This is a genomic window from Nocardia sp. NPDC003183 (assembly GCF_053590715.1).
In genome coordinates, this window is the sequence record NZ_JBSFTG010000007.1 from 227,106 (window position 1) to 278,339 (window position 51,234).

The 51,234-nt window shown below is 67.7% G+C and carries 50 protein-coding genes and 1 tRNA gene; 25 read left to right on the plus strand and 26 right to left on the minus strand.

All coding sequences use genetic code 11. The annotated features are described in order from the left end of the window. Positions 1-46: 46 nt before the first annotated feature. A complete protein-coding gene (locus ACWDXS_RS22255) occupies positions 47-2,092 on the minus strand; it encodes an AMP-binding protein (RefSeq protein WP_378990484.1) in 2,046 nt (681 codons plus the stop codon). A 319-nt stretch (positions 2,093-2,411) separates the two neighbouring features. Between ACWDXS_RS22255 and ACWDXS_RS22260 the strand changes: the two genes are divergently transcribed. Genes ACWDXS_RS22260 through ACWDXS_RS22275 form a run of 4 tightly spaced genes read left to right on the plus strand, consistent with a single transcriptional unit; the run spans position 2,412 to position 7,665 of the window. Beyond that, positions 2,412-6,290: an ATP-binding protein gene (locus ACWDXS_RS22260; protein ID WP_449968255.1), complete on the plus strand. Its 3,879-nt coding sequence runs from the start codon at positions 2,412-2,414 to the stop codon at positions 6,288-6,290. Beyond that, complete coding sequence (locus ACWDXS_RS22265; protein WP_011207200.1) at positions 6,287-6,700, plus strand: roadblock/LC7 domain-containing protein; 414 nt, start codon at positions 6,287-6,289, stop codon at positions 6,698-6,700. Before ACWDXS_RS22260 ends, ACWDXS_RS22265 begins: the two co-directional genes overlap by 4 nt. A 7-nt stretch (positions 6,701-6,707) precedes the next feature. Beyond that, entirely contained in the window at positions 6,708-7,082 is a 375-nt protein-coding gene (locus ACWDXS_RS22270; protein WP_056818578.1) for a DUF742 domain-containing protein, read from the plus strand. Continuing rightward, complete coding sequence (locus ACWDXS_RS22275; protein ID WP_174551063.1) at positions 7,063-7,665, plus strand: GTP-binding protein; 603 nt, start codon at positions 7,063-7,065, stop codon at positions 7,663-7,665. The genes ACWDXS_RS22270 and ACWDXS_RS22275 overlap by 20 nt, the downstream gene beginning before the upstream one ends. A 76-nt stretch (positions 7,666-7,741) precedes the next feature. Here the strand turns inward: ACWDXS_RS22275 and ACWDXS_RS22280 are convergent, their stop codons facing one another. Both ACWDXS_RS22280 and ACWDXS_RS22285 read right to left on the minus strand, forming a co-directional pair. Further along, positions 7,742-8,275, minus strand: a complete 534-nt coding sequence (locus ACWDXS_RS22280) for a hypothetical protein (RefSeq protein ID WP_449968259.1) — start codon at positions 8,273-8,275, stop codon at positions 7,742-7,744. Then, a complete protein-coding gene (locus ACWDXS_RS22285; protein WP_364578900.1) occupies positions 8,272-8,550 on the minus strand; it encodes a helix-turn-helix transcriptional regulator in 279 nt (92 codons plus the stop codon). The genes ACWDXS_RS22280 and ACWDXS_RS22285 overlap by 4 nt, the downstream gene beginning before the upstream one ends. A gap of 106 nt (positions 8,551-8,656) precedes the next feature. Between ACWDXS_RS22285 and ACWDXS_RS22290 the strand changes: the two genes are divergently transcribed. Both ACWDXS_RS22290 and ACWDXS_RS22295 read left to right on the plus strand, forming a co-directional pair. Beyond that, the gene (locus ACWDXS_RS22290; RefSeq protein WP_378990480.1) at positions 8,657-10,168 is read left to right on the plus strand and encodes a carboxyl transferase domain-containing protein; all 1,512 of its coding nucleotides are present in this window, start codon (positions 8,657-8,659) and stop codon (positions 10,166-10,168) included. 101 nt (positions 10,169-10,269) lie between these two features. Further along, positions 10,270-11,124, plus strand: a complete 855-nt coding sequence (locus ACWDXS_RS22295; RefSeq protein WP_378990478.1) for an aldo/keto reductase — start codon at positions 10,270-10,272, stop codon at positions 11,122-11,124. Here ACWDXS_RS22295 and ACWDXS_RS22300 read toward each other — a convergent pair. Further along, positions 11,105-12,286 (minus strand): NAD(P)-binding domain-containing protein, encoded by a 1,182-nt coding sequence (locus ACWDXS_RS22300; protein WP_378990477.1) that lies wholly within the window; start codon positions 12,284-12,286, stop codon positions 11,105-11,107. The genes ACWDXS_RS22295 and ACWDXS_RS22300 overlap by 20 nt on opposite strands. Before the next feature lie 32 nt (positions 12,287-12,318). Here ACWDXS_RS22300 and ACWDXS_RS22305 point away from each other — a divergent pair, with 32 nt between their 5' ends. The 5 genes from ACWDXS_RS22305 to ACWDXS_RS22325 all read left to right on the plus strand — a co-directional run bounded on the left by ACWDXS_RS22305 (position 12,319) and on the right by ACWDXS_RS22325 (position 17,032). Beyond that, entirely contained in the window at positions 12,319-13,047 is a 729-nt protein-coding gene (locus tag ACWDXS_RS22305; protein WP_387446412.1) for an enoyl-CoA hydratase, read from the plus strand. Next, positions 13,047-14,180 (plus strand): MBL fold metallo-hydrolase, encoded by a 1,134-nt coding sequence (locus tag ACWDXS_RS22310; protein ID WP_379316791.1) that lies wholly within the window; start codon positions 13,047-13,049, stop codon positions 14,178-14,180. The genes ACWDXS_RS22305 and ACWDXS_RS22310 overlap by 1 nt, the downstream gene beginning before the upstream one ends. Before the next feature lie 27 nt (positions 14,181-14,207). After that, positions 14,208-14,453 (plus strand): antitoxin, encoded by a 246-nt coding sequence (locus tag ACWDXS_RS22315; RefSeq protein ID WP_301904870.1) that lies wholly within the window; start codon positions 14,208-14,210, stop codon positions 14,451-14,453. Between the two features lie 48 nt (positions 14,454-14,501). Further along, entirely contained in the window at positions 14,502-16,784 is a 2,283-nt protein-coding gene (locus ACWDXS_RS22320) for an ATP-dependent DNA ligase (RefSeq protein WP_449968267.1), read from the plus strand. Between the two features lie 77 nt (positions 16,785-16,861). Continuing rightward, positions 16,862-17,032 (plus strand): antitoxin, encoded by a 171-nt coding sequence (locus ACWDXS_RS22325; RefSeq protein ID WP_379318498.1) that lies wholly within the window; start codon positions 16,862-16,864, stop codon positions 17,030-17,032. A 138-nt stretch (positions 17,033-17,170) separates the two neighbouring features. Here ACWDXS_RS22325 and ACWDXS_RS22330 read toward each other — a convergent pair whose 3' ends face one another. The 5 genes from ACWDXS_RS22330 to ACWDXS_RS22350 form a co-directional block, all read right to left on the minus strand. Then, positions 17,171-17,812 carry a cysteine hydrolase family protein gene (locus tag ACWDXS_RS22330; RefSeq protein ID WP_379220223.1) on the minus strand — a complete coding sequence of 214 codons (642 nt, stop codon included), beginning with the start codon at positions 17,810-17,812 and terminating at the stop codon, positions 17,171-17,173. 51 nt (positions 17,813-17,863) lie between these two features. After that, positions 17,864-18,505: an ammonium transporter gene (locus ACWDXS_RS22335; RefSeq protein ID WP_378990471.1), complete on the minus strand. Its 642-nt coding sequence runs from the start codon at positions 18,503-18,505 to the stop codon at positions 17,864-17,866. A gap of 174 nt (positions 18,506-18,679) precedes the next feature. Next, the gene (locus tag ACWDXS_RS22340; protein WP_449968271.1) at positions 18,680-19,420 is read right to left on the minus strand and encodes an energy-coupling factor transporter transmembrane component T family protein; all 741 of its coding nucleotides are present in this window, start codon (positions 19,418-19,420) and stop codon (positions 18,680-18,682) included. After that, the gene (locus ACWDXS_RS22345) at positions 19,417-21,546 is read right to left on the minus strand and encodes an ABC transporter ATP-binding protein (RefSeq protein ID WP_449968274.1); all 2,130 of its coding nucleotides are present in this window, start codon (positions 21,544-21,546) and stop codon (positions 19,417-19,419) included. The genes ACWDXS_RS22340 and ACWDXS_RS22345 overlap by 4 nt, the downstream gene beginning before the upstream one ends. An 81-nt stretch (positions 21,547-21,627) precedes the next feature. After that, the gene (locus ACWDXS_RS22350; protein WP_449968277.1) at positions 21,628-22,548 is read right to left on the minus strand and encodes a DMT family transporter; all 921 of its coding nucleotides are present in this window, start codon (positions 22,546-22,548) and stop codon (positions 21,628-21,630) included. Positions 22,549-22,632: 84 nt separating this feature from the next. Between ACWDXS_RS22350 and ACWDXS_RS22355 the strand changes: the two genes are divergently transcribed. After that, positions 22,633-23,580 (plus strand): LysR family transcriptional regulator, encoded by a 948-nt coding sequence (locus ACWDXS_RS22355; RefSeq protein ID WP_378990464.1) that lies wholly within the window; start codon positions 22,633-22,635, stop codon positions 23,578-23,580. On the opposite strand, the gene ACWDXS_RS22360 is transcribed toward ACWDXS_RS22355, so the two are convergent. Further along, positions 23,526-24,305, minus strand: a complete 780-nt coding sequence (locus ACWDXS_RS22360) for a phosphodiesterase (protein ID WP_449968281.1) — start codon at positions 24,303-24,305, stop codon at positions 23,526-23,528. The genes ACWDXS_RS22355 and ACWDXS_RS22360 overlap by 55 nt on opposite strands. A gap of 151 nt (positions 24,306-24,456) precedes the next feature. Next, positions 24,457-24,900, minus strand: a complete 444-nt coding sequence (locus tag ACWDXS_RS22365) for a MarR family winged helix-turn-helix transcriptional regulator (protein WP_387446422.1) — start codon at positions 24,898-24,900, stop codon at positions 24,457-24,459. A gap of 73 nt (positions 24,901-24,973) precedes the next feature. On the opposite strand from ACWDXS_RS22365, the gene ACWDXS_RS22370 reads away from it, so the two are divergent. Beyond that, positions 24,974-25,582 (plus strand): TIGR03086 family metal-binding protein, encoded by a 609-nt coding sequence (locus ACWDXS_RS22370; RefSeq protein WP_449968285.1) that lies wholly within the window; start codon positions 24,974-24,976, stop codon positions 25,580-25,582. A gap of 5 nt (positions 25,583-25,587) precedes the next feature. Here the strand turns inward: ACWDXS_RS22370 and ACWDXS_RS22375 are convergent, their stop codons facing one another. After that, positions 25,588-26,355: an RluA family pseudouridine synthase gene (locus ACWDXS_RS22375; protein WP_378990460.1), complete on the minus strand. Its 768-nt coding sequence runs from the start codon at positions 26,353-26,355 to the stop codon at positions 25,588-25,590. Between the two features lie 97 nt (positions 26,356-26,452). Continuing rightward, a complete protein-coding gene (locus ACWDXS_RS22380) occupies positions 26,453-27,439 on the minus strand; it encodes an adenylate/guanylate cyclase domain-containing protein (RefSeq protein ID WP_379313137.1) in 987 nt (328 codons plus the stop codon). A 138-nt stretch (positions 27,440-27,577) separates the two neighbouring features. Between ACWDXS_RS22380 and ACWDXS_RS22385 the strand changes: the two genes are divergently transcribed. Then, positions 27,578-28,561 carry an NAD(P)-dependent oxidoreductase gene (locus tag ACWDXS_RS22385; RefSeq protein ID WP_449968341.1) on the plus strand — a complete coding sequence of 328 codons (984 nt, stop codon included), beginning with the start codon at positions 27,578-27,580 and terminating at the stop codon, positions 28,559-28,561. Here the strand turns inward: ACWDXS_RS22385 and ACWDXS_RS22390 are convergent. After that, positions 28,543-29,007 (minus strand): hypothetical protein, encoded by a 465-nt coding sequence (locus ACWDXS_RS22390; protein WP_449968289.1) that lies wholly within the window; start codon positions 29,005-29,007, stop codon positions 28,543-28,545. The genes ACWDXS_RS22385 and ACWDXS_RS22390 overlap by 19 nt on opposite strands. Positions 29,008-29,135: 128 nt before the next feature. On the opposite strand from ACWDXS_RS22390, the gene ACWDXS_RS22395 reads away from it, so the two are divergent. The 4 genes from ACWDXS_RS22395 (at position 29,136) to ACWDXS_RS22410 (ending at position 31,075) form a co-directional block, all read left to right on the plus strand. Further along, positions 29,136-29,960, plus strand: a complete 825-nt coding sequence (locus ACWDXS_RS22395) for a helix-turn-helix transcriptional regulator (RefSeq protein ID WP_449968292.1) — start codon at positions 29,136-29,138, stop codon at positions 29,958-29,960. A 56-nt stretch (positions 29,961-30,016) separates the two neighbouring features. Then, positions 30,017-30,454, plus strand: coding sequence for a DUF6194 family protein (locus ACWDXS_RS22400; protein WP_378990456.1), 438 nt, complete (start codon positions 30,017-30,019; stop codon positions 30,452-30,454). Between the two features lie 117 nt (positions 30,455-30,571). Beyond that, entirely contained in the window at positions 30,572-30,841 is a 270-nt protein-coding gene (locus tag ACWDXS_RS22405) for a hypothetical protein (protein ID WP_449968295.1), read from the plus strand. Between the two features lie 66 nt (positions 30,842-30,907). Beyond that, on the plus strand, positions 30,908-31,075 hold the full coding sequence (locus ACWDXS_RS22410; RefSeq protein ID WP_082843603.1) for a DUF4236 domain-containing protein: 168 nt from the start codon (positions 30,908-30,910) through the stop codon (positions 31,073-31,075). A gap of 142 nt (positions 31,076-31,217) precedes the next feature. Here the strand turns inward: ACWDXS_RS22410 and ACWDXS_RS22415 are convergent, their stop codons facing one another. Continuing rightward, positions 31,218-31,781, minus strand: coding sequence for a chloramphenicol phosphotransferase CPT family protein (locus ACWDXS_RS22415; RefSeq protein ID WP_449968298.1), 564 nt, complete (start codon positions 31,779-31,781; stop codon positions 31,218-31,220). A 184-nt stretch (positions 31,782-31,965) separates the two neighbouring features. Here ACWDXS_RS22415 and ACWDXS_RS22420 point away from each other — a divergent pair, with 184 nt between their 5' ends. Next, positions 31,966-32,541, plus strand: a complete 576-nt coding sequence (locus tag ACWDXS_RS22420) for a dihydrofolate reductase family protein (RefSeq protein ID WP_449968301.1) — start codon at positions 31,966-31,968, stop codon at positions 32,539-32,541. Here the strand turns inward: ACWDXS_RS22420 and ACWDXS_RS22425 are convergent. From ACWDXS_RS22425 to ACWDXS_RS22435, 3 genes are read right to left on the minus strand one after another with little or no spacing between them, the layout of a single operon-like run. Continuing rightward, complete coding sequence (locus tag ACWDXS_RS22425) at positions 32,523-33,236, minus strand: helix-turn-helix domain-containing protein (protein ID WP_449968304.1); 714 nt, start codon at positions 33,234-33,236, stop codon at positions 32,523-32,525. The genes ACWDXS_RS22420 and ACWDXS_RS22425 overlap by 19 nt on opposite strands. A 58-nt stretch (positions 33,237-33,294) precedes the next feature. Further along, positions 33,295-33,723, minus strand: a complete 429-nt coding sequence (locus ACWDXS_RS22430) for a hypothetical protein (RefSeq protein ID WP_378990452.1) — start codon at positions 33,721-33,723, stop codon at positions 33,295-33,297. A gap of 38 nt (positions 33,724-33,761) precedes the next feature. Further along, positions 33,762-34,229 carry a DUF4232 domain-containing protein gene (locus ACWDXS_RS22435; protein WP_387446435.1) on the minus strand — a complete coding sequence of 156 codons (468 nt, stop codon included), beginning with the start codon at positions 34,227-34,229 and terminating at the stop codon, positions 33,762-33,764. A gap of 378 nt (positions 34,230-34,607) precedes the next feature. On the opposite strand from ACWDXS_RS22435, the gene ACWDXS_RS22440 reads away from it, so the two are divergent. Then, positions 34,608-35,750 (plus strand): serine hydrolase domain-containing protein, encoded by a 1,143-nt coding sequence (locus tag ACWDXS_RS22440; RefSeq protein ID WP_387446436.1) that lies wholly within the window; start codon positions 34,608-34,610, stop codon positions 35,748-35,750. A 20-nt stretch (positions 35,751-35,770) separates the two neighbouring features. Here ACWDXS_RS22440 and ACWDXS_RS22445 read toward each other — a convergent pair whose 3' ends face one another. From ACWDXS_RS22445 to ACWDXS_RS22455, 3 genes are all read right to left on the minus strand, one after another. Beyond that, positions 35,771-36,694 carry an esterase/lipase family protein gene (locus tag ACWDXS_RS22445; protein WP_449968308.1) on the minus strand — a complete coding sequence of 308 codons (924 nt, stop codon included), beginning with the start codon at positions 36,692-36,694 and terminating at the stop codon, positions 35,771-35,773. A gap of 66 nt (positions 36,695-36,760) precedes the next feature. Next, on the minus strand, positions 36,761-40,384 hold the full coding sequence (locus ACWDXS_RS22450; RefSeq protein ID WP_449968311.1) for an nSTAND1 domain-containing NTPase: 3,624 nt from the start codon (positions 40,382-40,384) through the stop codon (positions 36,761-36,763). Further along, positions 40,381-41,751 carry a toll/interleukin-1 receptor domain-containing protein gene (locus ACWDXS_RS22455; protein ID WP_378990446.1) on the minus strand — a complete coding sequence of 457 codons (1,371 nt, stop codon included), beginning with the start codon at positions 41,749-41,751 and terminating at the stop codon, positions 40,381-40,383. Before ACWDXS_RS22455 ends, ACWDXS_RS22450 begins: the two co-directional genes overlap by 4 nt. 650 nt (positions 41,752-42,401) lie before the next feature. On the opposite strand from ACWDXS_RS22455, the gene ACWDXS_RS22460 reads away from it, so the two are divergent. Continuing rightward, positions 42,402-43,292 (plus strand): exodeoxyribonuclease III, encoded by an 891-nt coding sequence (locus tag ACWDXS_RS22460; RefSeq protein WP_449968314.1) that lies wholly within the window; start codon positions 42,402-42,404, stop codon positions 43,290-43,292. 4 nt (positions 43,293-43,296) lie between these two features. Here the strand turns inward: ACWDXS_RS22460 and ACWDXS_RS22465 are convergent. The 3 genes from ACWDXS_RS22465 to ACWDXS_RS22475 all read right to left on the minus strand — a co-directional run bounded on the left by ACWDXS_RS22465 (position 43,297) and on the right by ACWDXS_RS22475 (position 45,459). Beyond that, positions 43,297-43,372 (minus strand) — tRNA-Arg (locus tag ACWDXS_RS22465). Positions 43,373-43,445: 73 nt separating this feature from the next. Beyond that, positions 43,446-44,222, minus strand: a complete 777-nt coding sequence (locus ACWDXS_RS22470; protein ID WP_449968317.1) for a DUF1542 domain-containing protein — start codon at positions 44,220-44,222, stop codon at positions 43,446-43,448. Between the two features lie 94 nt (positions 44,223-44,316). Next, positions 44,317-45,459, minus strand: a complete 1,143-nt coding sequence (locus ACWDXS_RS22475) for an acyl-CoA dehydrogenase family protein (protein ID WP_378990440.1) — start codon at positions 45,457-45,459, stop codon at positions 44,317-44,319. A 71-nt stretch (positions 45,460-45,530) separates the two neighbouring features. On the opposite strand from ACWDXS_RS22475, the gene ACWDXS_RS22480 reads away from it, so the two are divergent. The 3 genes from ACWDXS_RS22480 (at position 45,531) to ACWDXS_RS22490 (ending at position 48,369) form a co-directional block, all read left to right on the plus strand. After that, on the plus strand, positions 45,531-46,130 hold the full coding sequence (locus tag ACWDXS_RS22480) for a TetR/AcrR family transcriptional regulator (protein ID WP_449968321.1): 600 nt from the start codon (positions 45,531-45,533) through the stop codon (positions 46,128-46,130). A 112-nt stretch (positions 46,131-46,242) separates the two neighbouring features. Then, on the plus strand, positions 46,243-46,620 hold the full coding sequence (locus ACWDXS_RS22485; RefSeq protein WP_387446449.1) for an ArsR/SmtB family transcription factor: 378 nt from the start codon (positions 46,243-46,245) through the stop codon (positions 46,618-46,620). 114 nt (positions 46,621-46,734) lie between these two features. Continuing rightward, a complete protein-coding gene (locus tag ACWDXS_RS22490; RefSeq protein ID WP_449968325.1) occupies positions 46,735-48,369 on the plus strand; it encodes a long-chain fatty acid--CoA ligase in 1,635 nt (544 codons plus the stop codon). A 53-nt stretch (positions 48,370-48,422) separates the two neighbouring features. Here the strand turns inward: ACWDXS_RS22490 and ACWDXS_RS22495 are convergent, their stop codons facing one another. Together ACWDXS_RS22495 and ACWDXS_RS22500 are read right to left on the minus strand one after the other, a co-directional pair. Continuing rightward, on the minus strand, positions 48,423-48,815 hold the full coding sequence (locus tag ACWDXS_RS22495) for an SCO5389 family protein (protein WP_378632123.1): 393 nt from the start codon (positions 48,813-48,815) through the stop codon (positions 48,423-48,425). Between the two features lie 69 nt (positions 48,816-48,884). After that, positions 48,885-49,931, minus strand: a complete 1,047-nt coding sequence (locus tag ACWDXS_RS22500) for an NAD(P)H-dependent flavin oxidoreductase (protein WP_449968328.1) — start codon at positions 49,929-49,931, stop codon at positions 48,885-48,887. A 266-nt stretch (positions 49,932-50,197) separates the two neighbouring features. Here ACWDXS_RS22500 and ACWDXS_RS22505 point away from each other — a divergent pair, with 266 nt between their 5' ends. Then, complete coding sequence (locus tag ACWDXS_RS22505) at positions 50,198-51,064, plus strand: M23 family metallopeptidase (RefSeq protein ID WP_378632128.1); 867 nt, start codon at positions 50,198-50,200, stop codon at positions 51,062-51,064. Positions 51,065-51,234 lie beyond the last annotated feature (170 nt).

Here is a 51,234-nt window from a genome sequence, read left to right on the forward strand (position 1 = left end):
CGAGGCGGCCGAGACGCCCCTGCGGGGCTGCGAAGACCTCGGATGTCTACGGGGTCGGCGAGACTGGATCGTTGTCCTGTTCGGGGGTGGCGGTCGGCGTGATGCTGCCCAGTGGTGGGTTGGCGAGGATGCGGTCCGCCAGGGCGGTGAGGACGTGGGGGTCCTCGATGGTGGCGGGGGTTTCGACGTGTTCACCGGCGGTGAGCTGGCGGATCGTCTTGCGCAGGATCTTGCCGGAACGGGTCTTGGGCAGGCCGGTGACGATGATCGAGTCGTGCAGGGTGGCGATCGCCCCGATCTGGGCACGCACCCGGTCGTCGAGTTCGGCGCGCAACTGCTGCTGGTCGATCTCGACGCCCTGCTTGAGCACCACATAGGCCAGCGGGAGGCTGCCCTTGAGCTCGTCGGGCATGCCGATCACCGCGCATTCGGCGACGGCCTCGTGCCCGGCGATGGCGGCCTCGATGCTGCCCGCCGACAGGCGATGCCCGGCGATGTTGATCACGTCGTCGCTGCGCCCGAGGACGTAGAGATAGCCGTCCTCGTCGAAGTAGCCGGAGTCGCCGGTGAGGTAATGGCCGGGGAAGGCCGACAGGTACGAGCGGATGAAGCGATCCCGGTCGCGCCACAACCCGGTCAGGCAGCCGGGGGGCAGCGGCAGCCCGATGACGATGTTGCCCTCGGTCCCGGCCGGAACCGCGTTGCCGTTCGCGTCGAGCACGCGCAGCCGGTAGCCGGGCACCGGCACACTCGCCGAACCGGGCTTGACCGGCAGTTCCTGCACGCCGAGCGGGTCGGCGCAGATCGGCCAGCCGGTCTCGGTCTGCCACCAGTGATCGACCACCGGGGTGTCGGGATGATCGGCGAGCAGGGTGTTCGTCGCCCAGTCGAAGGTGGCCGGATCCAGGCGCTCGCCCGCGCAGAACAGCGCGCGCAGCCGGGACAGGTCGTGGCGGTGGGCCGCGGTGGCGTCGGGGTCGGCGCGGCGGATCGCGCGCAACGCGGTCGGCGCGGTGAACAGCACCCGCACGTCGTGCTCGTCGACGATCCGCCAGAACGCGCCCGCGTCGGGGGTGCCGACCGGTTTGCCCTCGTAGAGCACCGTCGTCGCGCCGACCAGCAGGGGTGCGTAGACGATGTAGGAGTGGCCGACGACCCAGCCCACATCGGAGGCGGCCCAGAACACCTGACCAGGGCCGACGTCGTAGATATTGCGCATCGACCAGGCCAGCGCCACCGCGTGTCCGCCGTTGTCGCGCACCACGCCCTTCGGCTTACCGGTGGTGCCGGAGGTGTAGAGGATGTAGAGCGGATCGGTGGCGGCCACCGAGACCGGATCGGCGGGCGCCGCGCCGTCGACGCAGTCGTCCCAATCGACCCAGCGGGCGGCGACGGTCTGCTCCGAGGACGGCAGCACGTCGGTGGCGGGCAGGGCGGCCGGGAACTCGATCGTCGTGAACTGGGGCCGCTGCTTCACGATCACCGTGCGTACCGACGCGGTCTCGGCGAGGTCGAGCGCGGCCATCACGATCGGCGGGTAGTCGATGCGGCGGTTGGGTTCCAGCCCGCCAGAGGCGGTGATGATCAGGACCGGCTCGGCGTCGTCGATGCGGGCGGCCAGCTCGGGTGCGGCGAACCCGCCGAACACCACCGAGTGCACCGCGCCGATGCGGGCACAGGCCAGCATCGCGATCACCGCTTCGGGAATCATCGGCAGATAGATCACCACCCGATCACCGGCCACCACACCGAGATCGCGCATGGCTCCCGCGAACTCGGCCACCGCGTCGAGCAATTCGGCGTAGGTGTAAATCGTGGTGGTGTCCGTCATAGCGGAGGCATATATGAGGGCGGGTTGATCGGCGTGTCCACCCTGGTCGACAGTGCCCGCTCTGACGTGGCGGTCGAGGGCGTTCACGCAGGTATTCAGGCGGGCATCGGGGAACCACCGGGCCGACCGCTTATCGGCGGCATCGACGATCTGCTGCGGTTCGACATCCCACTCGATGCCCTGAGCTGCGGCGGACCAGAAGTCGGCTGGGTCGACCAGGCTGGTCTGATAGACCGGCCGGTACTCGTGTTCGGTGTCCAACCCCGTGACTCCCTAGCCTCGCTTCGATGCCCGCTCGATAGATCCAGATGATTGTGGCAGACTTCACGCGACACCCGAGGGGGTGCCGCGACCTTTGGTTTTGCCTACAACGGGCTGGTCATCGAGCGGACCTCTACCGGGAGTCAGCCAAGAAGTTATTGATCCGTTAGAATCCGATGTCACTTATTCGGGCAGTCGTAGACGCAATTTCTCGGCCAGCCGTAGTTCTCGGCCAGCAGCCACTGGCGAGCCACCATCGCGCCTGTGGAGGTTCGCCTCAGGCGTACGGTACGAGGCCAGTTTGGAAAGTGAGTGGGAGATGCGTGACGCCGCTAGGTCCGGCAGCAAACGCTGGGCGCTCGGCAACTGGGACCTGCGTTGGAAGGTTACGGCCGTGCTTGCCGTGCCACTCGCGGTCGCGGTCGGGCTCGGCGTGTCGAGAATTACCTCCGAGTTCTCGGAGGCCAACCGGCTCTCCAGTATCAACGAGCAGGTAGACACGATTCCGACGGTCACCGCGCTGAGTGCAGGCACGGCGAAGGTGGCCGGCAGTCAGTTGGTGCCGGCCGGTCCGGGGGTCACCCTGGTCACCGACAAGGACCTCGCCGATCTCGACGCCGCCGTCGCCGCGGCCGAGACCTCGCTCGGCCGGCTGACCGATCTGCCTGCCGCGCACGGCGCGCTGGAGCGGATGGTCAAGCAGGCCAAGAACGTGCGCGCGCAGGGTAAGGCGCTGTCGACGTCCGCCGAGCCGGTGCTTTCCGGGGTCGAGCAGATGACCCAGGACAGCGTCAGCATCGTGGAGTCCACCATCGCTCAGGTGAGCGATCCGGTGATGGACACGGCCAAGCTGCGTCTGGTCGACTCGCTCAACACGCGTTCGGTGCTCGTCGACGAGCTCGCCGGTCTGGCCGGGATGCTGCGTGGGCAGGACACGGGGGCGCAGACCTTCCTCACCGGTGTCGCGACCGAGAGCCATCTGCTCGATGTGCTGTCCAACCGCTTCCCCGACGGCGATCGGGTGATCGCCGACCTCAAGGCTCAGGCCGATATCCGGGCGAACCTGATCAGCAGTCCCGAGGTGTCCGCGGGCAAGCTGCCCGTCGGCGACTTGCGTACCTCGCTCTACTCGAGTCTGCAGGCCTACGAAGGCGTCGTGAACGAGGCGACCAAGGCCATCGAGGTCTCGATGGACGAGCTCACCGATGCGGCCGCCACCGGTGCCTGGACCTATACCGCTGTCGTCATCGCGACGATCCTGGCCGCGCTGCTGCTCGCCGTGTTCGTCGCCCGCTCGATGATCGTGCCGCTGCACCGCCTCCGGCTGGCCGCGCTGCGCGTCGCCGAGTCCGATCTGCCGCACGAGGTCGCCCAGCTCCGCAACGGTGCCGCGCCCGAGGACGTGCCGCTCGAGCCGATGCCGGTGCGCTCCGACGAGGAGATCGGCCAGCTCGCCCGCGCCGTCGACGATATCCACGGTCAGGCGCTGCGCCTGGCCAGCGACCAGGCGCAGATGCGTTCGCAGGTCAACGACATGTTCGAGACGCTGGCCCGCCGGTCCAAGTCGCTCGTCGACCATCAGCTCACCCTCATCGAGGCGATGGAGTACGACGAGAAGGACCCGCGCCTGCTCGAGAACCTCTTCCGGCTCGACCACCTCGCCGCGCGCATGCGCCGTAACGGTGACAACCTGCTGATTCTCGCGGGTACCAAGCAGCGTCGCACCAAGTCGGCCCCGGTCGAGATCGCCGACGTGCTGCGTGCCGCGATCTCCGAGGTCGAGGACTACGAGCGGGTCAAGCTCGGCGCCACACCGCGTGGCTCGCTGGTCGAACCGGCCGCCTCCGATATGGCGCACCTGTTCGCCGAGCTGCTCGACAACGCGCTGCGGGCCTCCCCGCCGGAGACTGACGTCAAGTTCACCTTCGCCCAGGCACACGACCAGGGTCTGCTGATCGAGGTCGCCGACCGCGGCATCGGTATGCCGCCTGCCGAGATGTCGGAGATCAACCACCGGCTCGAGCAGACCGCGGAGCCCGGTCCCGACACCGCCCGCCACATGGGTCTGTTCGTGGTCGGCCGGCTGGCCGAGCGCCACGGTCTCACCGTGCGCCTGCGTCCGACCTTCGATACCGCGCGCGATCCGGGCGTCACCGTCACCGTGCATGTGCCGGTCGGCCTCATCGTCGCCGGTGCCGGTGGCCCGGTGGTGCCGCCGCAGCAGGTGCAGCAGCAGAACGCGCCCGCACCGCAGCAGCAGCGACCGAACCCGCAGCAGCAGCAGCAGCCGAGCAGCACCATGCAGACCCGCGCGATCACCCGCACCCCGGGTGGCAACGTGATGGTCACCGTGGATCCCGGAACCAGCGGGCCGCCGGCGGGTGCCGGTGGTGGGCTGCCGCAACGTCAGCCGGGCAACTCGATGGCTTCGGGCGTGGCCCAGGACGCGAACGAGCAGTCGTCGCCGTCGCTGCGTCCGCCCGCGCCGGGCCAGGGGAACGTGCCGCAGCGCGGCAAGCTCGCCGCGGCGAACCTACCCAAGCGCAACCTGGCGCCGGGTGGGCCGCAGCGCCCGCCCGCCGGGCCGGGCCAGCAGGGCCCGGGTGAGCAGAAGCCCGGTGGGCCGCCGCAGGCCGGTGGTGGGCTGCCGCAGCGTCAGCCGGGTGCGAACGGCGCGCCGTCGCGGGATTCCGCGCAGTCGCCGCGTGACGCGGCACCGCCCCAGCGCGACATGGCACCGCCGCAGCGCGATTCGGCACAGACGCAGCGGGGGAGCACCCCCGGTGGGTTGCCGCAGCGTTCGCCGGGCGCCAATGGCGCCCCGCAGCGTGATCCTTCGGTCGGGCTGCCGCAGCGCGATCCGTCGCCGCGGCTACCGCAGCGGGAGCAGACCGGCGGTCTGCCGCAGCGTGACCCGGCAACGGGTCTGCCGCAGCGCGATCCGTCGACCGGCCTCCCGCAGCGGGAGCAGACCGGTGGCCTGCCGCAGCGTGACCCGGCAACGGGTCTGCCGCAGCGCGATGCCGCGAACGCCCAGCGTGATCCGGCGCAGTCGACCGGGTTGCCGCAGCGTGGTCAGGGCAGCGCTGCGCCGCAGCGTGATTCCGAGCCCGTGCAGCGTGACCCGTCGACCGGACTCCCGCAGCGGGGCAACGCCTCCGGCGGCCTGCCGCAGCGCGATCCCGCGCCGCGCCTGCCGCATCGGGATCAGTCCGGTGGTTTGCCCAGGCTCGATCAGACCGGTGGTCTCCCACAACGTGAGCAGACCGGTGGCCTGCCGCAGCGTGATCCGTCGACCGGCCTACCGCAGCGGGACCAGACGGGCGGTCTGCCGCAGCGCGACCCGTCCAACGGCCTCCCGCAGCGTGAGCAGACCGGTGGCCTCCCGCAGCGTGATCCGTCCAATGGTCTGCCGCAGCGTGAGCAGACCGGTGGTCTGCCGCAGCGTGATCCGGCCAGCGGACTTCCACAGCGTGCCCAGCCCGCCCGTCCGGCCAATGGTCTGCCCCAGCGCGCAACCCCTGCGCCGCAGCAGGATTCGGCCGACAACGGTCTGCCCCAGCGCGCTCCGGCCGCGGGTCAACCGCAGCGGGACGCGCCCAACGGCCTGCCCCAACGCGCGGCTGCGCCGAATGGGCTGCCGCAGCGCGATCCCGGGGCTAGTGTTGTACCGCAGGCGAACGCCGGGCCAGGAGTGGCTCTGCCGCAACGGGATCGGGACCCTGCGGGGCCGGATAACGCTGCGTCGGCAGGGCGTGATCCGGGTCGGCACAGCTTCCGGTCCAATCCGGTCAAGGCTGCGTCGTTCTTCCAGACCAGGTTGCAGCCGGCACCGGAAGGTGATTCCGTGATGGGCGGAACACCGATCTTCGCCGAGATGATGTCGGCGTGGCTCACGGACGAGAATTCCGACCGGAACCAGATGGCTGCCGCCTTCGAATCACCGGGTGACGAGGGTTGGCAGGCTGCACGCGCGGCCAGCGAAGCTCAGTCCGAGGTGCGTACCGCCGCCGGCTTGCCTCAGCGCAGTCCGGGCGGAAGGCTTGTGCCGGGTGGTGTGAGCGGCACCGCTGATCGCACCCCGCAGCAACGCGATCCCGCCACGATCCGGAACAGCCTGAGTCGTCACCAGCAGGGTGTCCGGGATGGCCGCGCAATGAAGGCAATGAACCTAACCGGAGATAAAGGAGACCGATGAACCCCGATCTAGGTGGTACGAACCGTCAGCTGGATTGGCTGGTTTCGAACTTCGCCAACGAGGTTCCTGGCGTAGCCCATGCCGTCCTGGTCTCGGCTGACGGACTGTTGATGGCCGCGAGCGCTCAGCTCCCGGTCGACCGCGCAGAACAGCTCTCCGCGGTGACCGCCGGACTGGCGAGCCTTTCCGTCGGCGTGTCGAATCTGTTCGAAGGCGGTACGGTACTCCAGTCCGTCGTGGAGATGGAGCACGGATACCTGCTGCTCATGGCAGTCGGCGACGGCTCCTACCTAGCGGTCCTGACCAACACCTCGTGTGACATCGGTCAGGTCGGCTACGAAATGGCACTTCTGGTCGAGCGCGTTGGCCAGACGGTCCAGGCCACCCCGCGCGTCACGATGGGTTCCTGATGGTGGGATGGACATAGACGATCACCGCATGGGGAGCGCCGAGCCCAGCCTCGTCCGCCCGTACTCCTTGACTGCCGGCCGCACCAGGCCGGCGGTCGAGTTGGCGCTGGAGGCACTCGTCGCATCGCATCCGGTCGCCATGGAGCGGCAGTACGAACTGAACAACCTCGAAACGTCCATCGTGGAGTTGTGCAGGCAATCGCCGTCCGTTGCCGAGATAGCTGCCCAGCTGTACATCCCGATCGGGGTGGCCCGGGTACTCGTAGCCGATCTGATCGAGGCCGGCCACGTCCGGGTTTCGGCAACTTTGAAAGACGATTCCAGCGACGATGAACGTCGCGAGCTGATCGAAAGGGTTCTCAGTGGACTCCGGCGTATTTGATTCGACGGCGCAGGTCGATACCCGCACGGCCAAGCCGACTTCGGCGAAGATTGTGGTCGCCGGCGGCTTCGGTGTGGGTAAGACCACGATGGTCGGCGCGGTGTCGGAGATCGTTCCGCTGCGCACCGAGGCGTTGGTCACCAACGCCAGTACCGGAATCGACAACCTGACCGGTATTCCGCAGAAGTCCACCACCACGGTGGCGATGGACTTCGGCCGTATCAGCCTCGCCGACGACCTGGTCCTGTACCTGTTCGGTACGCCGGGCCAGTACCGGTTCTGGTTCATGTGGGACGACCTGATCCGCGGCGCCATCGGCGCCGTGGTGCTGGTCGACACCCGCAGGCTCGAAGACAGCTTCGCCGCTGTCGACTACTTCGAGGCCCGCGGACTGCCGTTCCTGGTGGCGCTCAACGAGTTCGACGACGCGCCGAAGTACCCGCTCGAGGACATCCGCCAGGCCCTGGCGGTTCCCGCCGACGTGCCGATCATGTCGATCGACGCCCGTCGCCGGGAACCGGCCAAGCAGGCCCTGGTCGCCTTGACCGAGTACGCGCTGCGCAAGGTCATGCAGGGTTACTGAGCTCGAGTCTCTGCACTCATGGACGGGGCTGCTGCGATGAAGGCCGCAGCCCCGCTCTTCGTTCAGGACCAGGGTTTCAGGACTCCGGTTCGGGGTCGGGCCGGGTCCAGCCGAGGATCATCGCCGGTGCACAGCCGCCGGCCATGATCGTGGCCAGCATCATCAATCCGCCCGCGTAGGCGATGCGATAGGCGTCGGCCTCCGGTGAGAACGCGCTGCCGAAGATCAGGTACGCCAACGGCGCCATGGTCAGCGACTGGGTGAGCGCGAGTCCCGCCGAGCGGGCTTTGTTGCGCTCGGTGATCTCCAGTTCGTCGAGCATCTGGTCGGGTGCGTGATCCTGGCCGCCTGACGCGATCCGCAGCATCGTCCAGCTCGGCAGGAACGCCAGTGCCGAGACGAGTGCGACCCCTGGCGCTCCGAACAGGTCGAGCGCGCGCATCACGCCGGCGACCGCGATCCCGAGCAGCGCGATCGTCACGATCACCACGAGAATCCGCCGTCGACGCAGCGACCGCCAGCTCTTCAGCATCCCCGCTGTCCGTTGTTCCTGCACGAGCCAGCGCCGGACCCGATAGTTCTGGTAGCGGTCGATGAGCGTGGTGGTCATGGCGTCTCGCCTTTCGTGCGTGGGTAGAGCTCGGCCGACAACGGCCCGAATTCCTTGCGGGAGAACACGACTTCGATCGGTAGCGCGAACACATCGCAGATGCGCATCGCCAGATCGAGACTCGGATAGTGATCGCCACGCTCGAGCGCGCCGATCGTCTGGACATTCACGTTGACGGCCTCGGCAAGCGCCGCCCGGCTCATCCGATGCTCCGCGCGCAACACCGCGATGCGATTGAAGATCGGCAGGGTTTCCCCTCGTCTGACTGGGCTCACCTAATGAAGTGTTGTAAAAACACAACATATTGTCAAGATGTCCCAATGCTCTGCTGCGATCTCGTGACTGTGGCCGAACCTGTCCGGCTACGCTCGGAGCGTGCGGATGTCGGCGGATGACTTACTCGGCCAGTTGCTCGACGCGGGCTCTTTCGTGAGCTGGGACCGGGCGCCGATCGAGCCCGCCGTGTCGCCGCGGTATCGCCAGGACCTCATCGCGGCGGCCGATCGGGCGGGGACCGATGAGGCGGTGCTGACGGGGGAGGGGTTGTTGCGCGGGCGGCGAGTGGCCGTGATCGCCTGCGAGTTCGCGTTTCTGGCCGGATCGATCGGGGTGGCAGCGGCCGAGCGGATCGTCTGTGCCGTCGAGCGCGCCACCGAACTCGGGCTGCCGCTGATCGCCTCGCCGACCTCCGGCGGCACGCGGATGCAGGAGGGGACAGTCGCTTTCGTGCAGATGGTGAAGATCGCGGGTGCGGTGGCCGTGCACAAGTCGGCGGGGCATCCGTATCTGGTGTATCTGCGTGATCCGACGATGGGTGGGGTGTTCGCATCGTGGGGGTCGCTGGGGCACATCACCTTCGCCGCACCCGGCGCGCTCATCGGGTTTCTGGGTCCTCGCGTGTACGAAGCCTTGTACGGCAGGCCGTTTCCGCCCGGCGTGCAGACGGCGGAGAACCTCTATCGCAACGGTGTGATCGACGGTGTGGTGACGGTGGAGGTGTTCCGGCGGATCGCGCACCGGGCGATGAGCGTCGCCGCAGGCGCTGTCGTTCCGATGACGACCGAGCCGGGTTGGGCTGCGCCGGTGCGTAGTCCGTCGACCCCGTCGAATCCGGCTGCCGGCGCTTGGGATTCGGTGCTCAGTTCGCGGCGGCCCGGCCGACCGGGCATTCGGGATCTGCTTCGCCATACGACGCAACGGGTTCCGCTCAGCGGAACCGGCCGTGGTGAGTCCGATCGCACTGTCCTGCTCGCCCTCACCCGGTTCGCCGGTCAACCGTGTGTCGTGTTCGGGCACGACCGATCCGGTCAGGAGGGCGAGCACACCATGGGCCCGGCCGCCCTGCGCGAGGCGCGGCGCGCGATGGTCCTGGCGCGGGAACTGCGGTTGCCGCTGGTGCTGGTCATCGACACCGTCGGCGCCGCCCTGTCCAAGGAGGCCGAGGAACGCGGGCTCGCCCCCGAAATCGCCCGCTGTCTGGCCGATCTCGTCACCCTCGACACCCCGACCGTCTCCGTGCTGCTCGGCCAGGGCACCGGCGGTGGCGCGCTCGCGCTGTTGCCCGCCGACCGGGTGCTCGCCGCCAGGCACGGCTGGCTGGCTCCGCTGCCGCCGGAAGGGGCGAGCGCCATCGTTTTCCGCGATATTGCGCACGCACCGGAAATGGCTGCCGCACAAGGCATCAGATCGGCGGATCTGCTCGAAGACGGTGTGGTGGACCGGATCGTGGAGGAGTACCCCGATGCCGCCGACGAACCGGTGGCCTTCGCCCGTCGCACGGTCCTGGCGATCGCCGCCGAACTGGCGGCGCTGCGCACCTACGAGCCCGCCGAACTGCGAACGCTGAGGCAGCGCCGATACCGGCGAATCGGACTGGCCGGAGCTGTGTACTGAATCGCGGGCAATCCCCTGACCAGCGCCCCGCTTCTCGGTACGGGGAAACACGCGACGCGCCGTCGTTGACGCCGCACCCAACCACTTCTACCTTCGAGAGGGTGACCTTCCGCAGCGAGAGCAGCCCTGTCCCCACCATCGTGCTCAATGACGGGAACGTGATCCCACAGCTCGGCTTCGGTGTGTTCCAGGTGCCCGCGGAAGACGTCACCGGGGTGGTGGCCGAGGCGTTGAAGGTCGGCTACCGCAGTATCGACACGGCCGCGGTCTACGGCAACGAGGAAGGCGTAGGCCGCGCCATCCGTGAATCGGGGATCCCCCGCGACGAACTCTTCATCACCACCAAGCTGTGGAACGCCGACCAGGGCTACGACAGCACCCTGCGCGCCTTCGATACCAGCATGGGGCGCCTCGGCCTGGATTATCTGGACCTGTATCTGATCCACTGGCCGGTTCCGTCGGCAGGCCGCTACGTCGACACGTTCCGCGCGTTCCAGGCGCTGAAGTCGCAGGGCCGGATCGGCTCGATCGGTGTCTCCAACTTCCGGGTGATCGATCTGGAGACCCTGATCGCCGACGCGGGCGAGATCCCGACGGTGAACCAGATCGAACTGCATCCCACGCTGTCCCAGCGTGACCTGCGGCAATACGACGCCAATCACGCGATCGCCACCGAAGCGTGGAGCCCGCTGGGGCAGGGCACGCTGCTCGGCAACCCCACCATCGTCGACATCGCCGAGCAGCTCGACCGCACCCCGGCGCAGGTGATCATCCGATGGCACCTGCAGCTGGGCAATATCGTCATCCCGAAGTCGGTCACGCCGTCGCGGATCTCCGAGAATTTCGATGTGTTCACCTTCGAACTCGACGCCGAGGCGATGGAGTCGATCAGCCGCCTCGACTCGGGCAAGCGGGTCGGCGCCGATCCGTCGACGTTCAGTGCCGGTCTGGACTGAGCCCGAGGAAACCGGTCAGCTCGCGGGCGGCCGCCCGGCCCGCCCGATTAGCGCCGATCGTGCTGGCCGAGGGCCCGTAGCCGATGAGATGGATGCGCGGGTCGACGGCCACCTGCGTCGCCAACCGCCCGGTCATGGTGATCCCGCCGCCGGGTCCGCGCAGCCGCAAGGGCGCCAGATGATCCAGTGAGCTGCGGAAACCGGTTGCCCACAGAATCACATCGGCGGCCTGGAAACTGCCGTCGGCCCAGCGCACGCCGGTGGGCTCGATCCGCTCGAACATCGGCAGCCGTCGCAGCGCACCCCGCTCGCGGGCGGCGCGCAAACGGTCGTCGAGCGGTAGTCCCGTCACCGAGACGACCGACCCCGGCGGCAGACCCGCCCGGACGCGGTCCTCCACCAGTGCCACCGCGTCGCGTCCGTCCTGCTCGGCGAACGGCGTTTCGCGCCAGCGCGGCTCCGACCTGGTGACCCATGTGGTGGAGGTCACGAGCGAGATTTCGTCGAGTAACTGCACCGCCGAGATGCCCCCGCCGACGACGACGACATGTTTGCCCGCGAACTCGTCGGCCGTGCGGTAGTCGCGGGTGTGCAACTGGCGGCCCGCGAAGGTGTCGGCGCCCGGATATCGGGGGATGAACGGGTGCTCCCAGGTGCCGGTGCCGTTGATCAGACCTCGCGTGCGAAGAGTGCCCGCGCCCTCGGTTTCGACCTGCAATACCTCGCCTCGGCCCGCGCAGCTCTGCCCGTCGGCGGTCCGATCGCAGACGACTTTGACCGTCACCTGCCGTTGAACCTGCAGGTCGAAGCGCTTTTCGTAGAGTTCGTAGTAGTGCGGCACCGCGCTGGCGGCTCGCGCCGACTCCGATCCCGCCGGCAGTGTCTCGGCGAAGGACATCCCCGGCAGGTCGTGCACCCGGTTCACGGTGGTCAGAGTCAGCGACGGCCACCGGAACTGCCAGGCGCCACCGGGGCCGGGTGCGTGGTCGACGATGCGGAAATCGCGTTCGGGCACCAGCCCGAGCTTGCGCAGGTGATAACCGGCGGAAAGCCCTGCCTGACCCGCGCCGATCACCAGGATGCCGAAATCCGTCCTCGCCACAGCCGTCGATGCTATCGCCTTGCCGGGCGTTGTCGGCGGGCTGTGGCAGAGTGTGAACATCCACGAAATCTGGGAGATTCTGGGGAGGATGCATGCTCGGCGTGACCCGCGATGGTGACGTGATCACCATCGAATTGCAGCGCGAGGAACGGCGCAACGCGCTCAACGAGGACCTGGTCGGGCAACTGCGCGCCGCGATGCTCGACGCGGTGGCGCAGGGTGCGCGTGCCATCGTGCTCACCGGCCGCGGGCCGATCTTCAGCGCGGGCGCCGATCTGTCGGGGGTGTACTCCGAGTCGTTCCTGAGCGGCCTGCTCGACATGCTGCACACGATCGAATCCGTGCCGGTTCCGGTGATCTCGGCGATCAACGGTGGTGCGCTCGGTGCGGGCGTGCAGCTGGCGCTGGCCTCGGATCTGCGGGTGATCGAGCCCGACGCCTACATCGCGGTGCCCGCGGCCAAGCTCGGCATCTCGGTCGATCGCTGGACGGTGTCGCGGCTGGCGGCCCTGATCGGTGGCGGCCCGGCCCGAACGATCCTGCTCGGCGCCGAATCCGTCTCCGCCGCAGACGCTTACGCCTACGGCTTCGCCAACAAGCTCGGCACCCTCGCCGACGCCAAGGACTGGGCCAAGTCCATCGCCGCGCTGGCGCCGCTGTCGCTGCAGGCCATGAAACTGATGCTCAACGACGACGGCACCGGCGATCCGGCGAGCGCGCAGCAGGAAGCCGCGCTGGCAGCCGCGTGGAGCAGCGACGACGCGAAAGAGGGCCGCCTGGCCCGGCAGGAGAAGCGCCCGGCGAAGTTCGTGGGGCGCTGATGCGGATCACACGTCTGGCAGGTTCGCTGGCGAGTACCTTCGGTCTCGCCTGGATGGCCCGCGCGGTGTGGGGCCTGCCCACCTCGATCGGTGCGGGCCCGTCGGCGATCGCGCCGACCGCGATCGGCAAGTCCTCCTATCGCGACGGCCGTTTCCACAACACCGAGCCGAGCTCGATGCTCGCCGCCGGTGCCGCGCCGTCGCTGATCTGGTCGGGACTCACCAAGGGACGTATCGGCCGCCCTGCCAATCCCGTCCCGCTGGTCACCCCCGCGGTTCCCGAGCAGGCCGCCGAGCTCGCGGTGACCTGGTACGGGCACGCCAGCGCCCTGGTGGAACTCGACGGTTACCGAGTGCTGGCCGACCCGGTGTGGAGTGAACGGGTTTCCCCGTCCCCGGTGGTCGGCCCCGCCCGCCTGCATCCTGTCCCCGGCGAGCTGGCGCAGGTGCCGCAGGTCGACGCCGTGATCATCTCCCACGATCACTACGACCACCTCGACAAGGCCACCGTCGACGAACTCGTCCGCACCCAGCTCGCGCCGTTCGTCGTGCCCACCGGCATCGGCGCGCACCTGCGGCAGTGGGGCGTGCCCGAATACCGGATCATCGAGCTCGACTGGGGTGGCTCGGTCTCGCTCGGTCGCGATGCCGACGACCGTGGCCTCACCATCACCTGCGCCGAGGCCAGGCACTTCTCCGGCCGCGGGCTCGTCCGCAACACCACGCTGTGGGCGTCGTGGGCGCTGTCCGGCCCGACCAAGCGGGTCTACTTCGGCGGCGACACCGGCTACACCAAGGCGTTTTCCCAGGCCGGCGCGGTGCTCGGCCCCTTCGATCTCACGTTGCTGCCCATCGGCGCGTACGACGAGCGCTGGACCGATGTGCACATGAATCCCGAAGAGGCGGTGCGTGCCCACGCCGACCTGTGCCTCGGCGACGCAGGTTACGGCCTGCTGGTCCCGATCCACTGGGCAACGTTCAACCTGGCCTTCCACGGCTGGTCCGAACCCGTCCGGCGCCTGGTGTCGGCGGCCGCGGATGCGGGTACTCCGGTGGTAGTGCCCAAGCCGGGCCAGAGGGTGGTTCCGAATGACCTCCCACCACGGGATTCGTGGTGGGAAGATGTGGAATGACCCTCCTCGCGAAAGGAACATCGGCAGATGAGTCTCGTGGATACCTTGAAGGGCTTGCTCGGTAAGGGCAAGGTTGCGGTCGAACAGAACGCGGACAAGATCAATGAGGCGGTCGACAAGGCCGGCACCTTCATCGATGACAAGACCAAGGGCAAGTACAGCGACAAGATCGAGAAGGGCAAGGACGCGGCCAAGAAGGTCGTGCCCCCGCAGGCAGGCCCCGGCACTGCCCCCGGCGGCCCCGCTCCGACAGATCCGGGACCCAAGGCCTGATTCGGTGCGCGGGGACCGGTAGAAGGTCCCCGCCGTCCGATCGCGTCGATGGTCCGCCGGGAATTTCGGGGCGCGCCGGGTGAACCGGACATCGAGGTTGAGCTCAGCAACCTCGACAAGGTGCTGTACCCGGAGACCGGCACGACGAAAGGCGAAGTGATCGCCTACTATTCGGCGATCACCGAGGCGGCACTACCCCATCTCGCCGGCCGTCCGGTCACCAGGAAACGGTGGCCGAACGGGGTCGACCATGCCGATTTCTTCGAGAAGAACCTGCCCGAGCACGCGCCCGCGTGGATCCACCGGTCCGCGATCGAGCATTCCAGCCGCCGGGTGGTGTACCCGCTGATCGATTCCGAGGCCGGGATGGCCTGGCTCGCGCAGCAGGCGGCACTGGAAATCCATGTGCCGCAATGGCGTTTCGACGCGGACGAGCGCGGCCCGGCCACCAGGATCGTGTTCGATCTCGACCCCGGCTCCGGCGCGGGTCTGGCGGACTGCGCGCTAGTGGCGCTCGCGGTGCGCGACATGGTCGCCGACATCGGCATGCGGGCATTCCCGGTCACCAGTGGTAGCAAGGGGATTCACGTCTATGTGCCGCTGGATCGGCCGCTGAGTTCGGGTGGCGCGTCCACTGTCGCCAAGCAGGTGGCCACCAATCTCGAAGCGCTGCACCCGGATCTGGTGACGGCGACCATGGCGAAGGCGGCCCGCAAGGGCAAGGTGTTCCTGGACTGGAGTCAGAACAACGCCGCCAAGACCACCATCGCCCCCTATTCGCTGCGCGGTCGCGCCGAACCGAATGCCGCCGCCCCGCGCACCTGGGCCGAGATCGAGGACTCGGACACGCTGCGCCAGTTACGTTTCGACGAGGTGCTTGCCCGCTGGAAGGCCGACGGCGACCTGCTGGCCGAACTCGATCCGCCGCTTCCCGCCGACCCCGAGGCCGGCCGGCCTGCCGCCCGCCACGATTCCCTCACCAAATACCGCAGCATGCGCGACGCGCAGCGGACTCCCGAGCCCGTCCCAGAGGCGACCCCCGAGCCCGGACCCGGCAATCGCTTCGTCATCCAGGAACATCACGCCCGCCGCCTGCACTGGGACGTGCGGCTCGAGCACGACGGCGTCCTCGCCTCCTGGGCGGTGCCCAAAGGTCCGCCGACCGAGCCGAAACACAATCGGCTGGCGGTGCGCACCGAGGATCATCCCCTCGAATACCTGCATTTCCACGGCACCATTCCCCAGGGCGAATATGGTGCGGGGGAGATGACGATCTGGGATTCGGGCACCTACGTCACCGAGAAATGGCGCTCCGACGAGGTGATCGTCGAGCTCGACGGAGAGCGGGTGTCCGGCCGCTACGCCCTCATCCAGACCAAGGGCGACCAGTGGCTGATGCACTACATGCGCGACCAGACCCGTCGAGAGCCCTTGGTGGACACCGGTTTCCCGCGCGGACTGTCGCCCATGCTGGCCACCGCGGGCGAAATCGAATCGCTGACCCCCGTGGACTGGGGCTTCGAAACCAAGTGGGACGGTTTCCGGGTGATCGTCGAGATCTACGACGGCACCGTCACCGTCCGTAGCCGCGCCGGCAACACGGTGACCGCCCGCTATCCGCGCCTGGCCGCCCTCGGCGAGGAGCTGGCCGGGCATCAGGTGGTCCTGGACGGCGAAGCGGTGGTTCTCGACGACGCCGGGCTCTCGGATATCTCGGCGCTGCAAGCAGATTCGGCCCGGGCGGTGTTCATCGCCTTCGACGTGCTCTACCTCGACGGCACCTCGCTGCTGCGGAAGAAGTACACCGACCGCCGGGCGGTGCTCGAGGCGCTGGGCAGATTGTCGCCGTCGATGAATGTCACCGCGCTGCTGGAGGGTTCGGGCGCCGAGGCGATGAAGGCCAGCCGCGCGCAGGGGCAGGAAGGGGTGGTGGCCAAGCGGCTGGAATCGGTGTATCAGCCGGGCAAACGCAGCCAGACCTGGCTCAAGCAGCGCAACTGGCGCTCGCGCGAAGTGGTGGTCGGTGGGTGGCGGCGCAGCGACAAACGGCCGTTCAAGTCGCTGCTGCTCGGCATGCCGCACGAAGACGGCCTCATCTACGTCGGGCGGGTGGGTACCGGATTCGGAGACGAACAGTCGCGTCGGATCGCGGCCGAGCTCGACGGACTGCGGCGCGAGACGTCCCCGTTCACCAACGAGATGACCGCCGACGAACGCCACGACGCGCAATGGGTTACCCCGAAGCTCACCGGCACCGTCCGCTTCCAGGCGTGGACCGATACCGGACGGCTCTGGCATCCCGTATGGGACGGTGTGACGAGCTCGCCATGATGATGCCCACCGTGAAAGCTGTGATGTTGCTACGGTAATCGCGTTGGACCCGGTATCGAATCAACAAGGAGTGCGCGGTGGATTTCAAGAACCTGGCGGGCAAGGCGATGGACCTGGCTGCCCAGCATGCGGACAAGGTCGACGGCGTCATCGACAAGGCGGGTGACGTGGTCGACGAGAAGACCGGCGGCAAGTTCAGCGGCCAGGTCGACTCCGCACAGGACGCGGCCAAGAACGCCATCCGCTGAATCTTCAGCGGCTGGCGCCGCGGGGTTTTCGGCCCTGTGGGCCTCGAATCCGAGGGGCGATACTGCGCCTTCGGCGTTCCGTCTCGCCCCTCGGATCCGAGGCGGCCGAAAACCCGGTGCTGGGAGTTCGCCGGGCTGTCAGTTTCCGGTCATCAGGGCGGAGATCGTGTCGACATCGGTGACCAGGGCATTGCCCTGGAACGCGAAGTCGTCGTAGGCGCGCGCCATCGCTTCCTTGTCGCGACCGCCGCAGGCGTCACCGATCACCACGGGGACGAAACCCAGATCGGTGGAGTGGGTGACGGTGGGCGCGATGCCGATCTCGAGTGCGACGCCGGCGATGGCGTAGGAGCCGATCCGCAGATCACGCAGGAGAGTAGCGAGGGGTGTGCCCTCGAAGGCCGACATCGACATCTTGTCGAAGACCAACTCGTCTTCGCGCGGCACCAGCTCGGGCACCAGCTCGAACGAGGGCGTGTCGCGTTGCAGAATGAAGGCCACGTCGTCGACGGATTCGGCGTTCTGCCAGCTCATCAGCAGCCGCATCCCGTATACCCCGGTCAGTCGCCGTGGCGGGAAGAAGTGCCGGAGGAAGATCACCGGATAGCCGCCGCGCCGGGCGGCTTCGACCACCCGCACGACGCGTTCGGTGATCTCCTGGCCGTCGGGCAGCTGGCCGAGAACCCCGACCTGCATGTCGTAGACGATCAGCGCCATCCGGTCGGGCGCGCACAGATCGCCGAGGCTATCGGGAATGTCGAGTCCGTTTCCTTGTCGCACCGACGCCAGTGTAGGCGCCGGTGCGAGGGAGGAATCGAACTGTGGCGCAGACTATTTGGTCTGCTGGGCCCACTGCGTGGTACCTGCCGGCGCCTGGAGGGTGTTGATCAGATCCATGCCCGCGATGACCAGCGCGGGTCCACCGACAATGATCGTGCCGATGATGCCGCCGACGCTGGCGCCGGTGACGAAGCCCGGAATCGCGCCGACACCGGGGATGAGGACACCGCCGACGATCAGGCCGATCACCGCGCCGAGACCCATGCCGACGAAGCTGCCGACGGCGGTGGCCAGACCGAAGGTGGATGCGAAGTTCGCCTGTGCGGCATAGTTTTCGGCGGGTGAGGCGACCGGCGTGAGGTTGGGCTTGGCCGCGGCGACGTCCTTCACCGCGGTCAGCTCGAGTACGTGGCCGTCGTCGCGAACCGCGTGCGGCAGTGGGTACTCGAACTTGCCGTCGCGGACCGAGAGTGGCATCGACACCAGGGTGGCGCCTGCTTCGTCGCGGATCTCGACCGTACCGCCGGTGACGGCGAAGGTGCCGTGGGTGAGGGTGGTGATGAGGGTGTTGCCGACGACCTCGGTGCGGTAATCGACATTCGGCGTCACCGGGTCGGCTCCGGCGACTCCGGCTCCCACCAGTGCGGCGGCGAGCATCGGAACAGCGGCCGCGGCGATTTTGCGGATGATCATGTGAACATTTCCCATCTGGATCTCATCAGGTGTGAGTTGCTCGAACAGGCGCCGTGATGATGACTTCCCCCCGAGAAAGTTTCGTGACCGGCGCGTGAAGCTGCCTAGCTCGATTTCTGTGAGGAACCATAGCTTGCACCAGGGTTTCGGGACAGTGAATTCGGGGTATTGCGCTCAGTCGATGATGGTGCTCAGCGCTACGGCTCCCGCGCAGACCACGACGACCACGCCGAGTGCGATGGCGTCGCGGCGGTGCGGCGCGCTCGGATGCGCCGTCAGCATGCCGGTGCCGCCACGGGCGGTGATCGCCTCGCCGAGTTCGCCTGCGCGCCGCGACGACACCGCCATGCACGCGGTGAGGATGTCGATGAGCGGGTTGTCGGCGGCGCGGTGCATCAGGTTGTCCTTGGGGCGCAGTCGGCGTGCGGCGCGCAGCACCCGGATCTCGTCGAACAGCAGTGGCAATCCGCGCAGGGTGAGCGCCACGACCACGGCCCATTCGTCGACCGGTAGTCGCAACTTGCGCAGCGGCGCGCCGAGTTTCGCGAGAGCGGGGGCGATCTCGCCCATCGGCGTGGTGAAGGCGATCAGGAACGAGGCGGCCACCAGGACCATTCCGAAGACGAAGATCTGCGTGTAGCCGAGCACCGCCTTCATTCCGATCGGCGCGTTGATCAGGCCGCCGAGCACGACGAGTCCCCAGAACCACCACGGCAGCCGGGGGATCGCGCCGAGTGGCAGCCGCGCGAGTATCCAGATCAGTACCAGGAAGGCCGTGATCACGCCGAGCACCGGCCAGGTCGGCAGGAACATCAGCAGCAGGCTGATCAGGAACGCGGCGATCATCTTCGTGCCTGCCCACAGGCGGTGCACGACACTGTCGACCGGGACTTCACGCAGCAGCACTGTGCTCATGGGGTCGTGCCTTTCGGTGCGCTGGTGTGGGCCGTCGCGCCCTCGTCGCCGCGGCGGCCGAGGGGCAGGCCGGCCACGAAGGCCGGCTTCTCCAGTGCGCGTTCGGTTCTCGGGATCGCGTGACCGTCGGCCGAGACCACCACACCGTCGTCCAGGTGCACCGTGCGGTCGCAGACCATCGCCATCTCGGCGACATCGTGCGAGATGATGATCAACGTCAGCCCCGAATCCCGCAGCCGGGCGAGCAGTTCCACGATCTCGGCGCGCCCCTGTGGATCCAGGCCCGCCAGCGGTTCGTCGAGGACGACAACCTGCGGCCGGCTCGCCACCATCGCGGCGAGGACCACCCGCTTGGCCTGTCCGCCGCTGAGTTCCTCCACCGAGCGGGCGGCGAGGCGGCGGTCGAGCCCCACCGCGTCCAGCGCTTGCCCGACCGCACCGGACCCGGTGGCCCGCCCACCCCAGTCGGCGATCTCCGCGCCGACTGTCTGCTTCTGTAGTTGCAAGCGGGAATGCTGGAAGGCCAGCGCTACCCCGCCGACCTGTTTGTCGACCGCGGTGCCGCGCAGTTCGCAGCGTCCCGAGCTCGGCGCGATCAGTCCCGCGATGATCCAGGCGAGCGTTGATTTGCCCGATCCGTTGCCGCCGACGATCAGCAGCGCCTCGCCCTTGCGGACCGACAGGTCGACACCGTGCAGGGCCGGTGCTTCCCACGGCGTGCCGCGGTTGTAGGTGTGGCGCACGTCGGCGAGTTCGAGGACGGAGGCGCCCATCGGCCTGCGGCGCTGGTCGCGGGCCGGATGGGGCCAGCTCGCGAGGTGGTCGACCATCCGGCCGTCGGCGAGGTGGATCACCCGGTCGGCGGCGGTCGCGTCGGCTTCGTGGTGGGTCACCAGGACCACGGCGGTGCCGTGCCGGCGCGGGAGCTCGGCCAGGAGGGCGACGAGCTCGCGACGGCCGTCGGGGTCGATCATCGAGGTGGCTTCGTCGGCGATGAGCAGCGCCGGGCGGCGCGCGAGCGCGGCGGCCACGGCGAGACGCTGTTGCTGGCCGCCGGAGAGGGTGGCGGTTTCGCGGGCGCCCATGTCGGCGAGGCCGACCTCGGCGAGGAGCGCGTCGACGTCGACCTCGGCGGCAGACTCCGCCGAGAGCCCCCACACCACATCGTCGGCGACCGAGACGCCGAGAGTCTGGCTCTCGGGTCGCTGCAGGACCAGTGCTGTCCCGCCGAGCGCGCCCAAGCCTGCCGATCCCGGACGATCCACCGCACCCGTGGTCGGCGGCCTGCCTGCCAGGACCCGGGTCAGGGTCGACTTGCCGGAGCCGTTGTGGCCGACGACGGCGACGAACTCGCCCGGGCGAATGGTGAGGTCGATGTCGGCCAGTGCGTCGACATTCGTGCCCTCGTATCGGTAGCCGACGCCGTGCAGGGATACCGGCAGCGGCCCGACCGGCCGATCGTCGAGCGGCGCGTCGAGTCGATCGCTGCCCGGCAACCACGCCAGGCGATCGAGTACCGCCCCGAGCACGAACCAGGAGATCACCGTGCTCACCAGCACGCCGAGCGCCACCGTGCCGCCGACGTAGATCCACCACCAGCGCAGCACCACGTCGACGGCTTCGGCGGCCATCCGGCCGAGCGGCTCCAGCGCGGGCAACCGGCCCGCCAGATTCTCGATGCCCTTCGCGGTATTGCGGATCGCGTCGAAGAACAGGTCTCTGGTTCGTGAGAAGAGCAGCAGACTGCCGACGGAGAACAGCCCCCAGCCCACACCGGCGACGATTCCGAGCGCGAACACCGTGGGGAATCCGCCGCCCCGGCGCTTCACCGTCCCGATGATTCCCGCCAGGGTGGCCGCGCCCATGACGCCGAGCGCGGGCATCACGCCGGCCGCCACGAAGGTGACCAGCGTGGCCGCGATTGTGGCCGTGACCAGTGCTCGTAACCGATACCGCTGGGCGAGCAGGCCCAACGGCACTGCTGCGACGAGCTGCAACGCGGCCGCCATGGGAACGAGTGAGCCGACGGTGATGAGGCCGACGGTGAGCCCGGCCATCACCGCGCCGCTCGCCAGTTCGATCGGGCGCAGGGGACCGCTGGGCAGACCCGCGGGCTTGTCTCTCACGTGTCCAGTCTGCCAGGGGGTCGGGTGTGCGGGTGTGGGGCTGATGTGGAGGTTGTGTGGGGTTGTCGGCAGGCGTGTCGGCTATCGAAGCGCAGGGGCGGCGTCGTCCTGGCGCACGGCGGCGACCTGTGGGCGTCGCCGGAACATGCTCGGCCGCAAGCGCGCGATCGCGACGCCGGTCAGGCACAGGGCGCCGCCGAGGAGTGCGGTGGCCGTGGGGACCTCGGCGAGGAAGATCCAGGACATGACGATGGCGAGGGCGGGAACGGCGTAACTCGACGACGCGGTGACTCCCGCGGGGGTGTGGGCCAGGGCGTAGGCCCACAGCAGGAAGGCGAGGGCGGTCGAGACGACGCCCAGGTATACGACGCCGATGGTGGCGGAGAGCGGGGCTTGTGCCAGTTCCTGTGTCATTGCCGGTGCCCACGGCAGCAGGACGACGGCTCCGGCGACCGCGCCGAGGGCGGTCGCGGTCAGCGGGTCGGTGGACCGCAGCACCAGCTTCTGCGCCACCACGCTGATGCCGTAGAGCAGGGCGGCCGCCACCGCGAGCAGTACGCCGATGCGGTCGCGCTGTCCTGGTCCGGTGAACGCGATGATCGCGGCGCCGGTGAAGCTGACCGCGATGCCGACGACCAGCAGCGGCGGGAAGCCTTCGTTCAGGAACAACCCGGCCAGTACGGCGACCACGATCGGCGCGATGTTCACCAGCAGGGCGGTGGTGCCCGCGTCGAGATGCTGTTCGGCGGCGTTCACCAGCACGGTGTAGAGCCCGAACCACAGCGCGCCGTAGGCCATCGTGAGCCACAGCGCCGTGCCGCGCGGCATCCGGCCGCCGCGAAACGCCAGCACCAGCACCAGCACGACGGCGCCGACGAGCAGCCGCCCGGATGCCATCGCCGCGGGCGAGACGTAGGGCGCGATGCCGCGGATGATCACGAACGACGATGCCCAGGCGAGCATCACGGCGACCAGGGCGAGAGCGGGCAGGCGTGACTTCATTCCTCTACGGTGGACCCGTGAAGAGGTAAGCACAAGCGGGTATTCGCCATCTAATATTCAGTAGAACTGAATCGAGGAATTCGCATGATCGACACGCACCGCTTGATGATCTTCCGATCCGTGGTCGCGACCGGCTCGGTGGCTGCGGCGGCCTCGACGCTCGGTTACTCGCCGTCGGCGATCTCCCAGCACCTGACCGCACTCCAGCGCGAGACCGGCTTGCAGCTGCTGGAACGAGTCGGTCGCGGCGTGGTGCCGACCCCGGCGGGCCGGGTGATCGCGGGGGAGGCCGCCAAGGTGCTCGACGAGTTGACCGCGCTCGGGTCGACGGTGTCGGACCTGCGCGCGGGCAAGGCCACCCGGATCACGATCAACTCGTTCAGCTCGGCGGGCACCAACTGGATGCCCGACGTGGTCGCCACCCTCACCCACGAATTCCCCGACACCAGGGTTCGCCTGCGCATCGTCGACGAACTGGCCCCGGTGTCGGGCAACCGTCCCGATATCGCCCTCACGGTGCGCCTGGGCAAACCGGCGCAGATCACCGGCTACACCCACCGGGACCTGATGACCGAGCCCTACGTCGCCGTGGTCCCCGCCGACCACGAACTGGCGACACGTACCACCGTCGACGTCGCCGAACTCGAGCGATACCGCTGGATCGACAACGACACCAGCCACGGACCGTGCAGGCAGGCGATGCTGAACGCCTGCGCCGCAGCGGGTTTCACGCCTCGGTTCGTGGTGGAGACCACCGACTACCCGTCCGCCCTGCGATTCGTGGCGCGCGGTGTCGGCATCACCGTCGTTCCCCGTCTCGGCGCCACGGACCTGCCGCCCGGTTCGCGCGCGCTGGAGCTGACCAACCCGACGCCGCGCCGCACGATCTGCGCGCACATCAAGGACTCCGAGTCGTGCAACCCGGTCGTCACCCGGACGATGGAGTTGCTGCGGGTGGCCGCGGGCTTGCCGGGCGGTCAGTCGGGTGGGGGCTCGGACAGCCAGCCGCCCATCGCGACTGTCCGGAAATGAGTTGTCAGGCCGAAGTTCTCGTCGATGACATGCAGCGCGATAGCCGGGTCGGGTGCGTAGTCCATGACGCGGTGAGGTGGCGTCACTTCCCATTCGCCGCCGAGGACGGAAGCCGTACTGGGACAGGTGATCATGGGTTTGCCCGCGAAGATCGTCGCGATGGGGGCGTGGGCGTGGCCGGTGAGAATGCCGACGATGCGTGGATCGCCCGCCACCACCGCGGCCAGCCGGCCGGGATCGGCGAGCGCGATGACATCGACCACGGGACTGAACACGTGCTTGGGCGGATGGTGCAGGGCCACCAGGATCGGCCCGTCCGGCGCCTCGGCGAGCGTCGCGCGCAGCCAGTCGAAGGTGTCCTCGCCCAGCAGGCCCGCGGGTTCACCGGGGATGCTCGAGTCGAGCATGACGACGGTGAGCGGCCCGACGCGGTGGACGCTGTTGACGGGAGTGGTCGAGGCGGGCTCGCCCAGCAGTGCGGTGCGGAAGTTCGCGCGGTCGTCGTGGTTGCCGGGCAGCAGGTACACGGGGATGTCCGCTTGCAGGGCAAGGCGTGCTTGCGCGTACTGCTCCGGCGTGCCGGAGTCGGTGATGTCGCCGGTCACCAGGATGACGTCGGGCCTGCGTGGCAGGTCCGCCAGGTAGCCCATCACCGCCTCCACCCGTTCGGTGTTGCGCGCGCTGAGGTCGAAGTGGGTATCGCTGAGCTGAGCCGCCAGGATCATCGGCAGTCGCTTTCTTCTCTGGGATCGCTCCGTTGCGTCAGAGTGCGCCGGTATGACTCATCGGCACCTCTCCAGGCTAGATGACCTGCGTTTATTCGTCTTCATGAGCCGTGCCACGGACCGAAACCCACGAGGTGGTCTGTGTCACCGCTCACCCGGGTGATTTCGCGGTTCGGGTGCGGTCGGCGAGCAGCTGTAGTACGCGCAGGAAAGTGTGGCGATCGGCGGCGGGTAGGTCGGCCAGTAGTCGCTTCTCCTGTTCCTGGATGTCGTGCTGGGCGCGGTCGCGCAGCTTCGCGCCGTCGGCAGTGAGCCGGATCAGGTTGACGCGCCGGTCGGCCGGATCGGGGTCACGCAGGATCAGGCCGCGCTGCTGGAGGTCGTCGAGGACCGGGATGATCCGGGTCTTGTCCGCCCGGATCGTCTTGGCGAGCGCGGCCTGGGTGTGGACGGGCCCTTCGTCGAGTCCGAGCAGTACCACGTAGGCCCACATGGTGAGCCCGTGCCGGTCGAGGACGGGCCGCTCCGCCTCCGTCAGCGCACGGCCGAGCGGGACGAGCATGGCCGCGAGATCCGGCCGGGTCGCTTTCGGCATGGTCGAAATCTACCGCCGGACGGGTCGGTCGATGACCCTTGGCAGATCGTAAGCATGAGCGTACGGTCAGCATATGCGTACTATCTCTGAGGAAGATCGACTTCTCCTGGTCCGGCACGAGCGCGCGGTGCGGCTGAGTATCGACGCGGTCGAGGCGGCGTCCGATTCCGCACTGTCGACCGAAACGCCCTGGGCCGGTTGGGATCTGCGTGCTCTGCTGGACCACATGGGCACCCAGAACCGTGGTTTCGCCGCCGCCGCTCGCGGTGCGAACGACTCGGCGGTCTGGGCGGTGCGCCCCGCGATCGATCCGATCGGCGACTACATCCGGTCCGCCCACGACGTCGTCGCGGCCTTCGCCGCCTGCCAGGCCCGCACCCTGCGTCTCCCCGAAATCCCACCGGGCGAGTTCCCGGTCGCGACCGCCCTCGGCTTCCATCTCATCGACAGCGTCGTCCATGCCTGGGATGTCGCCCGGTCGGTAGGCCGAGCGATCGACCTGGATCCCGACCTGGCCCCGACCGCTCTGCGGATCGCCGAAGCGGTCCCCACCGGCACGGCTCGCCATCGCCCCGGCGCCGCGTTCGGCCCCGCGCTCGCGGTCGCGGACACGACGGCAACTCTGGACCGCATCTTGCGCGTTCTCGGCCGTGCGCCCGAGTGGCTGCCGAGCCGGGCGTGAGGGTGTCAGCCGGAAATCAGTTGTGCGGCGGTGTGGAGAAGCCGCGCGCTCTCGTCCGGGTCGGACGTGAACGGCTCCCAGAAATCGGGGCCGGGGGTGGCCTCCAGATCGAGCAGCGGTGGGGTGAGCCAGTCGGCGTCGAGGCCGAGTCGCCAGGAGTGCAGGTGGGTGCGGGGCAGCGCGGCGGTGCGGTCGAACAGCGGGTCGCCCAGGATCGGGTGGCCGATCCAGGCCAGCTGCACGCGGATCTGATGGCGGCGCCCGGTCACCGGCCGCAGGGCGAGCAGTGCGTGCTCGCCGTGCCGGGCGACCGTGCTGAACAAGGTGCGCGACGGATAGTTCTTCGCGGGCAGCAGATCCGCCTCGTCGACGAACCACCGGTCACCCGCGCGCTGGATCGCCTCCCGTGGCGCCGCGATCCGCACCCGGTTCTTGCGCCCCACGCTCAACGGCAGATCGATCTCACCGCCATCGGGCAGGTCGGCGCCCGACACGATCGCCAGATACGCCTTGCGCGCGGTCTGATTGTTGAACTGCCTGGTCAGCGGTCCGTGCGCGGCCAGATCGGTAGCCAGTAGGACCAGTCCCGAAGTCACCTTGTCGATCCGGTGCACCGGATACAACTGCGTTCCCGCCGCCTGTGCCAACTCCACCAGATCGGTGTCGTGTCGCTCCCCGGTCACCGAGATCCCCGACGGTTTGTTCAACGCGAGCACCGCGTCGTCGGCGAACACGGTGTACTCCTCGCGCACGCTGTGCCAATCCAAGTCCACTACAACACCCTAGGCAACGGTGTGCCGGTGCCGCTCGACGGCTGGTCAGCGGGCCGCCGCGCGGGAGCTGTGCACCTCGAAGCTGTGCACGTCGCGATCATGCCTGCCGCAGGCGGTGGGGGCGTAGGCGGTTGAAACCGCGAACACGGACGCTGCGCAGGTGGCGGATGGCGAATTCGGGGTGGTCGTCGAGGGCCGAGGCCGCGGCGTCGTCGATGAGGATGTTGCCCGGCCGGGCGACGCCGGTCAGGCGGGCGGCGATATTGACCACCGAGCCGTAGAGGTCGCCGAAGCGTTGCAGCACCTCGCCGTAGGCGAACGCCACGCGCAGTTCCGGCGTGCCACCGACGAGCATGGTCGACTCCTGGATGGCCAGCGCGATGCGGGCGGCGGCGGCCGCGGTCTCGGCGGCGAACATCACCTCGTCGCCGACGTTCTTGATCACCCAGCCGCCGTTGTCGGTGATCGCCGAGGTGGTGGTCGATTCGAAAGCTTCGAGGAGCGTGGACAATTCGTCGGGGTGCAGGTGCCTGGTGAGCCGGGTGAAGCCGACCATGTCGGCGAATCCCACCGCCAGCGTCCGCATCGAACCTTCGCCCTGCGCCTCGCTCGACCTGGCGACCGCGGCCGCCAGGTGCCTGCGCCACACGTACGACTGCAACTGGTCGATGCTCGCCATGGTGGATTCCGTTGCGGCACTGATCCGTTCCGTCAGCGGGATCGCGGGATCGGCCGCGGCGACGCGCGCCTTGATCTCGGCCAGCACCAGGTCGGCCTGCCACTCCGCCAGCCGCGCCATGCCCTGGCCGATCGTCCGCGCGGCCGCGGCCTGTTGCCGAATATCGGACGAGGCAACAACTTTCATACTCCGAAAGTTGGTGACCGCGGTGATATCGGTCTGCGTGAAGTCGACCTCGTCGTCCTCATTGGCCGGAAAACCCAGCGCCGTCCAGAGCCGCCGCGACTCCGACTCCGGCACCCCCGACTGCTCGGCCACCTGCGTGCGCGTATATCGACGCGGCCCACCGAGCAGCGCTTCCTCGATACTGCGCTGCACCAATTCGGTCATCTCGGGCTCCGACATACTCAGACTCTACGACTGTGCCGCGCGAGCGACAGGCATCCTCGTCTCCACATTGGCAACGTTCATAAATCCGGGCCGGTGACACCTGGCACAACGCTGTCATGCCTGGTAACCCGTGACCTGGTCGCTTACCTGCCGGTGCGCAACGGATGGCGTAAGTGCGTACTTGTCCGCCTGCGGACCCGAATCGACACTCGGTCCAGGCGGGTCGTCCGATCGACCTCGCGGACAGGAGTGGACATGATCAAGAAATCGGTGACGGTGCTGGGCGCCGGGTCGATGGGCAGCGCGCTGGCCGCCGCCTTCCTCGCCGCGGGCTACCGCACCCAGGTCTGGAACCGCAGCCACGAACGAACGACGCCCCTGGTGGACGCGGGCGCGACCGCGCACGCCGACATCGCCGATGCCGTCGCCGCGAGCCCGGTGATCATCTCCTGCCTCACCACCTTCGCCGCTACCCGCGAGAGCCTGCTCGGCGTCGACGCGCTGGCGGGTCGCGACCTCATCACCCTGAACAGCGGAACACCGCATCGGGCAAGGGAATTCGCGCACTTCGCGCATTGTTCAGGTGCGCGCTTTCTCGGCGGTGCGATCAAGAATGTACCTGCGGCCGTGGGTGATCCGCAGACGCTGCTGTATTTCGGTGGCGATCGCGACGTGTTCGACAAGCACGCCGCTACCCTGCGGATACTGGGTGGCGATCTCGAATTCCTCGGTGCCGAACCGGATCTGGCCGCGCTCTACGAATCCGCCGTCGGCGCGACCCTGCTCCCCGCGCTGCTCGGCTTCCTCGAAGGCGCGGCGGTATTGGCCTCGCGCGGACTGGCCGCGTCGACGATGGTGCCCTATTCGGTGAAGTGGTTGCAGATGATCGAGTCGCTGCTCCCGGTGCTGGCGGGCGAGATCGACGACAGGGACTACACCCGCCTCGGCTCCTCGGTCGAGCTGTTCCACACCGCCGTCGCCGACGATGTGCGGCTCGGCGCCGAAACGGGCGTCGACCTGTCCTGGCACGCCCCGATGCACGAGCTACTGGACCGCGCGGTCACCGCGGGGCACGGCGCGCAGAGCATCACCGCGGTGATCGAGCTGTTGAAGGCGCGTCAGCGCAGCACGCTGTAGGTGGCCGACAGGGTGAAGCCGTGCTCGCCGACCTCGCAGCTCACCGTCCCCTGATAGCCGACGCCGCAGGTGGTGTTCTCCCGCGTGATCCGGTGACCTTCGGGGAGCACCCTCGCCGCCGGGTGGGTGAAGATCGGGCTGTCGGCGTCGACGAAGTGCGCCGCTTCGAGGATCCCGACCCGGAGCTGGTCGGTACCGGTAGGGGCGTCGATCGGGACCGCGTCACACCCGGCCGGGCCGTTGTTCCAGTAGATGGCGCAGTGCCGTCCGTCGGGCGTGGTGAAGAAGACGGTGCCCGCGTATTCGGGTTCGGGAACCTGGTAGTCGACGGGGTCTACCGGCGTGTAGTCACCGAGTCCCGACTGCGCGGCGGCCGGTCCCGCGGCCAGGAAACCGGCGGCCAGCGCGGCCCCGGACAGAACGGTGAGTGCGGATCGGATCAACATGGACGTCCTCCCTCGACTTGTTGTACCCGGTATTTCGCCGCCCCGACGCACCTCGTTAACCAACCGAACAATTCCCTTCGCATGATGCGATGCACGCGTATCCGCCGCTACCTTCTACGCTGGCTGCCATGTCGTCACCCGCTCTCGGCGAGTTCCTTCGTACCCGGCGCGCCCGCATCCAACCCGCCGCCGTCGGACTGAGCGAATACGGTCGCCGCAGGATGGTCGGATTGCGTCGCGAGGAAGTGGCGCAGCTGGCCGGCATGAGTGTGGATTACTACACCCGGTTGGAGCGGGGGCGCGACGAGGATTACCCCGATTCGGTGCTCGACTCCGTTGCCCGCGCCCTGCGTCTCGATGCCGCCGAGCGCGACCACTTCTACACGCTGGTCCGTCCCGCCGACCCCGACTACAACTACGCCCCGACCGTTCGCCCCGGCACCCGGCTGCTGCTCCACTCGATCACGACGCCCGCGTTCGTGCTCGGGCGCCACATGGAAGTGCTGGCCTGGAACGACATGGGCGACAAGATCTTCGGCTTCGACGCGGTCACCGACCCCGAACGCAACCTGGCTCGCTTCACGGTGCTGAACCCCGCGGCGGGCGTGTTCTATCCCGACTGGGAACCGGTTGCCGCGGAGACCGCCGCCTATCTCCGTCGCCAGGTGGACCGCTGCCCGCGCGATCGCAGGCTGACCTCACTCATCGACGAACTCACCGCCGCCAACCCGGTGTTCCACCGCATCTGGTCGATCCACACCCCGGCAGGCGATACGCACGGCGACAGGCTGATCCAGCATCCGTTGGTCGGCCGGATCGAATTCGGTTACGAGACATTGGCTTTGCCGGGTGATCTGGATCAGCTGCTGGTGGTGTACACCGTGCACCCGGATTCGGCGGCAAGCCAGGCGGTCGCCGCGTTGGGTACGCGGGAACTGGTCGGCGCCAGCTGACCGGGCAGTTCACACCGGGGTTGGAACCGCTTGCCCGCGAATGAGACGCTCGAAGCATGACGATCGAGGAAGTAACCGACTACGTGACCGGCCTCGGCGGAGTGCTGGTGCTGCGGCCGACCGAGGGGAGTGAGGCTCCCGAGATCAGCTGGGGCGACACCTTCTTCTACTACGCCCCCGACGGCGTCGTTCCCGCCGGTCAGCCCTTCGCCACCATCGTGACCAAGGACTACCCCGGCGACGAGACATCCGACCTGAACCGCCCCGGCAGCTTCCGCGTCAATATCGCCGTGAGCAAGACGACCTTCGCCGCAGCGGCCGCCCCGACCGACGCGAGCATCGAGGACACCGTCGTCGCCCACCCCCTCTACGCGGCCGCGAACTGGCTCGCGGTGGTGAATCCGTCGACTGCCACCGAAGCGACGGTTCGCGAGTTGTTGCGCGAGGCCCACGACCGGGCACGCACCCGATCCGAGCGACGCGCGGCCGAATAGCCGGACTCGGTAGTCGCTCTTGGTTTGCTGGTGACATGATTGCGACGGCCCGGTCGCATGGTCGCGGTTTATTCCCTCCGGCGCGGTACCTTTCAGATACCAACGAAAGGGGAGGTCATGTCAGTACATCTCCGGCCTGTGCGTTCGCTGTCCAGCGCCAGGATCGGACCCGTCGAATTGATCACCGGCGGATTGCTGTCGACAGCGGCGGCGCTGACGATGGTCGGTCCCCTGATCGCCGCGCTGCTGATCCGCCGCAGCGGCGCGGGCCGAACCCACCCCAGCGCCCCCCTGATCCTGCTGACCCTCGCCATCGCCCTCGCGATCATCGTCGCCCTCACCATGTTCGCCATCGCTCGTCGTCGCCGACGTTCCGGTTCGTCCTAGCGACCTGCGGAAACCGGTGGGGCGTAACCGGATCGGTTATCCTGGTGGCGATCAGGGAGGCTGCTCATGCCCATCAAGTTTCGTCAGCGCAAATCCTTCGGACCGCTGAAGTTCAACTTCACCCAAGCGGGCCTGTCGTCCTGGGGGATCAAGATCGGCCCCTGGTCCTGGAACTCCCGCACCCGCAAGAACAGCGTCGACCTCCCCGGCCCCCTGAGCTGGCGCCAACGCTGATCGGGCGCCGCCCGCGTTGCTGGTGTGCCCACCGGCCGAAAGCCGCCGCTCGGCCCGTAGTGCCGCCCACCGCAACGCCTGTCCACGCAAGGCGCGCGGAGGTCGAGGGCTGGGTGCAGTCGGCGTCGGGTCGCAACGCATCTCAGCTCGTCAGTTCGGCGCGAAGGCGATCGAATGCTCGGTGTGTGGGGGCCCGGTCGAGGAACGCGGTGATCTGGGCCGAGCAGTTCTCGATGGTGTCCGTGCTGGTGTCGAGTTCCAGGTCGTAGGTCCGGTGGGCGTGAACCGAGTGGATCTGGCCGGCCGCGGTGCCGACGCGGCGATCGCCCCGTTGCTGTTCTCGGCGTTGTAGTTCGTCGAGTGAGCAGTGCACGCCGACGAAGACGACGTCGATGCCGTGCATGACCGTCAGACAATCGCGCAGCCGCCACGGCTCGCTCAGGACGTGGTCCATGACGATGTCGTTGCCCGCCGAGGCCATCGCGGCGACGGCGCGGTGGAACCCCGCTCGGGTCCGTCGTAGGACAACGGCGAGTTCGGCTGGATCCAGCTCATGGGTCCGCGATTCCGACCGCATCGCGCCGATCATGTCGACGCCCATGTGAAAGAAGGGCCGTTCGAGGTCGGCCAGCAACTGCCGCGCGATGCTCGACTTGCCCGAACTCGATACCCCATTGAGAAGAACGACTTGACCGGGCCGTTCCATACGACCCCAGGAAACCGGCATCCGTCCAGCCAAGCAGAACGGGAAAGGAAACTGGCGATTTCGTCGGCCTTGCGCCGGTTATGCCCTCCGAACGCTCGTGTCGGTTTCGTCCAAGACAGGGTGGGGGAGCGTTCCCTAGGCTGGCCGCAGGCAGTTTCCGACGCTCGTATTCAGGAGGATTGTGATGGCACGCGAACTGGTTTACACGGGATTCATGTCGCTCGACGGCGTGGTGGACTCGCCCGGAGGGAAGGTCGAGGGACATCGCAGTGGCGGGTGGGTGATGGAGACCGAGTTCGTGCCGGAGGCATATTCGCTCAAGGTTGAGGAACTCGCCGACACCACCGCGCTGATGTTCGGCCGCCGCAGCTACGAGGCGTTCGCCCCGATCTGGCGCGATTCCGAGGATCACGCCGCCTACAAGGAGCTGCCCAAATATGTTGTCTCCTCCTCGCTCACCGACGACGCGCTGATCGAGGGCTGGGGCGAGATCACCATTCTGCGCTCGACCGAGGACATCGAAAAGCTGAAGCAGACCGACGGCGGCCCGATCTACATCCACGGCAGTGCCGAACTGGCACAGCGACTGTCGGACGCCGACCTGATCGATCGATACAATCTGCTCGTGTTCCCGGTGCTGCTCGGCGCGGGCAAGAGCCTGTTCGGCCGGGCCGACCGACCCAAACAGCAGCTGCGCCTGCGCGACTCGGCGACATACTCCAACGGCGTCGCCAAGATGGTCTACGACGTGGTGCGCTGAGTGAGGTCCAGCGCGATCGCACCACTGGCACCCTCGCGCAGCTGCCCCGCCGTCCGGCCGACGAAGCGGCGCAGCGCGCGGGCGAGGTGGGGCTCGTCGTAATAGCCGAGCTTGTCGATGACATCGCCCGGCGTCTCGCCCGCGCTCAGCAGCACCGCCGCGGTGCGGGCCCGCTCGATCTGACGGACCGCGCCCTGGGTGAGGCCCGTCGCCGCCCGGAAGCGACGCTCGAGCGTGCGCTCGGTGATCGCGGGTGTCAGACCACGCAGCGTGTCGGCGACCAGGGCATCACGGACCACGACGCCCTGGCCGACCAGCCGCTCGACCAGCGCTTCCGCGTCGTCGACGCGCGGTGTCTCCCATCGGTCGCCGTCCAGCCAGAACCCGCGTGCGGTCACATCGGGCAGGACGATCCCACTGTCGACCAGGGTTGTCGCGGTCACCGCGCGCAGCGAGGTGCCGACGGCGAACTGGATTCCGACGAAGTCGGCCCCCTCGGGAACGGGTGCGGTGCTGGTGGCGACTTCCGGCCCGGTGACCGCCGCGAACGGCACACCCTGCTGCTCCCAGAACACCAATCCCCAGGTCTCGGTCGCCACGGATGTCATCTCCGCGACCTGCTCACTGCGGCAGGTCCACACCGACTCCACCCAGGGCGAGTCCGATAATCGGGTCTCGAACACCAATCCCACCATCGCGATCCTAATCGCGCGGGTTGCCGGATTCAGGTGAAGTCGGCCTGGTCGGTGAGTTCTACGGGAGCGGCAGGCAGGAGCTTCCGGTATTCAGACCGCGCCCTACGACCTCGACCGTGATGTAGTCCGTGGAGGTGTACTGCCCGGGCTTGAACTGCTGGGCGACAAGGTTTTGACGACCGGTGTACTCGGGTGTCCAGTCGAACGTCGCGGTGCCGTTCTCCGGATGGTAGACGGCGACCCCGAGCTGCTTGCCGTTCCCGGGCACCGAACCACCGCTGATGCCGATGGTCACCTCGCCGGCCTCGGAAACCGGTGCGTCGACACCGACGGTGACCGTGTAAGCGCAGCCGGTGCGCAGGCCCTCGGCAGGCTGCTCCACACTCACTCCGGTCACTGCCGCGGTCGCATTCGGTGCGGCGGTCAGCATGGCGGGCACGGCGCCGAGCATCACAGCGATGCCGAATCGGCGAATCGGAAGATTCATGGGATTTCCCTTCTGCGCGTGGTTCAACATTCGCATGATCAGGCCGGCCGCAGTGGGCCGATGAAGGTACCCGCGTGGGTGGCGGCGTCTTGACGGACGACGCTGCCGACCTGCGGCCACGGCACCTGCAACTGGGTGGTGGTGTCGGGCGGGGTCAGGACGATCGTGGTGGGTGTCCAGCCTTCGGGTCCGTCCGAGAGATAAGTGAGTTCGCTGCTCACGGCCGCGCCGGGGGCGACCGTCACGGGGGCGAAACCGGTTTCCTGGCGTGGCAGCGAGTAGTTCGGCCCGTAGGCCGGATGGTCGGGCCCGGCCAGGTCGACGCCCGGGTAGCCCTGGACCAGGCAGCTCTGCTGGGACGTGTTGGTGAGCACGATCCGCAGGGTGTTCTGCTGGGTCGAGGGCGCCGAGTCGTGCTGGGTGGTCGCGGTCAACATCTCGGCCGAACAGATCGGCAGCTGTGCGGAACCGATGGCCGGGACCATGAACATCGCCGGAACTGCCACTGCCACAACCGCTATCGCTCGCTTCGTTCTCACCGTGGAGTTTCCTTTCGTGCAGATTTCGATTCGGGACGTGGGTAGATCGAGACGTCGAGCTTGTCCGTTAACCTCGCTAACGATGTTCCCCATACACGGTGTGGATAACCCGGGGGGTGTGACTCGGTCATGCACCGAATCCGCCGTCACCCGAGTGTGTCAGCGATGTGCGGATAGCGACGATGCGGACCGGACCTCGCCGATCTCGCCGACGCGCTCGCGCCGTGACTCGGCCGGCGCGCGAACGCCGAGTCGATACCGCGGGGTGAGTGCGTTGCCGTACCGCAGTGGGATGTCGAGGGGTGTTCGGCATCGATAGGTTCCCGGTGATGCGAAAGGGGAACGATGCGATACACGATCCTGGCCGCGGTGCTCGCGCTGGTCTCGACGGTCTGCGGGTGCGACGCCGAACCCCGCGCGGACACTTTGCGACGCGACGTCGAGGCGATCGCGGCGCTGGGAACTACGGGAGTGCAGGCCAGGGTCGTGGGCGTCGGGACCCATCAGGCCGCGGTGGCGGGTCACTCGAATGCTTCTGCCCTAGAAGCGGTTTCGCCCGAGGGATACTTCCGGATCGGAAGCTTGACCAAGACGATGGTCGCCACCGTGGTCCTGATGCTGGTCGGTGAACGTCGTCTCTCGCTCGATGACACCGTTCAGCACTGGCTGCCGGATATGGTGCGCGGCAACGGAAATGACGGTGCGAAAATCACAGTTCGGCACCTTCTCCAGCACACCAGCGGTATTCACGAGAGCCCGCCCGAAATGGCCACTGCCGAGGACTATTACCGGCTCCGCTATCAGGTGCGTGATCCGCGCGACACGGTGGCGGCTGCCATGCGGCACGCACCCGATTTCGCGCCGGGTGCGGGGTGGTCGTACTCCAACGTCGGCTATGTCCTGCTCGGCCTGATCATCGAGCAGGTGGCAAACCGGCCCTGGTACGACGAGATCTCCGCACGGATCCTCGAACCACTCGGACTGCGTGACACCCGCTGGCCCGGCGACGCACCGACGTTGCCCGACCCGCACGCGAACGGGTATCAGCAATTCGAGGTCGACGGTCCGCTGATCGATGTCACCGAACTGGTGGACGCCGACGCCTCCGCCGGCTACGTCTCCACCACCGCCGATGTCGGCACCTTCTACCGAAGTCTGCTCGGCGGAAAACTGCTGCGACCCGAAGAGCTGGCTCAGATGCGGACCACGGTGCCGGTCGAGGGCGTCACCGGGCTGGTCTGGCCCGGCGCGAGCTACGGCCTCGGCCTGTTCGCGGTGCCGCTGTCGTGCGGCGGCGCGTATTGGATGCACAACGGCGGTCAGACGGGATTTCTCACCAACGCCGGAGTGACCGATGACGGTGGCCGAAGCGTCGTGGTCTCACTGTCTGCCACGCTCGCTGTCGGTGAGGATGTCACGCAGAGCAAGGGATTCGCGCAACTGCGGACGGTCGGCGAGCTGGTGGACCACGCGCTCTGCGAGAAATAGACCGGCGGCCTTCGGGCCGATTATCCGGCCGGGCAGGGCACCGGGCGAGGGTGTTGTGGATCTAGGGCGTTGAGCAGGTAGGCGGCTGCGCGGGGATCGGCGACGATACCGAGGTGATCGGCCCTGTCTTGCGAACAGCCTTCTTGCAGAGCGATATTCGTCACCCCGTCGCCGGGCAGCAGACCGGACGTATAGGGCAGGACGACCTGGTCGTGGATGGTGACGATATTGGTGTAGCTGATGCCGGGGACATACATGCCGTCGGAATGCAGGTCGACCATCAGTGGCGAACCTGTCTGGGCTTCCTTCCCGGAGGGCTGGGCGGCCAACGCTGCTTCGAGGGCTGGGCCGACACCGAGCTGGGCGGCGTATTCGCGGGCGGTGGCCAACTGATCGCCGAAGGTGCCACTCCATACCGGAGCCAAGGAGACGTAGTTCTCGATCAGGGACGCACCCCCGAATCGTTTCGCGTAATAGTTCGGCAGCAGCGTGCCCAGGGAATGGCCGACGATATCGACCTTCTCGGCGCCGGTCGCCGCCTGTACCCGCTCGATGAAACCGCCGATGGTGCGCGCGTTCTGCTCCGGGGTGCCGGTCATCCCGCCGAGCGCCGAAACCGGCCATGGCAGGTCGAGAGCGCCGTAGGTCAGCGCGAAGACGCAGTAGCCTTCGTTCACCAGCAGCGGAACGATGGTGCCCCAATTGGTTTGGGCGCCGGCGCCGGCTCCGCCGTGCACCATCACCACTGGATTCGGGTGTGCCGCAGTGGGTTTGCAGTCCCAGTCATTGCTGCCGGGCAGCGAGCCGCCGGGATGAGCCAGCTCGGCACGAATGCCACTCCACGTGCTGTATTCCACCGGTAGTTCCGCCTGCGCGGGCCCGGCGTCCACACTCACCGTCACTGCTGCCGCGCACAGCAACGACCTGATTCGCCATCTCGACATGATGAAGCCCCCATTAGAACGTGTTTCAATTCTGCCCTTCGGGGTGACTTTAGCGTGGAATCAGGATCATGCCTGGGGTTTGCCCCAGCACAGCTCGGCGGTCGGTAGGTCGTCCGAAACCCAGTTCTTCCATTGCTCGTCGCTGGGATTCGAGGTGAGTTTGTCGCAGAGCGCGTCCCACCACGCGGCAGGCGCCGGAAGCTGCCATATCCCACCGCCCACGAAAGGAGGCTTGCCGTCCAAGGAGACCCGTTGGGAAACAACGAAAACACGACGTCCGTCCTTGCTGAATTCAAGAATGGGGGTCGAGCCGGCCGGGATGGTGGCGATCGGTTCGCCGATCTGACGTCCGGTGTCGGTGTCCCAGAACCGCAGCGTGCGGTCTCTCGAGGTGGAGACGAGGTACTTGCCGTCGGGGCTGTAGCCGACAGAATCAACGCGCTTGTCGTGGCCTTCGAAAGGCAGCCCGACGGGGTCGCCGCTTTCGGCGTCCCATTGGCGGATCGTCTTGTTGTCTGCGACCGCGATGCGCCGGTCGTCATGACTGAGCGTCATGCTCGTGAAGGAGCCCTTCATTACCTTGCCGACCGATTGCCTCGTAGCGGTATCCCAGATGCGGACGGAATCGCTGCTGAGGGAATACAAGCGACGGCCGTCCTCGCTGAACGCGATTTCGTGCACGCGATTCTTGTGCCCTGTCAACGGATCACCGATCTGCCGCCCCTCGGCCCAGTCCCAGAGCCGGACCGTATTGTCACTGCTTCCAGTCGCGAGTGTCTTCCCATCCGGGCTGAAGTCGACCGTCTCTATCGTGTCCTGGTGCCCTTTCATCGGCGCTCCACGCTGCAGCCCATTCGCTACATCCAGGACTCGGATATCGTTGTCCCGGCCCACAACCGCGAGCCAGCGTTCATCCGGGCTGAAGGAGAGCTGGGCGCCTCCCCGGAGGGCCTCGGAAACGATCGCGTCCCCAACCTGCTCACCGGTGTCGGCGTCCAGCCGCCGTAGCGCGCTGTCACGAAGGATCACGATTCGCGGCTGATCCGCGTGGTTATCCATTCCGTAGCCGCTCCCCAGCGCCGCAAGCTCAACCGCTCTGCTGCCGCCTAACTCGGTGGCCAGCGCGGCATCGGGATCGGTGTGGAATACCTGGGCGGTGTTGTCGGCTACAGCAACGATCCGATTGCCGTCAGGGGTGAAGGCGACGGAGTGGACGGCTGCTTTGAGTTCGAGCGGATTGCCGACCGGCTGACCGGTGTTCGGGTCCCACATTCTTACGGTTTTGTCGCTGCCACCCGTAACGACCCGGCCCCCGTCCGGGCTGAACGCCACTGAATCGACGGCGCCGAAATTGCCGGTTACCGGGTTCCCGACTGCGGCGCCGGTATCGGCGTTCCAGATCCGCAACGGTGTGCCTGCGCTCAACAATGTACCGAGGCCAACGGTGTGTCCGCCGGCGGCGATGAAGTGTCCGTCGGGACTGAAGCTCAGACTCCATATCGCTTCGCCCTCGGCGATGCGCGGGTCGCCGACAGGTACCGTTTCGCCGAGTGCCGCGCCGCTATGGGCGTCCCAGAGCTTTACCGTCCGCTCGGTACCCGCGGACGCCAGACGCTTCCCGTCCGGGCTGAACGCCAGCGCCCACACCTTCGCCCCGGGCCCGCTCAGCGATGGACCTATCTGCTGTCCGGTCCGGGCGTCCCACAAACGCGCGTGATCTCCATAGCTCGCGGCGACCCGACCACCATCCGGACTGACGACAGCGGTCGGCAGCCAGTCCTCTCCGCCCGTCAGAGGCGGCCCGATCGGTTTGCCCTCGGCCGAGTCCCAGATCCGAACGATGTCGTCTCGGTCGTTCAATGCGAGATACCGCCCATCCGGGCTTGCGGCCTCGAGTGTGCCGTCGGCAACGAACGGCTCTCCGCGCGGCTTCCCCGCCTCCGTATCCACCAGCTTGATTCCGGACGGTGTAGGTGTGGCAATCCACCGGCCATCGGCACTGAGCACGCCGCCCTGCGCAGACAGGTCGATGACCTTGTGCAATCGCGCCTCGTTCCGCAATGTCGTCACCAGCGCGCCGAGGTCGGGATCGGTCGAGATTTGCTGTGCTGCGAGCAGTTTGTCGAGTGCCGCCAACTCGCTGCCGGGCTGGCCGCCGGCCAGCATCGACTGCGCCTGCGAGGTCAGTCGCCCGGCGAGTGCCTCTCTGCTTCGAGCAGCGGCATCATCGCGGGCGATGTCGGCCGATCGCCAATTGATCGCGGCCAAGACAGCGAGCACGACGGATACGACGCACACCATTGCCAGGACAGTTGACAGCCGCCTGAGTCGCCGTCCCGCCCGCCGCTCGTCGTCGAGTTCGGCCTCACGCCGGGTGGCAGCGTCGAGCAGGGCTCGCTTCTCCCTTTCCGCATGGGCCGCCTGCGCCGCGCGCACTTCCTCCGCGCGTCGCCGGTCGCGGTGGTCGCGTACGACGCCCGTGAGCACATCGTGGGTCAGTTCGATCCGCTGCGCGCCGTGGTATTCCTCGAGCCGCACCAGGCGCGAGCCGATCAGCCGAGCGAGTTCGTCGTCGGTCAGCCGTGACGGCACCGCGTCCTCACGGGCGTAGCTGTCGCGGAAACCCTTCTCGGTGATCAGTTCCGACTCGATGAACTCCGCGACTCGCGGTGACAGATCACGCACGCACGACGCGTAGTAGTTCGACAGGATGTCGCGCTTGGCATCCTCGACCAGCTGCTCGTCGAAGTGCGCGCGCCCACGACGCTTGCGCTCTTCGTTGAGCTCGCGGCAGAACAGGCTCAGCAGCGCGGGCTCCACGTCCGAGGCCGCGAGGTTGTCATCGATGTCGACCCACGAGGTATCCCGGCCGAGGTGAAGGTCCTCGCCGGCGATGATGCTCACCACTCGATGCGCGAGAGCATCGGTGATCAGGTGCTCGGCCGGGTTGTGGACTGCCTCGAACGCCGCATCGGCGCGGAAGGGAAGCAGCCGCATCCGTGACCGTCCCAGCGCGGGAATGAGCGGGCACCATTCCTCGAGGTTGGGCAGAAAGTCCTCCCGCAACGTGATCAGCAACTTGAAGTCTTGTGACCGCAACCGGAACCGGCCTGCCTCGGCCTCATCGTTGTCGATCCGGGCAGCCACATCGTCGGAAATCCGGTTCTCCGCGAGGTCGCCGAGGTCGTGCATGAATTCCCGGACGAGATCTGGAACGCGCTCACCGAGGGTGAACAGTTCCTCGAACTGGTCGAGAACGATCACCGGCGTGAGCGGATAGTTCTGTGCACTCCAGAGCTCGAAGTCCTTGCGATGCAGATACTCCCAGAGCGATTCATCGTCGCCGGGCAATATCGCATCGGGCGCTTCGGCCCGGATCGAGTCGCGCACCGATCGGTGTAGCTGGCGAGACAGTGCCGCCGCGTTCGGTGTGAGATCCAAGCGTATGTAGATCGGCAGGAAGTGCTCGTTGCGCAGTGCCGGAAAGAGGCCGGCTCGCAGCAGCGAGGTCTTTCCGAGACCGGACCGCCCGTACAAGATCGTGACCGGGGCATCGCGGACGTGGTTCAGCAAGGACTCCGCTTCACGGTCGCGCCCGAAGAAGAACGCCTGCCCGTTTTCCTCGAAGGACTCCAGGCCCGGCCACGGGTTCTCGCTGTCGAGTTGCCCCGCTCGCGTGACGGCAGTCATGCCGCTGTCCGCCGCATCGCGCGGATTTCGTCCTTCAGCACGGCGATGAGCCCCGCATCCGGCTCACCGCCGGGTGCCCTGCCGAAGTGCAAGCGCCCGAAGCTGTCCGGCATCTGCCGGTAACGGCTCGGGTTGAGATCGTAGTTGTCGTCGATAACCACGGGCACGATGAAACGGCGGCTCGGGATGGAGCGTGCGCGATCTGCCGCCTCGTACCATTCTTTGAAAACGTAGCCTTCCTCCGCGTGCTCGGTGTTCGCGGAGATGATCGGGACGAACAGACGGACGGTTCGGCGGATGCTGCACAGAATCTCGTGTTCCCACGCATCTCCTGGGCTGAGCCGCCGCTCGTCGAGCCACACGTCACCGCCGAGACTCGTGATGGCGTCACAGACCCGCTTGGCCGCGTCGGCGTCCTCCCGCATATAGCTGATGAAGATCGTCGGAGCGTCCGGAAGCGGGCGAAGGGCGTCGCCAACCGCGTCATGGCGCCTCGGAGTGGTCTGCTGCACCCAGCGCGCGCGTAGTTCCGCGACAAAGGTCGCCGGGTCGATGTCCAGTTGCTGGACCAGCGTCTTGCGGCAGTACGTCGCGAAAAAACTCGAGAGGGAAGGTTCTCGTGACGCCGAGCAGCCGGCGAGAAAGAAAGGAATGCGTTCCAGCGACAGCCGGGTATTGCTGGACATCCGCAGGAGGAACCGTCCGAGCCAGTCGGGGATCTCGCAGCCGATGAAGAGTAGGGGATGTTCCTTCAGTTGGTAACCGACCCAGTCGGGAAGGCTCGCCTTTTCGCTGAGTAATGCGTGCAGCCACTCCAGCCGGTCCTCCTCATGGATCGCATACTGAGGGGTGGAGGCCGCTTGACCGTACAAATTCAGAACGACGGTATCGGCGGGCGTGGCCGGTTGGGCATTTCGCGACTGTTCACTGGTGGATTGATTGGGAGAGAACGAAATCTCCCGCGCGCCTTGCCTTCCCTGGAAACGGACTTCGTTCACTGCCTTCGCGAGCACTCGGTCGGGCGTCGTGCTCACGAACAAGCGCAGATCATCGATCGCGGCGAGGTTTCGAAGTGCGTCGCCGGGCTCTGGATCGACCTCCACGATGATGTCGTTGATGACGCGATACAACCGCTCTATCTCGTCTTGGCCGCGTTCGCGCAGGAACGCCGCCACCGCCGCATCCATGGTGGTCGGTCCGGGCGGCACGGAGAGGTTCCAGCGTTCGGCCAGGCGCTGGCCGATGAGTGTGGTGAATGTCTGATCAGCGTCGCCGAGATCGACCCTGGTCACGTCGGGCCCCACAACCGGCACCAGAACCCGCTGCCGGATATGCGCGAGAAGATCGTCCCAGAAATCGTCGTTCATGCCCAAACACTCGATCCGGATTGCGCCACAAAACGCCCGGCCACGCCGGGTGGCGCAGCACCAGCGTGGAATGTCCCGAGAACGCGTTCAGTACCGAATCAACAGTAGGCTCCGACGTAATCGCGTCGTAGAGTAGTCGGCTACTCGAACTTCGCCGAGCATCAGGTCACCGGGCTGGAGCCGCAGTGCGCTGTGGTGCCCTCGGCAGGACACACAAAACACAGGCAACCGGAAAACGCCTGGTCATAGTTGGTCATTATCTGATCTGAGTCTGTCGGCCTGGTGTGGCAGGTCGCCTGCTGCTCCAACTTTTGGACGTATCCTGGGCGGCGTACATCCGAGGTGAAACGGGCGCGACGACTTCAGAGCTTGATCGGCGGGGTCCAGTCCGTGCTCGCTCAGCTTCGGCCTCGGCTTCCTGCCTGGCCTTCACATCTCGTGTCCGTGGCGGCGTGCGCACCGAGATATTCGGTCTGAGCTGCCAGTGCTTCGGCGTCGATAAACCGAGTGCCGTTGGGGGAGGCGAGAACGCGCGGTCCCCTCCATCGGCTTGCGCGAGGGAAACCAGTTCGCCGACCTCCCCGGCCCCACCGAGGTCGCGTACCGGAGCTGCCCGAGCGGGTGACGGGGGACTCCGGCACAGTGTTGCCATGGGTTCGTCGGTCGCTGATTCTCTCACTGTCGCCACATTCAACGTGAACGGAATCCGCGCGGCACGTCGCCGTGGATTCGACCAGTGGTTGCGGGCGCGGTCGGTCGACGTGGTCGCGTTGCAGGAGTTGCGTTGTCCCGCATCTGATGTGGGCACCTTCCCGGGCTATTCGGCGGCGGTGGACGTGGGTTCGGTGGCCGGTCGTAACGGTGTGGCCGTACTGACGAGGGTTTGCGCCGCTGCCGTGCGGACGTGGGTGACCCACCCACCCCGGGCCCGCGGACTCGGTGAGTTCGCCGCACAGGGACGCTATATCGAGGTCGACCTGGCCGACCGGCCGGTGACGGTGGCCTGTCTGTATCTGCCCAAGGGTGGTCTGCCCTCGCATCTCCAGCGCCCGGGATCTATGCGCGAACAGCCCGACGGTGGGGTCAGGTACGAACGGAAGCAGAGGTTCCTCGCGGCGTTCGCCCGCGAAGTGCACCGCAACCGGCTCGCGGCGCTGAGCGCGGGACGCGAGTTCGTCCTCACCGGGGATCTGAACATCGCGCACACCCGGCACGATGTGACCAACTGGCGTGCCGCCCGCACGATGGACGGATTCCTGCCTGCCGACCGCGAGTGGTTCAGTTCGATTCTCGGCACGCGTCGGCTCGTCGACGTGGTGCGCCAGGTGCACGGCGATCGCCCGGGTCCACTCACCTGGTGGAGTTGGGCGGGTCGATCGTTCGCCAAGGATGTGGGTTGGCGCGTGGACCACCAACTCGCGACACCCGGTCTCGCCCGCCTCGCCACGTCTGTCGTCGTCGACAAGGAACCGTCACCCGCCGAGCGCCTCTCCGATCACGCCCCACTCGTGGTGACCTACTCGGCAATGCCTGACCGATAAGTTCTGGTGCCCTCGGCAGGATTCGAACCTGCGACCTACCCTTTAGGAGAGGGTTGCTCTATCCCCTGAGCTACGAAGGCGTGGCCAGGCTGGGCTGGCCGAGCTGAGTATAGCGTGGGGCCGGGGTCGGTGGCAGAGGCCCGTTGGGCGGGGTCAGAAGCCGCCGAAATCGCCGCCGCCGCCGCTGTCGAAACCACCGCCGGTGTCATAACCCCCGCTGTTGCCGAAGTCGCCGCCGGTGTCGCCGGGGTCGAATCCGCCCTGGTCGGTGCCGGGATCGACGGCCGCTTCGCCGGTGCCGTCCTCGAAGGCTTGCGCGGTGTAGCCGACCCCGCCCATTCCGGCGAACAGCGTGGTGAACAACAGTGCCGAGCCCGCGCCCCAGGCGCCGGCGATCAGCGCGGGCTTCCACCACGGTTCGGAATACCACCCGGCGGGGACGGGGCGACCTGCCACGCGGCCGCCGGGGAAATAGTTCGGTGTGCCCGCGGAGGGGGCGGGGGAGGCGGTGATCGAGCGGCCATTGTGGGCGATGGTGCGCTGCTCGTCGACCTGGCCGGCGATGTCCTGGCCCTCGATGGCCGGGATCGCAGGGCCGGGGTCCATGTCCATCGCGGTGCGGGCGGCGCGAATGTAATAGAGGCCCTCCAGCGCGGACTGCTTGGCCAGCCGGGCTTGGGCGGGGGAGCCGGCGCGGTCGATCTGACCGCCCGCGGCGTTGTACCGTTCGGATGCGTCGGCCAGGGCCTGTCGTGCGGCTTCGTTGCGCGGAGTCAGCTGGTAGACCTGTCCGCCGAGCCGCTCGATGGTCACCCGCGCATCGGCCTGTGCTTCCTCGAGCTCGCGCGCGTTGCGCTTGTTCTGTTCGGCACGCAGGTACAGCAGAGCACCGACGCACACGATCACGATCACGATCAACCACCACAGCATCGCGCGCCTCATTTCGTCGAGGTGTCGAGATGCCGTCCAGTTTACTGATAGGTTGCCCGAACGCGCTGACCCCTATTGATCAGCGCGTTGCCTATTAGCTACCGGCGAGGTGGCGGGCGATGACCAGGCGCTGGATCTGGTTGGTTCCCTCGAAGATCTGCATGACCTTCGCTTCGCGCATGTAGCGCTCGACGGGGAAGTCCTGGGTGTAGCCGTAGCCGCCGAAGACCTGGACCGCGTCGGTGGTCACCTTCATGGCCGCGTCGGTGGCGGCCAGTTTGGCGACCGAAGCCTGGCGCGAATACGGCAGGCCCGCATCGCGGCGGCGGGCGGCGTCGAGGTAGGTGGCGCGGGCGGTGTCGACGGCGGCGGCCATGTCGGCGAGGACGAACCCGAGGCCCTGGTGGTCGATGATCTTGCGGCCGAAGGCTTCTCGTTCCTTGGCGTAGGCGACGGCCTCGTCGAGCGCGCGCTGGGCGACACCGGTGGCGACGGCGGCGATGCCGAGGCGGCCCGCGTCGAGCGCGCTGAACGCGATCGAAAGTCCCTGTCCCTCTTCGCCGATGCGACGTTCGGCGGGCAGGAACGCGTCGTCGTAGGCGGCGGTGGTGGTGGGGATGGCGCGCAGGCCCATCTTCTCCTCGGGCTTGCCGAAGCTCAGGCCCTCGGTGCCCGCGGGGACGAGGAAGCAGGAGATGCCGCGCGACCCCTCGCCGGTGCGGGCGAACAGGGTGTAGAAGTCGGCGCGGCCGCCGTTGGTGATCCAGGCCTTGGTGCCGTTGAGGTTGTAGCCGCCGTCGACGGGGGTGGCCCGGCACCGCAGGGCGGCCGCGTCGGAACCGGCGTGCGCCTCGGAAAGGCTGTAGGCGCCGATGGTTTCGCCCGAGAGCATGCCGTCGAGCCACTGCTGCTTCTGCTCGTCGGTGCCGTAGGTGAACAGCGGGTGGCAGGACAGGCCGTGCACGCTCACCGCCACGGCGACGGCGGCCCAGCGGCTCGCGATTTCCTCCAGCACCTGGAGGTACACCTCGTACGGCTGCGCGCCGCCGCCGAATTCCTCCGGATACGGCAGGCTGAGCAGCCCGGCCGCGCCGAGCGCCGGGAACACGCCGTCCGGGAAGACTCCGGTCTTCTCGCTCTCGGTGACACGCGGCTCGAGCACCTTGTCGGCGATGTCGCGGGTCAGTTCGATCAGCTCACGTGCCTCGGCGGTGGGCAACATCCGGTCTACAGCCATGTCATGACAGTACGCCGAGCACTGAATTGCGTGCAATGTGACATGTAATTTTGTAGCCCTATACTGGAGTGATGTCTGCGCTCCCACCGAACAAGCATCAGGAGAAGAGTCTGCGGACCCGGACACTGCTGCTTGATGCCGCCATCGAGAGCCTGGCCGAGGTCGGCTATGCGGGTGCCTCCATCGCCGATATCACGGCCAGGGCGGGGGTGACGCGTGGCGCGCAGCTGCATCAGTTCCACACGCGCGGTGAACTTCTAGCTCAGGCCATCGGCCATCTCACCGATCGTCAGCGAGAAGCCATGCTGCGCAAGGCGAAAGCGGTGGCGGACGGTAGGTCGGCGGGCGCTGTACTGGTCGAGTTGGTCACCGCTACCTTCGCGGGCAAGCTCGGTCGTGCCGCGGTGGAGCTGTATGTGGGAATCGCCAACGACGCGGCGCTACGCCGTGAAATGTTGCGGGTACAGCACGAACTCACCGTCGAGCTGCTCGACCGCTGTGCCGGGCTGATCGACCCCGCCATCACCGGTGAGCGCTTGGAGAGCACCTTCTGGCTCACCATAAACCTGGTCCGTGGCGCCACTCTCGACGAGATGGTCGGCCGTGATCGCGTTCGTCGCAAAAAGGTGCTGGCCGACTGGACCGCGCTCGCCGAGATCGCGTTGCGCTGAGCGGATTCCGGCCCTCGGTCCGGCGCTCGCCTCGGCACTCGGCATGTCGGTCTGACCAACGTCCGGAGCAGCGGCCATGGGGGAACCGGCATCGGCGATCTATTATCTGCGCATGAATGCAGATGCCCGCTCGCCTCTGGCCGAGGATCAGGTGGGGTTGGTGGTCGAGGTGTTCCGAATGCTGGCCGATCCGACGAGGGTTCAAGTCCTCTGGGCGCTGGCCGATCAAGAACTCTCGGTGAACGAATTGGCGAGCCGGGTGGGCAAGCCGGGCCCCTCGGTGTCCCAGCATCTGGCGAAACTGCGGATGGCCAGGCTCGTGCGTACTCGTCGCGAGGGGACCACCATCTACTACAGCCTCGACAACGACCATGTCCGCAGCCTGGTCGTCGACGCGGTACACAACGCCGAACATGCCGGTCCCGGAGTGCCATCGCACCATAGGGGGCCTGATGGTCAGCCGCCGCACGCGCTGCCGCCCGGTGCGTGATGACGAGCCGACCTGCAGGAATGTTGTCGGAGGAAACGATTGCGAGCCTCAAACCTTTCGGTAGCATCCGTTGTGACGTGGCTCATGCCACGGCAGGGACTTGAAGGAGCACCGATGCTGAGCACCATGCAGGACGACCAGCTCTCGCTGGCCAAACTGCTCAACTATGCCGCAACTTTCCAGGGCGATTCGACTGTGTCCACATGGACCGGTGACGGTGTTCGCACCATGACCTACCGTGAGCTCGGTGCCGATTCGGCCCGGCTGGCCAACGCGCTGCGGGGTCTCGGCATCGAAGAGGGCGACCGCGTCGGCACCTTCATGTGGAACAACAACGAGCACATGGTCGCTTACATCGCGGTGCCCGCGATGGGCTCGGTGCTGCACGCGCTCAACATCCGGCTGTTCCCCGAGCAGTTGGTCTTCGTCGCCAACCACGCCGAGGACAAGGTCGTGCTCGTGGACGGCACGCTGGTGCCGCTGTTCGCGCAGTACCTACCGAACCTGAAGACCGTGCAGCACGTGATCGTTGTCAACGGCGATCCGGCCGCGCTCACCGCGCCCGAAGGCGTCACCGTGCACTCCTACCGCGAGCTGCTCGACGCCCAGTCCGCCGACTTCGACTTCCCGGTCGTCGACGAGCGTTCGGCCGCCGCGATGTGTTACACCTCCGGCACCACCGGCGACCCGAAGGGCGTCGTCTACTCGCACCGTTCCAACTGGCTGCACGCGATGCAGGTGAACTCGCCCAACGGCATGGGTTTCCAGGGCTCGGACTACGTGCTGGCGATCGTGCCGCTGTTCCACGCCAACGCGTGGGGCCTGCCGTACGCGGCGCTGATGTCGGGCGCCAACGTCCTGATGCCGGACCGCTTCCTGCAGCCCGGCCCGCTGCTGGAGATGATGGCGGCCGAGAAGCCGACCTTCGCTGCCGCGGTGCCCACCATCTGGGGCGGCGTGCTGGCCGCGCTGGCCGCCGCGCCGCAGGACATCTCGCACCTGCGTACCGCGGTCGTCGGTGGCTCCGCGGTGCCGCCCGCGATGATGCGCGCGTTCGAGGAGAAGCACGGCGTGCGCATCCTGCACGCGTGGGGCATGACCGAGACCTCCCCGCTGGGCAGCGTCGCGCACGCGCCCACGGGCGTCAGCGACGATGATGCCTGGGAGTACCGCTACACGCAGGGTCGTTTCCCGGCCAACGTCGAGGCCCGGCTGGTCGGCGACGACGGCAAGGTCGTCCCGAACGACGGTGAGTCGCTCGGCGAGCTCGAGGTCCGCGGCGCGTGGATCACCGGCTCCTACTACTCGCCCACCGGCGCGGAGATCGACCCGGACAAGTTCGACGACGGCTGGCTGCGTACCGGCGATGTCGGCAAGATCAGCGCCAACGGCTACCTCACCCTGGTCGACCGCTCCAAGGACGTGATCAAGTCCGGTGGTGAGTGGATCTCCTCGGTGGATCTCGAGAACGCGGTGATGGGCCACGCGGCTGTCGCCGAGGCCGCGGTCATCGGTGTGCCCGACGAGAAGTGGGACGAGCGCCCGCTGGTCGCCATCGTGCTCGCCGAGGGCGCTGCCGCCGAGGCAGCCGAGCTGCGCGACTACCTGGCCGACAAGTTCGCCAAGTGGCAGCTGCCCGAGCGCTGGACCTTCATCGCCGAGGTGCCCAAGACCAGCGTCGGCAAGTTCGACAAGAAGCGCCTGCGCGCCCAGTACGCCGAGGGCGAGCTGGACGTCGTCACGGTGTAGCGAAAACGACAAGGCGGGCGTGGAATTGCTTCCACGCCCGCCTTTTTCGTCGATCAGCAGTTGCGCAGCTCGGGGCTCTGATTCAAGAGCTGGGCGCGAGGGCTGATGTAGGTGGTGTAGGTCTCCCCGCCGACGGCCGACAGCGGGAACGCCGCGACCCGATGGCAGTTCTGGAAGGCCAGCTTCACACCGAAATGCCGTTCCAGGCCGCCGCGGATGGCGTCGGAGGCCAGGGCGCGCAGCAGCTGCCCGCGAGCCACCTCGTCCGGCGGCGGGATCCGGTTGTCGGCGTATTCGTCGGTGCCGGTGCGCAGGTCTTCGGCCACCCGGCTCACCACCTCCCACGCGTAAGGCAGGGAGGTACGGACACATTCGACGAATTCGGCGTCGTCGATATTGCCTTGTTCTGCGCGTTCGAGTAATGCGGCGGGAACATCGAGGGACATGGCTCTCCTCCTGCTTGGGGGTGGTCGGCGGGACGCGATGCCAGGTCCGAGTCTAAACGAAATCCGTTGTCAATAACCCTGAATTCGTTCCGAAAGTGCTTTTCGGAGTGCGCTTTTCGCGTCGGCGGCGAGATCGGTGACCAGTTCGCTTGCTGGTTGCCCGGTGCTCAGCGAGTGCGCTTGCCCCGCCCACAGATTCACTTCGTCGGTGTTGCCACCCGCCCGCGCGGCCGCCCGCAAGGGGGCAGTAGCGTAATGGATTTCGGGGTACGCGGCGGGCGCGTCGGCGGTGTGGTCGACGAGGAAACGGTTGCGGATCCCGCGCGCGCGACGTCCGGTGAACGCGCGCGTGAGCATCGTCGGTTCCGGCGTCCCGATCGCACCACGATGTACGGCGTTGGTGCCGGCTTCCGGGCAGCGCAGCAGCGCGGTGCCGATCTGCGCCGCAGACGCACCGGCCGCCAGCACCCCGGCCACGCCTGCGCCGGTGGCGATCCCGCCCGCCGCCACGAGCGGGCGGGAGGTGACGGCGGTGAGCAGCTGGATCAGGGTGAGCAGGCCGGGCGGGTCGATCGGGTCGTCGGCGGGATCGTCGAGGAAGCTCGCGCGGTGCCCACCCGCCTCGGCGCCCTGGGCGATCAACACGTCGGCGCCCGCCTCGACGGCGATCAGCGCCTCGGCGGGGGAGGTGACCGTGACCCACACCTCCGAGCCGACCGCGTGCAGCCGGTCCACCTCCACGGCGCTGGGGCAGCCGAAGGTCGTCGAGACCACGGCGACCGGATCGGCGACCAGCAGATCGAGCTTGTCGTCCCATCCGTCGGTGTCGTGCTCAGGGGTGCCGATCGGGAATTCGGCGCCGAGTTCGGCGAGGTAGGTGGCGTAGCCGGCCGGATCGGCCACCGCGCCGGGCGCGAACAGGTTCACCCCGAACGGCGCCGTGGTGGCGGCTCTGGTCGCCTCGATCTGCGCTGCCACCGCCTCGGTGCCGAGGTATCCGGCGGCGAGCTGGCCGAACCCGCCCGCGGCCGCGACGGCGACCACCAACTCGGGTGTGGACGGGCCGCCCGCCATGGGCGCGGCGACGATGGGGACGGTCAAGGTCTCGATCACCATGGGTCGAGTCTCGTCGGTCGGGACCGTGTTCAGGCCCGGTGACAGCGCGTGTGATGGGTCGGACACTGTGATTGTTACTGTGCGGCACGTCATCTACCTGCGAATTCGTGACAGAAGGTTGCGGAATGGTCACGGCCGGGTAGAGTTCGCGTCACAACGGATGCCGAACCGTTACACATAGTTCGGCATCGGAGAACACCCAGGTGGTCTCCGGCCCGGTCGCAGACCGGTTTCGTTTCCTTGTTGTCGGACGCTAGGACGAGATCTTGTCGCAGCACCGTGTGGGTCCCGAATCCATCTCCGTGCAGGCCCTGCTTGCGCACGCGGATGGCCGGAGCCCGAGCAGGAGCAGGCACCGCGCCGAGGCGTCGCGTTCCGATCGTGTTCGGGTCGCCGCCAGTGCCGCGGTCGCCGCGGGCGCGTTGGTCGGCGTCACCGCTCAGATCGCCCCGGCCCTGGCCTTCGCCGCACCGCTGCTGCCGACCCACGACGACAGCGTCGAGGAATCGGTCGTTCCCGAGTCGGCCCGTCAAGATGTCGACCTCGTCGCCGCGCAGGAAGTCGCCGCGCACGTCGAGACCCCCGCACCGGTGACCGCGGTCGCCGCGCCGATCGCCGCCCCCGTGGCCGCGCCCTTCGGGATCGGCAACCTGCCCCCCGAGATCTCCGGCCCGCTGTCGCAGGTCGAGGACATCCTTCAGGGCATCCAGCACCAGGTCGCGCCGCCGCAGGCCACCCGCCCGGTCGCGGGCCCGATCAGCTCCGGCTTCGGCTCGCGCTGGGGTGCGATGCACTACGGCCTCGACTTCGCCGACTCGATCGGCGCGCCGATCAAGTCCGTGTCCAACGGCACCGTCATCGAGGCGGGCCCGGCGTCGGGCTTCGGCCTGTGGGTGCGGGTGCTGCACGACGACGGCACCACCGGCGTCTACGGCCACGTCAACGAAATGCTGGTCAGCGAAGGCCAGCGGGTCAACGCGGGCCAGGTCATCGCGACCGTCGGCAACCGCGGCCAGTCCACCGGCCCGCACCTGCACCTCGAGATCTGGGATCAGGGCGGCGCCAAGATGGACCCGATTCCGTACCTCGCTTCCAAGGGTGTGCCGCTGGAATGGGGCCCCTCCGCGCACTGAGTTTCTGGAGCGCTGGCGCGCTCGAGTTCGCGGCCCCGCCGGTCCCGTCGATCAGGCACCGTTGCTTGCTCCTTCGTCGCCTACGCAACGGAGCTCGACCTCCGGTTGGACGTGGTGCGCGTCATCCACGCCCACGACCTGCTCGACGATCTTCCGGTGGTGCGATCGCG

Excerpts from the sequence above, each read along its gene's own strand:
- ACWDXS_RS22260 (WP_449968255.1), top strand. The coding sequence starts at position 2,412 with ATGCGTGACGCCGCTAGGTCCGGCAGCAAACGCTGGGCGCTCGGCAAC.
- ACWDXS_RS22265 (WP_011207200.1), top strand. The coding sequence starts at position 6,287 with ATGAACCCCGATCTAGGTGGTACGAACCGTCAGCTGGATTGGCTGGTT.
- ACWDXS_RS22270 (WP_056818578.1), top strand. The coding sequence starts at position 6,708 with ATGGACATAGACGATCACCGCATGGGGAGCGCCGAGCCCAGCCTCGTC.
- ACWDXS_RS22280 (WP_449968259.1), bottom strand. The coding sequence starts at position 8,275 with ATGACCACCACGCTCATCGACCGCTACCAGAACTATCGGGTCCGGCGC.
- ACWDXS_RS22290 (WP_378990480.1), top strand. The coding sequence starts at position 8,657 with ATGTCGGCGGATGACTTACTCGGCCAGTTGCTCGACGCGGGCTCTTTC.
- ACWDXS_RS22300 (WP_378990477.1), bottom strand. The coding sequence starts at position 12,286 with ATGTTCACACTCTGCCACAGCCCGCCGACAACGCCCGGCAAGGCGATA.
- ACWDXS_RS22305 (WP_387446412.1), top strand. The coding sequence starts at position 12,319 with ATGCTCGGCGTGACCCGCGATGGTGACGTGATCACCATCGAATTGCAG.
- ACWDXS_RS22310 (WP_379316791.1), top strand. The coding sequence starts at position 13,047 with ATGCGGATCACACGTCTGGCAGGTTCGCTGGCGAGTACCTTCGGTCTC.
- ACWDXS_RS22315 (WP_301904870.1), top strand. The coding sequence starts at position 14,208 with ATGAGTCTCGTGGATACCTTGAAGGGCTTGCTCGGTAAGGGCAAGGTT.
- ACWDXS_RS22320 (WP_449968267.1), top strand. The coding sequence starts at position 14,502 with ATGGTCCGCCGGGAATTTCGGGGCGCGCCGGGTGAACCGGACATCGAG.
- ACWDXS_RS22335 (WP_378990471.1), bottom strand. The coding sequence starts at position 18,505 with ATGATCATCCGCAAAATCGCCGCGGCCGCTGTTCCGATGCTCGCCGCC.
- ACWDXS_RS22340 (WP_449968271.1), bottom strand. The coding sequence starts at position 19,420 with ATGAGCACAGTGCTGCTGCGTGAAGTCCCGGTCGACAGTGTCGTGCAC.
- ACWDXS_RS22350 (WP_449968277.1), bottom strand. The coding sequence starts at position 22,548 with ATGAAGTCACGCCTGCCCGCTCTCGCCCTGGTCGCCGTGATGCTCGCC.
- ACWDXS_RS22355 (WP_378990464.1), top strand. The coding sequence starts at position 22,633 with ATGATCGACACGCACCGCTTGATGATCTTCCGATCCGTGGTCGCGACC.
- ACWDXS_RS22360 (WP_449968281.1), bottom strand. The coding sequence starts at position 24,305 with ATGATCCTGGCGGCTCAGCTCAGCGATACCCACTTCGACCTCAGCGCG.
- ACWDXS_RS22365 (WP_387446422.1), bottom strand. The coding sequence starts at position 24,900 with ATGCCGAAAGCGACCCGGCCGGATCTCGCGGCCATGCTCGTCCCGCTC.
- ACWDXS_RS22370 (WP_449968285.1), top strand. The coding sequence starts at position 24,974 with ATGCGTACTATCTCTGAGGAAGATCGACTTCTCCTGGTCCGGCACGAG.
- ACWDXS_RS22380 (WP_379313137.1), bottom strand. The coding sequence starts at position 27,439 with ATGTCGGAGCCCGAGATGACCGAATTGGTGCAGCGCAGTATCGAGGAA.
- ACWDXS_RS22390 (WP_449968289.1), bottom strand. The coding sequence starts at position 29,007 with ATGTTGATCCGATCCGCACTCACCGTTCTGTCCGGGGCCGCGCTGGCC.
- ACWDXS_RS22395 (WP_449968292.1), top strand. The coding sequence starts at position 29,136 with ATGTCGTCACCCGCTCTCGGCGAGTTCCTTCGTACCCGGCGCGCCCGC.
- ACWDXS_RS22400 (WP_378990456.1), top strand. The coding sequence starts at position 30,017 with ATGACGATCGAGGAAGTAACCGACTACGTGACCGGCCTCGGCGGAGTG.
- ACWDXS_RS22405 (WP_449968295.1), top strand. The coding sequence starts at position 30,572 with ATGTCAGTACATCTCCGGCCTGTGCGTTCGCTGTCCAGCGCCAGGATC.
- ACWDXS_RS22410 (WP_082843603.1), top strand. The coding sequence starts at position 30,908 with ATGCCCATCAAGTTTCGTCAGCGCAAATCCTTCGGACCGCTGAAGTTC.
- ACWDXS_RS22415 (WP_449968298.1), bottom strand. The coding sequence starts at position 31,781 with ATGGAACGGCCCGGTCAAGTCGTTCTTCTCAATGGGGTATCGAGTTCG.
- ACWDXS_RS22420 (WP_449968301.1), top strand. The coding sequence starts at position 31,966 with ATGGCACGCGAACTGGTTTACACGGGATTCATGTCGCTCGACGGCGTG.
- ACWDXS_RS22425 (WP_449968304.1), bottom strand. The coding sequence starts at position 33,236 with ATGGTGGGATTGGTGTTCGAGACCCGATTATCGGACTCGCCCTGGGTG.
- ACWDXS_RS22430 (WP_378990452.1), bottom strand. The coding sequence starts at position 33,723 with ATGAATCTTCCGATTCGCCGATTCGGCATCGCTGTGATGCTCGGCGCC.
- ACWDXS_RS22440 (WP_387446436.1), top strand. The coding sequence starts at position 34,608 with ATGCGATACACGATCCTGGCCGCGGTGCTCGCGCTGGTCTCGACGGTC.
- ACWDXS_RS22445 (WP_449968308.1), bottom strand. The coding sequence starts at position 36,694 with ATGTCGAGATGGCGAATCAGGTCGTTGCTGTGCGCGGCAGCAGTGACG.
- ACWDXS_RS22450 (WP_449968311.1), bottom strand. The coding sequence starts at position 40,384 with ATGACTGCCGTCACGCGAGCGGGGCAACTCGACAGCGAGAACCCGTGG.
- ACWDXS_RS22455 (WP_378990446.1), bottom strand. The coding sequence starts at position 41,751 with ATGAACGACGATTTCTGGGACGATCTTCTCGCGCATATCCGGCAGCGG.
- ACWDXS_RS22460 (WP_449968314.1), top strand. The coding sequence starts at position 42,402 with ATGGGTTCGTCGGTCGCTGATTCTCTCACTGTCGCCACATTCAACGTG.
- ACWDXS_RS22470 (WP_449968317.1), bottom strand. The coding sequence starts at position 44,222 with ATGCTGTGGTGGTTGATCGTGATCGTGATCGTGTGCGTCGGTGCTCTG.
- ACWDXS_RS22475 (WP_378990440.1), bottom strand. The coding sequence starts at position 45,459 with ATGGCTGTAGACCGGATGTTGCCCACCGCCGAGGCACGTGAGCTGATC.
- ACWDXS_RS22480 (WP_449968321.1), top strand. The coding sequence starts at position 45,531 with ATGTCTGCGCTCCCACCGAACAAGCATCAGGAGAAGAGTCTGCGGACC.
- ACWDXS_RS22485 (WP_387446449.1), top strand. The coding sequence starts at position 46,243 with ATGAATGCAGATGCCCGCTCGCCTCTGGCCGAGGATCAGGTGGGGTTG.
- ACWDXS_RS22490 (WP_449968325.1), top strand. The coding sequence starts at position 46,735 with ATGCTGAGCACCATGCAGGACGACCAGCTCTCGCTGGCCAAACTGCTC.
- ACWDXS_RS22495 (WP_378632123.1), bottom strand. The coding sequence starts at position 48,815 with ATGTCCCTCGATGTTCCCGCCGCATTACTCGAACGCGCAGAACAAGGC.
- ACWDXS_RS22500 (WP_449968328.1), bottom strand. The coding sequence starts at position 49,931 with ATGGTGATCGAGACCTTGACCGTCCCCATCGTCGCCGCGCCCATGGCG.